Raw genomic sequence first — 57,671 nt, 5'->3', positions numbered from 1 at the left:
ATCCTGTAACTCTATTTGTTACTGTAAGTACTTTTTCTGCAATTTTTTGAAGCGTTTTTTCGAGGCATTTTTTTTCAGATAACTTAATTTAGTTTTTCAGAAATAAATATGTTGGGGAAAACATAATATATTAAAAAAGATGCTTACTTTTTATAGTAAGTGAACTATTTACTCAATTAAATTAATGAGAAATTATTTTCATTTTAAAAAACTTATCGCGCTTAAAGATGTGATTGTATGGAGAGTTTGTCTACCGGAGTAGAAGGGCTGGATTTGCTGATGGAGGGAGGGTATCCTGAAGGAAAGAGTATTCTGGTTACCGGGCCTCCTGGTTCGGGAAAAACCATCCTTGGGCTTCATTTTCTCCACAGGAGCTGCCAGGATGGGAAAAGATGCATACTTGTTCTTACCAGAGAACTTACCGAAGATATCCTCACCCAGGCTCGCAGCCTCAAGCTCAACCTGGATCCTTTCGTTGAGAACGGCCAGCTCAAAATCAGGAATATCTTTGAAGACAAGATGAACAAGATCAAAAGCGTATCAAAATTCGGAAAAGGGCTCTGCGCCGTGGATACGGATATAATTGAATATCTGAGTTCCATGTCATCGGAGGTTGACGTTGTTGTTCTTGACAATATAGGAGTAATGGCGATACATCACGATATAAGGGAGTTTGCCGACGAGTTCAGCTCGATAAGCATTATCCTCCTGAAAAACGGATGCACAAGTCTCTTCGTCATGGACGAGGACTCTTACAACCTGACTCACAGGCTTACAGGTTACATGGTTTTCGGGTTGATGAGGCTCACAACACAGGAAAATTACAGTTCGGGAAAAACGAAGCAATATCTCTACATTGAAAAAATGAGAAATACTCCGGTTCCGGTCAAGTATTCCCTCTTTGACATTACCCCTCAGGGAATCCGAGTCATCTCAGGTATGAAACCTTCCCTCAAATGATCCGGTAAACTCTTTGACGAACTCTTTATAACAGAAGAGGGAGCCATAAGGCAGCGGAAATAAGGATATATGAGGCAGGAGTTTCTTCCTTTTCTCTCCGTTTCTTAGAGTCTGAATTGATCCGTGCAATGTTTATAGTTAAAGAAAAATTAACAAGATATTTTGAAATTAATTTTCTCAGTAAATTTCAAACTGTCCTCTTAACTGTAATTTTATTAATTGAATGTTGATGGATATATCGGGTCAAAAATTGACTTTTTGACTTTAATAGGTCGAAATATAATAAATCGAAATATAAGGACGTTCTGGAAAAAGAAGTTTAAGACCTCTATAAAAATGGAATTCATGTATAAAAATGGAATTCATGTATAAAAATGGAATTCATGTATAAAAATGGAATTCATGTATAAAAATGGAATCGAGGATCTGAGTTCAGGTGGAAAGGAATTGAATGAGAATATTATGCTGCTTTTATGATAATTATGCTGCTTTTATGATAAATTCGCAGCAGTCATTCTTGTTTCCTATGGTTTTTAGAGCTTCGAGACTGTAGCCTGAATCTACTTTTAAGGTTATGTTTGAAAAAATCTTCCTGGTAAGTGTGCATAGGATGGGGTTTTTGCGGGCTTCTTCTCCTTTCCAGGGGCACTTTGTTCCTTTGACTATCCATCGCTTTTCATTTTCACCCATGGTCGCGGAAAAGGTCCCTCCCAGCTGGTTCATTATCTCGGCACAGACATTCCCTGCATAAGCAAGGTCCATTTCCTTATCGTTAAAGTTGTACATTTCAAGAAGTGTTTTTTCGACCATGCCTGTCATCTGATTTATTATGACCTTCTTTTCTTCATTGGAGACAAACTGGAGCAAAGTCGGAATTACGGCTGTAAGGATGCTCTGTACCCGGTTCTTTACTTCCAGGCTGTCGCGGTCGGCAACCAGTCTGTCGTGGAGGCATTTTACTCTGAGGAGGGATTTTACTCTGGTCTTGAGTTCGAGTCTATTAATGGGTTTTGTAAGAAAATCATCGGCTCCTACCTCAATCCCCCTTATCCTGTCTTCAAGTTCCGAAAGGGCTGTAAGCATCAGGATCGGAATGAACTGGGTTTCGGGATCTTCTTTGAGAATTTTGCAGACCTCGTAGCCGTTGATTTCGGGCATCATGATGTCCAGGAGGACAATATCCGGCTTTTCGTCCCTTACTTTCTGGAGTGCCTCTTTTCCGCCGTAGGCAGTGATAACATCATACGGTTCAACGGCAAGGTAGGCTTCCATGAGTTCTACATTTTCCTTCATGTCATCTACGATCAGGACTTTGGGTTTGTTTTTCTCATTCAATAAAGTTTCCTCCCTTTGGTTCATGAATCTTGATCCCTTCGGATGTTATCTCAAAGATTGACATGTCTGGCGAAATAGGAGTGCTGCGCATCTTGGGTATGCATAGATAACGCTCCATTTTTCCAAGGTATGCGTTCTCTTTTACCAGGAGGCGAATAGAACCGTAGACCGAGTACTCGGCAAGCTGGTGAGTCAGGTTATATGCTGACTCATCCATGATTAAGAGCGTAGTGCAGCCTTTCTTTCTCACGAGATAGGCTAGTCCGTCAAACTGGTCTCTTAACTTTTTTTTGGAAACTCTCAGGGCAAAGGTGCCCAGGTTATCTATTACAAGGCATTCTGTTCCTTCACGTATGAATTCCATAAGGTTAGGAAGTTCGATGTCAAGGCTTTCGGGCTTAAACCCGTACCTTGTCTGTCCTATGATTTCCGAACGGCTCTCGAATATGTTTTCTATGGTGAGCTGTCCGCTTTCATAGTACGGTTTAAGGTCATGTCCCAGTATTTGCGCCTGGTAGAGGATATCTTCAGGAGTTTCTTCGGTTGCGATCATCAGGCACTTCCTTCCCTCAACACAGCTCCTGTAAATGAAATGGATTCCAAAGATCGTTTTTCCACTCCCGGCTACCCCTGTTATCAGGGTTGCTTTGTTTACAGGATAACCCCCGATCAATTTCCTGTCAAGCTCTTCTATGCCTGTTGAAACCCTCTCCATTTTTGTAGACCCTCATTCTTCTATGTATTTTGCCCTGTTTCCTTCCCACGCTATCAGAAGGCATTGTATTGGTTGTACTATATGTTGTAATTTATAAAAAATCTTCAGATTATCTCAGCAGTTTCCTAACTTAACACGCATATTCGCTACTTGTTTATATCACGAAATAAAGTGAGTATCTATTCAATTTTATTGATTTAGATAACGGCATGTCCTGTTTTGGTGTTCCAGTACTGATAACAATATGATACTGAAAATCACTTTTACATATTAAAAGAACTTTTGTAATATAAAAGTTATGTATGCGGTGTATTTCTTTTTTTTCAGGAATATTTATATTAACTTTGGCTACTTTGAGCTCTGAATTTCCTATTTTTTTTATTGAATCTAATTCTTTTTATTTACTCGGTTTGACTTCGTAAATATTTTCTCCAGAGAGATACTTTTGAGCTTGCTGTCCTTTTCTGTCCTCTCTTCTTAATTCTGAGAGAAACCTTTAATATGGATAGTTACAATCAATACTGCGGCACCGCGGGCTCGTGGGGTAGCCAGGATATCCTAATGGGCTTCGAAGTAAGATTCTTACGAAGATACCCATTGACTCGTGTTCGAATCGCGGCGGGCCCGTTAATCTGTTTTTGATCCTGCCTACCTGTTGTAAAACCAGTTATCTTCCGTAGGGGGCTTTTCTTCAACCGTAGGTAAATTCAGAACAGGTATCTGAGGCGTATTTCAAGGTATGCATTTAAGGTGCTTATTGTAAGGTATGCATTTAAGGTGCTTATTGTAAGGTATGCATTTAAGGTGCTTATTGTAAGGTATGCATTTAAGGTGCTTATTGTAAGGTATGCATTTAAGGTGCTTATTGTAAGGCGTATATTGTCAGTTTATCCTGTCACTACATGCGAAAAAGTATTCATTTCCCGGATTTTTACTGAAAAAGATCGCAAGACTGCAAAAGAGGCTCCTGATGGAAAAGAAACCCGAACTTTCACTGAGGATAAAATGGATTGATGTGAAAAACCCTGAAGAACTGGAGGACGCCTTTTATGTCCGCAGGGAAGTTTTTATAAAAGAACAAAATGTCCCCGAAGCAGAGGAAATTGACGAAGCTGACCTTAGCTCCCATCATGTAGTTGTGTATGCAGCTGACCGGCCTGTTGCAACAGGCAGGCTTTTTAATAATGGAAAAACCTGTCTTATTGGAAGGATTTCCGTCCTGAAGGAATGCAGGGGAAAACAGATCGGAAAACTCATTGTGGAAAAGCTTCTGGAAAAAGCTGCCGAACTGGAGGCAGGAGATATCCATATTCACGCGCAAACACATGCAGTAAGCTTTTATGAAAAGTTTGGGTTTCTCGCCTATGGGGAACCTTTTCTTGAAGCCGATATAAAACACATTTCAATGGTAAAAAAGATCTGAGATATGGACTTTTTTATCTTACTGTTTTTACATTTTAAGAGCTTAGTAAAATTTTCATTATTTTTTTCACTTCTTATAATCATTTTTTCACTTCTTATAATCATTTTCTCACTTCTTATAAAGACAGAAATTATACTTTGCTGTAGCTGTAAAACGAAAAATATGGTAAAGTCAAATTAATATAATTTGATGATACATTTCTTTGTGGGGAAGAGAAAACGAAGCAATAAGCAATTCTTTAGAAAAATGATATTAGAAGGAAAGTAATGTTGCAGGGCAGTTAGAAGAAAAGTAGTGCTACAGGGCAGTATAGAAGTTCCTTTACCAGAAGTATTAATTAAAAAACAATTTCATTCTGTTTTCTCTCCAGCGTTTAGCGCTTATTGTAGTTTTTGTGGAACTGTAAATTGAATGTGAATTCTCACAATATACGTTTCAGGTTATACGTTCAGATTTCACGATGTACTTTCAGACTTCACGAGGAACACCCCATATAAAAAGAAGTGGACACTTCAGAAGTGAAAAGGTGCGATGCAACCATGAGAGGAGTTGTCAAGGGGCATATGGAAAATAATAATTCTTCGAACCTGGGCTCGGTTGTCTCGGTGCGTGGCAGTATCGTTGATATAAGGTTTGAGAAATATTTGCCTCCCATATATTCATTGCTACGCGCAGGAAAAGATGGAAGAATTGCCATTGAAGTCCTGACCCAGCTTGATTCGTATCGTGTCCGTGGGATTGCACTGACCCCTACCGAAGGGCTTTCCCGGGGCACGGTGGTGGAAGATACGGGTGGGCCGTTGAAGGCGCCCGTAGGCAGGGAAATTCTCTCACGAATGTTCGACGTTTTTGGTAATCCCATCGATCACAGGGCGCCGCCGTCAAATGTCCAGTGGCGCACAATCCACCAACCTCCCCCACCTCTGATACGGCGGTCTACCAGATCTGAAATCTTCGAGACCGGTATCAAAGCCATAGATGTGCTGGTGCCCCTTGAACGCGGAGGCAAAGCGGGCCTGTTCGGAGGGGCTGGTGTTGGTAAAACGGTGTTGTTAACCGAGATGATTCACAATGTGGTCAGGCAGCAAAGGGGAGTGAGCATATTTTGCGGAATAGGTGAGCGTTGCCGTGAAGGGGAAGAGCTTTACCGCGACATGAAAGAGGCAGGTGTGCTCCCGAATACGGTCATGGTTTTCGGCCAGATGAACGAACCTCCAGGCGCCCGTTTTCGAGTTGGGCATGTAGCGCTTACAATGGCGGAATATTTCCGGGACGATGAGCACCGCGACGTGCTGCTGCTTATCGACAATATTTTCCGGTTCATCCAGGCTGGCTCCGAAGTGTCCGGTATGATGGGGCAGATGCCCTCGCGCCTTGGCTATCAGCCGACAATGGGTACCGAGTTATCGGAACTGGAAGAGCGTATATCCAATACCGATGCCGGAGCCATCATGTCTATTCAGGCGGTATATGTACCGGCTGATGATTTCACGGACCCTGCAGCTGTGCATACGTTTTCGCACCTTTCGGCATCTATTGTTCTCTCGCGCAAAAGGGCAAGTGAGGGACTTTATCCGGCTATTGACCCCTTACAGTCAAATTCAAAAATGTCCACACCCGGCATCATTGGCGAAAGACATTATCGTCTGGCTCAGGAAATCCGGCAGACGCTCGCGCAATATGCAGAGCTCAAAGACATAATCTCTATGCTTGGTCTGGAACAGCTTTCGAAGGAAGACCGCAACGTGGTCGCCCGCGCTCGCCGCCTGGAGCGCTTTCTCACTCAGCCATTTTTCACTACCGAGCAGTTCACCGGTTTTAAAGGCAAATTCGTCTCTCTCTCGGATGCTCTTGACGGCTGTGAGCGTATTCTGCACGATGAATTCAAGGACTACCCGGAAAGTGATCTCTATATGATAGGGACAATTGACGAAGCAATAGCCAAAAAATCAAGCAGGGACCAAACATGAATTCACCACTCATGAATCTTAAGATTCTTCTACCGTTCCAGATCTTTGCCGAAAAGAAAGGCGTGTCACGCATAGTCGCAGAGACCCGCGAGGGTTCGTTTGGACTCCTGCCGCACCGGCTCGATTGTGTTGCAGCTCTGGAACCCGGAATTTTAATCTATGAAGCCGAAGCAGAAGGTGAGGTTTATGTGGCTGTCGATGAAGGGGTACTGGTCAAGGCCGGTAAGGACGTGCTGGTCTCAGTGCGCAGCGCCATTTCCGGGACCGACCTTGGTCAGTTACGGGAAGCGGTGGAAAGAGAGTTTTTAACTCTGGACGAGAGTGAGCAAAAAATACGTTCGGTGATGACAAAATTGGAAATCGGGCTTGTGCGCCGCCTGGCGGAGTTTCAGAATGAATGACAGATCTAAGGAAAAATCTTCGGAGGGCGAGCCGCCCCTGGCCCGTCAGGTCGGGTCAAAAGCTGAGCGCAAACTCAGAGCGCAACGTAATGAGAGCCGGACTGTCTGGCTTGGTTTAGGCATGATGGGGCTTATCGGCTGGTCAGTGGCAATTCCGACAGTGCTTGGTGCGGCCCTTGGGCTCTGGCTGGACAACCACTATCCGGTGAGCTTTTCCTGGACGCTTACAATGATGATTACCGGCCTCTTTATCGGCTGTTTGAACGCATGGCACTGGGTAGCCAGGGAACGTAAGGAAATGCAGGAGGAACAGGAGGACAACAATGAATGAAGTTTTGAATCTGATCTTGGCTATGTTAGCTGGCCTTTTTCTCGGGGCTTTTTTCTTCGGTGGCCTCTGGTGGACGGTTCAGAAGGGACTTTCATCCGGGCGACCTGCATTCTGGTTCTTCGGCAGCCTGCTGTTGAGGACTGGCATTGCAGTGTCCGGATTTTACTTCGCCTCGGGAGGCCATTGGGAGAGGCTGCTTGTATGCTTACTTGGATTTTTCATTATGCGTCGTATCGTTCTCAGACTAACCGGACTCTCGGAAGGAGACTCGAATCAATCGACAAAGGAGGCCGGTCATGCGACTTAGTCCTGATGAGCTGATTTTCTGGCAGTACGGTTTTATCAAACTCAACGCTACGATTGTGTACACGTGGGGGCTAATGCTGGTAATGGTAGTCGGCTCAAAAATCGTTACAAGCAAACTTTCCCCTGATCTGAAACGTTCCCGCTGGCAGAATATTCTGGAAATTATTGTCACGGGTATTTTAAAACAAATTGAAGATGTTGGGTTGGATCGGCCACAGAAGTACCTGGGTTTTCTAGGGACACTCTTTCTTTTCATTGCTGTAGCGAACCTGTGCATCATCATTCCGGGCTATGAACCCCCAACCGGCTCTCTCTCAACCACAGCTGCGCTCGCATTATGCGTATTTGTGGCCGTGCCAATTTTCGGCATAGAAGAGCAGGGACTTGGCAGCTATCTCAAGTCGTACACGGAGCCGACGATCCTCATGCTGCCGTTTAACATTATCAGCGAATTATCCCGTACGCTGGCTCTGGCAATCCGTCTGTTCGGCAATATTATGAGCGGTTCTATGATTATCGCCATACTGCTGACAATAGCTCCATTCATTTTTCCGCTAATTATGACTGCTCTCGGCCTGCTCATCGGCATGGTGCAGGCTTATATCTTCAGCGTCCTGGCTACGGTTTACATTACTGCTGCCACACGAACCAGCAGGTTAAGGCCCGAACAGGATGAAAAAAGTCTGAGCAGGAGTGAATAAAGAATTGAAACAACAACTCTGACAACAGAAGGAAACACTATGGATACTTATTCGACTACAATCGCTGTGGCATCAATTGTCACCTCTGGCATCACGATAGGCGTAGGGGTTCTCGGCCCTGCAATTGGGGAAGGAAGGGCTGTCGCGACGGCGCTGACCTCACTGGCACAGCAACCCGATGCTTCCTCGACCATTACCCGGACCCTTTTCGTGGGCCTGGCTATGATCGAGTCCCTGTCGATCTATTGCTTCGTGGTTTCAATGATTTTGATCTTCGCCAATCCGTTCTGGAACCAGGCAATTGTCTGAACTACAGAGGAAAATAGCCTATGCTTATCGATTGGTTCACTGTCATTGCACAGGTGCTCAACTTCCTTATACTGGTATGGCTGCTGAAGCACTTCCTTTACAAACCTATTCTCAACGCCATCGATGCACGTGAGAAAAAGGTCGAAGACGAACTTGCGGATGCCGATGCGAAAGAGGCGGAAGCGCAAAAAGAGAAAGAAGAGTTCAAACGTAAGAACGAAGAGTTCGACCGGCAACGTGCTGCGCTCCTGGGTAGGGCAAAGGATGAAGCAAAAGCTGAACGTCAGCGGCTTTTCGAAGAAGCCCGGAAGGAAGCCTCTGATTTGAAAGCAAAGCAACAGGAGGCATTAAGGAATGACAAACAGAATTTAAATCGGGCAATTAGCCGCCGGACTCAACAGGAAGTCTTTGAAATTGCACGGAAAGCGCTGCAGGACCTGGCTGGAACAAATCTGGAAGAGCGTATGGTTGATGCGTTTGCTCAAAGGCTGCGCAAACTGGAGGGCGAAGAGAAAGAGCAACTGGTCTCTGCACTTGGCACGCTTTCGGGCCCGGTGCTTGTTCGCACTGCATTCGATCTTCCGCAGGCGCAGCGTGACCTGGTCGAAAAGACGATTAAAGATACTCTTGGCATCGGGATTCAAACCAGGTTCGAGACCGTGCCGGACCTTATCAGTGGTATTGAGTTAACCGCAAACGGGCAAAAAGTGGCGTGGAGCATCGCAGATTATCTCTCATCGCTGGAAAAAAGCATCGATGAGCTCCTGAAAGAGCAGCCCAAAAGTGAAGCCCGAACTGAACCCGAGCTTAAACCTGAGTTGAAAACCGAACCTGAATCGAAAACCGACCCTGAAACCAGAGCCGGGCCTGAATCAACATCTGGTATATCCGAGACTGAACGGGAATCTGAGACTAAAATTGTCAATCCTGAACTGGAGCCCAAATAAAGAGTCGATGAACATGAAACCTGAAAGTTTAAAGGATGTTTTTGATAACGCTTTTAATGAAATAAGCCGGGTGCGTGAATCATCAACTCCGAAGCTCATTCCGCGGGAAGTGGGCACTATCCTGACAGTTTCCACGGACATCGTCAATGTCTCCGGGCTTCCCAGTGTGGGCTATGAAGAGCTGGTGAAGTTTCCCGGCGAGGTGTTTGGGATCGCGTTTAATGTAGATGAAAAAGAAATCGGCGTTGTTCTACTGGGCGAATATTCACATCTGCATGCGGGAGATGAAGTCGAACGCACCGGTCGGGTTATGGATGTGGCAGTAGGTGAAGGATTGATCGGCCGCGTTATCGACCCACTGGGTCGGCCACTTGATGGTAAAGGACTGGTAATCTCCAGCAAGCGCCTGCCTATCGAACGCCCGAGTGCACCAATCATGGATCGCGCTCCGGTCACGGTACCTCTCCAGACCGGCATCAAAGTTATCGATGCATTGATTCCGATCGGACGCGGTCAGCGAGAGTTGATTCTGGGCGACCGCCAGACCGGCAAGACTGCTATTGCGATTGATACCATCCTTAACCAGCGTGACTATAATGTCCTGTGCGTTTATTGTGCCATAGGTCAGCGCGCATCGGCAGTTGCCAGGGCAGTAGCAACCCTGCGCGAAAAGGGTGCAATGGATTATACCGTTGTCGTCGTGACCGAAGGTAACGATCCGTCCGGTCTGACCTATATCGCTCCTTACGCTGCAACCAGCATTGCGGAGTATTTTATGGAAGCAGGCCGGGACGTGCTGATCGTTTACGACGATTTAACCAATCACGCACGCGCCTATCGCGAACTCTCCCTCCTGCTTCGCCGTCCTCCGGGGCGCGAAGCATATCCCGGGGATATCTTTTATATCCACTCACGGTTACTGGAACGTGCAACCCACCTGCTCGACGAACTAGGAGGCGGTTCGCTTACTGCCCTTCCTATTATCGAAACCGAAGCCCAGAACATTTCCGCCTATATTCCAACTAACCTTATTTCTATCACTGACGGGCAGATCTATCTTTCACCCTCGCTTTTCGAGCTGGGGGTGCTGCCTGCAGTTGATGTCGGCAAATCCGTTTCTCGCGTAGGCGGCAAAGCACAACTTGCTGCTTACCGCGGGGTGGCCGGTAACCTGAAGCTCGCCTATTCACAGTTTGAAGAACTCGAAGCATTTACCCGGTTTGGTGCCAGGCTGGATGAGAACACTCGCAAGATTATCGAGCATGGGCGACGGATCCGCACCCTTCTCAAACAGCCGGAATTCTCTCCCGTATCCGTGCCTGAACAAATAGTCATCCTGTTTGCGCTGGACTCAAAACTCTTCGACAGTGTGCCGCTTGACCGGATAGTAGATGCTGAACATTACCTGCGTGAGGCAGTAGCGGATATCCCGGCGGAAATACGCGAACGGTTCAATGCCGATGAAGAATTGAGTGATGAGGACCGTGAAACAATTCTCGAAATCGCACGCAGAGCGCTGGAAAGCTTCCGGCTGGAGTCCGAAACCGAGGTCAAATCAAGGCAGGAAAATGAGGAGAAGTTATGAGCGAAACCACGGAAAGTCTGCGCAAAAAGATCGACAGAGCAAAAGATCTTCAATCCGTTGTCCGTACGATGAAAGCTCTGGCGGCTTCAAGCATAGGACAATATGAGAAATCGGTGAATTCGCTGTCTGATTACTACCGCACGGTGGAAATGGGATTGGAAGTATGCTTTCGGGAAATTGCACTCTCCGCACCCGCAGAGCGGATAGGGCAGAAGAGTGCCGGTCCTATCGGTGCGGTCGTGTTCGGTTCGGATCAGGGGCTTGTGGGTCAGTTCAATGATATTGTAGCCGAATACGCAGTCAAGAAACTGGCAGCTATGCCAGGCAAACCCATGGTCTGGGCTGTCGGTGAGCGTGTTTATTCGCGCCTGGAAGATGCGGATCTGCCGCTGATCGGACTCTTTACGGTGCCGAATTCCGTAAAGGCCATTACTCCGCTTATAGGGCAGATTCTTGTGGAAAGCGAAAAGCTCCGTAACCAGAATGAGGACGTTGAACTTTACCTATTTTACAACCGCCACAAGACCAGAGCCACCTATGAGCCCGTCAGCCAGCGACTGTTGCCACTGGACGAAACCTGGCAGCGTGACCTGGCAAAACGTCCCTGGCCAACCAGGAACCTGCCCGAGGTAATGGGCGATAGCACAGAGACATTGAGGGCACTCATCCGGGAATATCTTTTCGTTTCGCTTTTCAGGGCATGTGCCGAATCCCTTGCGAGTGAAAATGCAAGCCGTCTGGCAGCGATGCAGCGTGCTGACAAAAATATCGAGGGATTGCTGGAAGATTTCAGCGGGTCATTTTATCGCCTGCGCCAGAGCGGAATTGACGAAGAACTGTTTGAAGTCATCGCCGGTTTTGAGGCACTGTCCAGGCCTCACAGCCCTGGCTGAAGAGAAGATTTACAAGCATCATAATCTGATCCGTGCAGAAGGTGAGAAATAGCAATCCCTTCAGAGTTTGCCTGAAAATGTTATGTCCGTTTTCGAAAAGGAAAGTACCGGAAGAAATTTGCTGTAATTGTAATTGCTGCAAATCCTTCCACTCAGGGAGCTTGAAACCGATATTTTGATGCCTATCCGGGATTAATCTGAGATTTATGCATATTTTACTCTCCGGATAATTATTTATTTTCCGAAATAAACTCTATAGTATGAGTTGGTACGGAATAGATGCAGTGGATAGAGCTTTCTCAAGGACAAGAAAAGCTCTTTTCGAACCTTTTGATTTCTGGAAATGGGTAAAGCTTGCAATCATCATCTTTTTCGTTGGCGGGATCGGATATAATTACGAAGGCTCGGGCACCAACTATCGAACGGGATCCGAAGATCTCGGAAATAATTTCCCGAACATCGAACCGGGCAGGATCTCCGACCTTCCTTCCGGTACATCCGGCTTTGGTCTTAACTATGTCCAGTCCATATCCCCCCTGGCAATTATAGCTGCAGTAATAGTTTTCCTTCTTATTTTAGCTTTGATTTTCTCGTACATTTCCAGCGTCATGGAGTTTGTTTTTGTAGAGTCCCTGGTAAAAAATGAGGTATTTTTCTGGGCTTATTCAAAAAAATTCATGGGGAAAGGATTCAATCTTTTACTCGTACGTTTAGCCATTGCGCTTATTTTTCTCGTACTCTTTGCACTGGCTCTATTACCTTTTATCCCGATTATCCTCAAGGAGTCCTCCGACTTTTCTTTTCCTCTTTTGATAGGCGGATTATTCTGGTTTTTTGCTGCAGTCATTCTGCTTGCCCTGCTCGGGGCAGTCGTAAACTCTTTCCTGAGCCTTGCAATTCCCCTCGTCATTTACAGGGAAACCGGAATCCTTTCGGCTTTCCGGATGGTCTACGGGAATTTCAGAAAAAGCTGGCAACAGATCCTGGTCTACTGGTTTATCAGATTCCTTCTGGGAATCGGGGTAACCATCCTTGCGGTAGTCCTGTTCGGGTTGCTGGTTCTGGCGCTGATTATTGCTTTCCTTATTATTGACGGGATCGTTTACTTCCTTTTCTCGACTTTCATATCAGAGCCCCTGAACTGGATACTCCTTATCCCCTTTGTCATTGTAGAACTGCTGCTGATCTTCGCAACTCTGATGTTGCTGAGCGTACCGCTTGCAGTTTTCATGAAATATCATTTGCTGAGTTTCCTTGAAGCCTGGTTTGCCGACGCAAATATTCCCTTTTTCGATGAACTTCCAGGAGGGTCTGAAACAGGAATCGGGACAGAATTAAGCGAATCGATATCATCCGGGTCTGAACTCGTTGAATCGACGCCAGGAGGATCTGAGTCCGGTGGATTGGAGTCAGGGGAATCAAAATCCGGTGAACTGAAACCAGGCGAATCTGAAGCCGATGAATCGGCGCCCGTGGGATCGGAAAAGGCTGAAGGAGCAGAAATTTGAATCTATGGGAGCCTGAATGAGCTTTTAATATGTAGATTACTTTAATGTAGATTACTTTAATGTAGATTACTTTAATGTAGATTACTTTAATGTAGATTACTTTAATAAGGACGCCGGACGTATTCTGGCAATTCCTTTCCTTTTTCCTATTATCCTGATCTGTGTTCAGAATCCCTGTTTTTCAAGTAATAATATAGATTCCTGATTCTAACTATAATCTGGAAGGCACCAAACGGGTCTCTCTGTATCCGGAGGGGTAAAAACCTGGGAGTTGATAAGCATGAAACAGGAATTCATTGAAAAGTATTATCTGGGCAAAGAAGTAGAAATTGACATTGGGGGAAATACGACATACAGGGGAGTTGCTGCAGAATTTAATGACGGAGTCCTTAGCCTTAAGTGGACTATAAAAGAGGAAGGTTACACCCATATTGATATATCGAGAATTGCTGCAATGTGGAGAACCCTTAAATAAAAATTAGAAGATATTAATTAATTTCTACATTCCTCTGTCGTTTCGATTTTTTTCTTTCTTTTTTTCTTTCTTTTTTTCTTCTTTTTCTTTGGCATGAAAGTACCATGATTGAAAAAGTACTTTCATTTCTTTATGCCTCGTATTTGATGGGTTTCATGTTTGTTTTTTGTTAACTTATTTTTCTCTTCTTTTTTGCGTGAAAGACCGCTCTCCTGCGTCGAGCGGGATAAAAATGGCATGACACAGCGAATAACATTTTGTGAGGAAAAGAAAATCTTAATTTAGTCCGCTTGAGCGAAACTAACTATAAAAACCATCAAGTAGTCTGCTTGAGCAAAGCGAAACAGACTGCGTACTCCCGAGGCGCAATTCGGGCGAGGCGCAATTCGGGCGAGGCACAATTAGGGCGGTGCAACTCGGGCGGTGCAACTCGGGCGGTGCAACTCGGGAAGTGCAACCAGTGTGCCCAGGAGCGAACACCAGACCGGTTTTTCTGCTGTTACAATAAAGCTTAAATTAAGTACAGTAATACTGAATAAACTGATTGGCGTGCATTGGACCCCCTTTATCCTTCGGAAGGTGCAAAATCGCTTTTCCGGATAAGGTTATTTGTACGTCAGATATTTGTCTGAAGTGCAGTATATAAGCGGTCGGTAAAGGACATTAAAAAAACATTAAATATACTTTACTGCAGATTCGGTACTTACCTGTCAGAGGTATTTATAGTATGCTGACCAGTAATTTACCCTGAAATTTGCCCTGAAGTCAGAGCTTGCTGGTTAGAACTTACTGGTTTGAGTTTACAGGTTACCAGTTTCAGTAGCAGTTTGTAAATATTAAAATCAGTATTAGTGTTGTCACCAAGTATTGTCACCATTTACTGGTTATCAGTTTATCAAGAGTTGTCTGCCAGCCGCAGGATAAGCCCTGCAAAGGCGACGTTTATTTCAGTTTATCTTTCATCAGGGAGACCCCCATATGATAAAAGAAATCACTGCCAAATACGATGCAGAACAAATAGAAAAAAAAGTAACGCAGTTCTGGGAAGACAGCGATGCCTACCGGAAGACCCGGGAGAGACGCAAGACCGGAAAAAAACTTTTTTTTGTTGACGGCCCCCCGTACACTACAGGACACATCCATCTGGGGACTGCCTGGAATAAGATCATTAAAGATTCCATTCTCCGCTATTACTCCATGAACAACCGCCACATCCTTGAGCGCCCCGGCTGGGATATGCACGGGCTCCCTATTGAGGTAAGGGTCGAAGGTGTGCTTGGTTTTAAGTCCAAGAAGGATATCGAGAGCTTCGGAGTAGAGAATTTCATCGAGAAATGCAAGGAATTTGCAATCACACAGAAACAGGCAATGACTGAGCAGTTCCAGAGGCTTGGGGTCTGGATGCAGTGGCCGGAACCCTACATGACCTTAAAAGACGACTACATCGAGGCTGCCTGGTGGACTCTCAAGCAGGCCCATGAAAAAGACCTCCTTGATATGGGCAAGCGGTCGGTAAACTGGTGCCCGCGCTGTGAAACTGCAATTGCCGATTCCGAAGTCGAATATTCCGAGCGGACTGACCCTTCGATCTATGTTAAGTTCAAGGTCAAGGGCGAAGAAAACACTTTCATAGTTATCTGGACAACCACGCCCTGGACAATACCTGCAAACGTAGCCGTAGCCGTTCACCCGGCTTACGAATACTCAAAATTCAGGGCAATCCGGCAGGACGGCTCGGAAGAGATCCTGATCGCAGCCACGGAACTGATCAAAAATGTCCTCAAGCAGGGAAGGTATACGGACTTTGAAGTGCTTGAGACAATGCTCGGAGAAGAGCTCACAAAGCTCGAGTACGAAAGCCCCGTCGGAGACCTGGTACCCATCCAGAACGAGATAAAGCACGGGGTTTACCTTGCCGATTTCGTAACCGTGGAAAACACCGGCTGTGTACATATAGCTCCGGGGCACGGTATGGACGACTTTAACCTCGGGATTAAGCACAAGCTTCCGATCCTCTGTCCTGTGGGCTCAAACGGCTCCTATACCGAGGAGGCCGGGGAATACGCAGGCAAGAACGTCAGGGAAGCAAACCCCATTGTTATCGAAGACCTCAAAGCCCGCAACAGGCTCCTTGCCGAAGGGACGGTCACGCACAGGTACGGGCACTGCTGGCGCTGCAAGACTCCTATCATCTATCTTGCAACCGAACAGTGGTTCCTTAAGGTTACCGAGATCAAGGAAAAGATGCTCGAGGAAATCGATGCCGTTGACTGGTACCCTGACTGGGCGGGTTCAGCCCGTTTCAGGACCTGGGTCGAAGGGGCAAGAGACTGGTGTATCTCCAGGCAGCGCTACTGGGGAATTCCGATCCCTGTCTGGAAATGTAAGAAATGCGGAAAACTTGAGGTAATAGGGACAAAGGCCGAACTGCTCGAAAAGGCAGGGTTAAGCGGGGACATCGAACTGCACCGTCCCTATGTGGACAGGGTAACCGTTCCCTGTGAGTGCGGAGGAGAGAAAAAGCGAGTCGAAGACGTTTTCGATGTATGGTTTGACTCGGCTGTTGCTTCCTGGGCAACCCTGAAGTTCCCACAGACGCATGATCAGTTTGATGAGTGGTGGCCTGCTGATTTCGTAACCGAAGGACATGACCAGACTCGCGGCTGGTTCTACTCCCAGCTCGGGGCAAGTATGGTTGGCTTTGGTCGGGCACCTTATAAGAGTGTGCTCATGCACGGCTTTACCCTGGATGCAGGCGGAAAGAAGATGTCCAAAAGCCTTGGAAACGTGGTATCTCCCCTGGACATTATCGATAAGTTGGGGGCAGACACACTGCGTGCCTACGTACTTTCCTCAAGCGCGCCCTGGGAAGACCTGAAGTACAATTTGGAAGAGGTAGAAACCGTCCACCGTTCTATCAATATCCTCTGGAACGTTTTCAGGTTCCCCCTTCCGTATATGGCGCTTGACAACTTTGACCCGATGCAGGTCAGCCTGGATTCCGTAAAAGATGCCCTGCGGGAAGAAGACAGGTGGATTCTATCAAGGGCACAGTCTGTGATAAAAGCAGTAGACGAAGCCATGAGCGGGTACCTGCTGCATAAGGCTGTCCGCGAGATCCTGGAGTTTGCTCTGGAAGACCTCTCACGCTGGTATATCCAGCTTATCCGCCCGAGGACCTGGACCGAAGCTGATGACCCGGACAAGCTTGCAGCTTACTGTGTGCTGTACGAGGTCTATGTAACCATCACAAAACTGATCTCTCCTTTCATGCCTTACCTTGCTGAGGAGATGTACCAGAACCTGATCCGGAACGCGGACCCGAATGCCCCCGAATCCGTTCACATGTGCGATTGGCCTGAGGTCAACGATACCTATCTTGACCCCGAACTTGAAGCGGCCATGGACACTGCCCGCTCCATTGTGGAAGCCGCCTCAAACGCCCGACAGAAAGCCGGAAGAAAACTCAGGTGGCCCGTATCAAGGATTGTTGTCTCTCCTGAAAGCGAAGATGCAGCAAAAGCAGTTGAAAGGCTGCGTTCCGTACTTATGGACCAGACCAATTCCAAAGCCATCGTACTTACCGGGGTTGGCCAGAGCTGGGACGAACTCGGGCTTGAGGTTATCCCTGACCCGGGCAAGATCGGGCCTGTTTTCAAGAAGGATGCCGGCAAGGTTATCCCTGCCCTGCAGAAAGTCGATGGTTTTGCTTTGAACAAAGCATTTGCCGAAACCGGGGAATTCGAACTCACCCTGGCTGACGGGACCACTGTTACGGTCACCTCAGGCATGGCAAACTTCAAAGAAACCCTGCCCGAAGGCACAGCCAGTGCAGAGTCCGATGCGGGCCCTGTGTATGTGGATGCAAACCTTACCCCTGAACTCGAAGCTGAAGGATATGCAAGGGAAGTCATCCGCAGGTTGCAGGATATGCGGAAGGAACTCGACCTCGTTGTAGACGAAAATATCCGTGCCTCTGTCCGGATAGAGGACGAAAGGATCTTAACGCTCGTTGAAACCCTGAAAGACCTGATTGCCGAAGAGGTCAGAGCCGATGTCCTTGACCTCGGCAGCAGTACTGAGGTTTCCGGAGCCCTTGTGAAGGACTGGGACGTTGAAGGCATTGCCATGAAAATGGGAATTGCAAAGAAATAACTCTGTAATTAACTCTGTAATTAAGTTTAAAAACGAAACTCGATAATAAAATCTAAGTTCAGAAACGAAAAACAGGAAAGGAGTGATTTATACGGATTTTGCTGCCTGGGAACCTATCTACGAACGAATTCTTGAAGACTTCGGGTTCGATCGTAAAGGGGACGAAGAGGCAGCCCGATTCCTTTCTCTCATGCTGACCGGGAAAAACACTGCCAGTATCTCCGAACTCAGGGATAGGATCTCGGAAAAGCCTGTTCTGGTCTGCGGGAACGCTCCGGGACTTAAAAACGAGCTTTTAGAGATCGACCTCTCTGCTTTTGTAATAATTGCAGCCGACGGAGCCTCCGCTGTCCTTATGGATATCGGCCGCGTGCCTGAAGTTATCTGCACAGACCTTGATGGCGCTTCTGATGCTGATATTGAAAAAGAGATCCTTGCCTGCGAAAAGGGCTCAATGGTTCTTATTCATGCTCACGGGGATAATCAGGACAGGCTGGAAAAATACGTACCTCGATTCAAGCGCTTTATCGCAACTACCCAGTCAAAACCCTTCGATCGGGTATACAACTTTGGCGGGTTCAGTGATGGGGATCGCTGCGTTTTTGTAGCCCTTCATTTCGGAGCTAAAAGTGTCAAGCTGGCTGGATTTGATTTTGAAGACCCGGAAGTGAGTCCGATTAAGAAAAAGAAGCTGAATTGGGCAAAAGAATTAATCGGGATGGCAGGGATTTGAAGACTTAAAGGTCATATGGACAGCCGGGTTTCAGGGACCTACTGGTCCAAATCTTTTTCATTCGAGGTTGGCCGGTAATGTTTCTCCCTGGGAAGAAGACACTTTTAAGGAAAAATAAGCAATTTACATAGTTTATAAATAGAAAGGGTTATTCGCTTTTAGAGGTAAGTTCGAAGTCTCTAAGGCTTTAGATAAAATTTGATCACGCCTTTTACCCTTTATTTTTCCTGAACTGCTTTACTTTTCCCGGATTTAGGGAAAAGAGGGACAAAAGCTTTATTCTAGTATCTTACTAACAAATTTATGACATATTAATTTAATTTATAAGTCAATCCTTTTGTTTCCGTGGAATTTGTTCAGATTTTCAAGGACTATTTAATGGTAAGTAGAGTTTATTCTGCCGATTTTATATATGTTACGAATATATATTTATTTATACTCTCAGGCAATTAAAATTCGGTCTGTTCTCTCTTGAATGAAAAATTAGCGGCCAGACTAGTTTCTAAAAATAATTGCCATGAGTATTAATTGATGCTGGGGGGTTGATAGGGAGTTTGATTGCAGGAGTAATACGCTATTAGAAGGATACATACTTACATTCAAGAAAATTTTACTCATAAGTTTTCAGTTTGAAAGTACGTAATGCTTTCGGCTTAAAAGTGGTCTCTGTAGGATTTTACTAATAGGGGATGTATGGTTTCGACTACAGATGACTGAAGCATAACGAGAAGATGAACAAAGATAGATCATTAAGATGGAGGGAGCTATAATGTTTTGTTGTTGGTTCTTTTTCAGGTGCTGCTGCAGGTTCTTCCGCTGGGGATTCTGGTGGGGCTGCTAAATTCCGGGCCTACTTCTGATCTCAAATACAGATGACTGAAGTATAAAGAGAAGATGAACAAAGATAGATCATTAAGATGGAGGGAGCTATAATGTTTTGTTGTTGGTTCTTTTTCAGGTGTTGCTGCAGGTTCTTCCGCTGGGGATTCTGGTGGGGCTGCTAAATCTCGGGCCTACCTCTGATCTCAAATGAAGTGCATCTCTTTCGGAGATGGCCATTCCCATTTAAGGCCGTTATGACCATGTTTTGAAATGGTCATGATGGCTGCGTTTTAAACGATTATTGCAGGAATTTATTTTTATTCATCCATAAATGATTATTAATTGTCTTTTTTCACTATATCACAACAGACAGCTGTGAGCTTTTACACGGTCAACATTCCGAATGAAAATAGTAGTACACGACTCCGAATTCTGAACTCTGATCCCTCAGTATCTGACCAATCTTCTCACAACAGAATTAAACACTACCTGAGAAATACTCATTTTTGATCCAGAACAGGAAATATCCTTCCTCAATCTAATCATGTCAAGGAGAGAACACACCAGGAATAGGAGCCGAAGATGGCTCAGGCTCCATGAAACCTGCAAAAAAGTGGAAAGTAAAAAGTCTGACCGGACAAAGGATTTTAGCATAAACTGCCTAAAAAAACCGTTCTACGCAGAACAGGGGTTTCCGTTCCCACTTCATCGGATTTTTGATCTGCAAGACAGAACCTGGAGGTAAAGAGGTAACAAAAATTCGATGAAAACCCGAAGGAAGTCAGTTCCTCAAAAACATGATCCGGTAAGACGAAGAGTCTGGGAAGGGTGCAGTTCAGGCCGAAGTCGAGCTTGAATCTACCGGCTGCTCATTTGAAGCCTCTGTATTTTCGGTATGATTCCCTTCCTATCACTTCCCCTGAACTTTCATCTCAATTACCGCATTTCCTGCCCTGTAGAAAGTCGACAGTTTGCTTTCACGAGCCTGTTGAAACCCTGAAGGACCTGATTGCAGAAGATGCCAGAGACGTGTCTCTGACCCTGGCAGCAGTAATGAGGTTTTCCGGGGCTCCTGTGAAGGACCGGAATGTTAAAGGCACTGCCATGAAAACGGGAATTTAAAAGGAATAACTCTGTAATTAATCTTAAAAACGAAACTCGAGAATAAAATCTAAGTTCAGAAACGAAAAACAGAAAAGGAGTGATATACACGGATTTTGCTGCCTGGAAGTCTATCTCCGAACGAATTCTTGAAGACTTCGGGTTTGACCGGACTCAAAAAAGGGTCCTGGAAAAGCCTGTTCCAGTCAGCGAGAATGCTTCAGGACTCAGAAACGAGCTTTCGAAGCTCAATCTCTCTGCTTTTACGATAGTTGCAGCCGAAAGAGCCATTGAGCTGATTTGAAAGAGGGTTTTTATGTGCCTGCCTGAAGTTATCCGCAAGAATCTTGACGGTAATCCTGAAACTGAAATTGAAAAAGGGATCTTAGCCTGTTCCGGAGGCTTAATAATCCTTATCTGCGCCTATGGGGATAATAGGGAAAGATTGGAGAAATAAATACCCTGATTCAAGTGTTTTATAGAATTATTCGATCAAGGTCCTTTAATCGAGTAGAAAATTCTGATGGGTTCAGTTATGGGGATTGCTGAGTTTTCATAGCCCTGTATTTCGAAGTTAAAAGCATCAGGCTATCTGTATTTAATTTGAAGACCCCGAAGTAAATCCTATTGAGAAAAAAAGCTTAATTGGGCGAAAGAATTAATCGTGATTCTGGAGATTTGAAGAACCAAAGGTTCCGAGGATGGTTGGAGCCGGATGACTCACAAATTAAAATATTTATATTAATATAAATCTCAAAAATTTTTTTCCCCGGAATAAAGCATACTTCTAAAGAAAAAAAGCTAATTTATATAGTTTATAAATAGAAAAGGTTACTCGTTTTTTCAGTTAAATTTGCAGACCTTAAAGCTTTAGATCAAATTTAATTATGCTTTTTACCCTCCATTTTTTCCGAACTGTCTTACTTTGCCTTTATTTACAGAAAAGAAGGATAAAAGCTTTATTTGATCGATACACTCACAAATTTATAACATGTAATTTAAATTTATAAGTTGACTTCTTTATTCCCACGGTATTCTTCCAGTTTTTCAAGCACTATTTAATGGTAAGTATTGTTAATTCTGTTGATTTTATATATGTTACGTATATACTTTTATTTATACTCTGAAGCAATTAAAATTTAGTCGGTGAGCCTGCAAATAAAGATTAGCGGCCAGACTAATTTCTAAAAATAATTGCCATGAGTATAATCTTGGTGTTGGGGGGGTTGATGAAGAGTTTGATCTGGAAAATATATGCCATTGGGAGATTATTCTAATTTCACAGAACTCCATTCTTTTCAACTAATGTACAGGAATATACAAGGCAGAATATATAAAACAGAATATATAAAAAAGAATATACAAGACAGACAGGATATACAAGACAAGAAGAACACATTAAACAGGAAGAACATATTAAAATTTGGAGGGAAATACAATGGGATTCTTTACTTTAGAATACAGCAAAATCGTCCGCTATTATGAGTGCACCAAGCTCAACATTTACGCCTGGTGGTAATAACTGGCAATTGACGTAGATTAATTCAGCCACCCAAACTAGAAAAGTAATCGCTTCTTTGGCTATCTTTTCAGAAGAACACGTTAAACAGGAAGAACACATTAAAATTTGGAGGGAAATACAATGGGATTCTTTACTTTAGAATACAGCAAAATCGTCCGCTATTATGAGTGCACCAAGCTCAACATTTACGCCTGGTGGTAATAACTGGCAATTGACGTAGATTAATTCAGCCACCCAAACTGAAAAGTAATCGCTTCTTTGGCTATCTTTTCAGAAGAACACATTAAACAGGAAGAACACATTAAAATTTGGAGGGAAATACAATGGGATTCTTTATTTTAGAATACAGCAAAATCGTCCGCTATTATGAGTGCACCAAGCTCAACATTTACGCCTGGTTGTAATAACTGGCAATTGACGTAAATTAATTCAGCCACCCAAACTGAAAAGTAATCGCTTCTTTGGCTATCTTTTCAGAAGAACACATTAAACAGGAAGAACACATTAAAATTTGGAGGGAAATACGATGGGATTCTTTATTTTAGAGTACAGCAAAATCGTCCGCTATTATGAGTGCACCAAGCTCAACATTTACGCCTGGTTGTAATAACTGGCAATTGACGTAAATTAATTCAGCCACCCAAACTGAAAAGTAATCGCTTCCTTAGCCATCTTTTTAAGATATAATGACAAAATCATGGATTCGTTTTATCTTGAATTGATGGCTATTGTTTCTTACTTTTTTATAAGCTGTTCACTACACATTCTTCTGTCACGGTCAATAACTTTTTACCAGGGTAATTATTCCGGTTAAAATCGTATTTTTCACGTTCCTTTTTTTCTTTTTCTCCTGTCTTTTCTCTACTCTTTTGAGATTTATTATGAAATCATGATATTTAATTGTTATATTCCTCTCTTTTTTACATTTACTGGTCTTTATCTGGAATAGCCGGAATAAATCCAATCATAAACGAAAAACAGAGCCGGATAAAATGGAGCAGATAGCAAATTCGCCTTTCCCCTGATTCTCTTTTAAAAGGATTAATTCTCTGAAGAAAAATCTGGAATAACCGAAATAAATCCAATTATAGACGAAAAAACAGAGACGGAAACAAAATGGAACAAATAGCAAATTCGCCTTTCTCCTGATCCTCTTTTAAAAGGATTAATTCTCTGAAGAAAAATTCTGAAGTTTTTCTGTTTATTATTGGAAAATGTTACTATTATTTTTCCAGCAAAATCAGTCCCGTTAAGGGATTTTATATTAGTTTAATTCAAAAATGGAGCTTATTTATTAAGAAAAACTTTTTTCTCTTGGTTAAATAGTGAAATAAAGACTAAATCTCCGGTTTTATTGAGCGCTTTTAAGGATTATATTTTCTAAATTAAGAATAGAAGAGAACCTTCAAGCTCAGGCGGATGTTTGCCCGGATTTTCGAAGACTATTTAATGTTTAGAAAAATTTATTCCACTCTTTTTATATAATTTATTATTATTATATAGGTTTATACTCTCTGGCAATCAAAACCAAATCTGCTCCTCTCCAAACAAAAACCAGTACGAAGAATAGTTTCAAAAATTGCCGGAGTATAACACTTATGGGGGTTGATAAGGGTTCAACTGGGAAGGGACACACCATTAGAAGAATACGCACTTAATTTCAAAGAATTCATTTTTCAATGTGCAATAATGAGTGTGAAAAGAATAAGGTAAATAAACGGAGGTAAGTAATATGTTCGGATTTGGATTTAACAGATGGGGCTGGGGCTTCAGACATCGCTTCTGGGGTCGTGGCTGTGGCTGCGGCGGCTGGGGCGGCTGTGGCGGCTGGGGCGGCGGCTGGTGTTAATTAACACTACTGAGTCGTTACCGAGCCCGAAACAAACTACTTAACAAATAGAATCGTAGCCATCTCCAGGTACAGGAGACGATTTCCAGGAAATCTTTTTCTGGATTGATGGCTATGCATATCTATTCGTCTAAATTTGGTAGTTGTATATTTCGTTTTCAGAAATATAAGACAAGAAATGTAAGACAAATATACTTGGAGGCAAGTAATATGTTCGGATTTGGATTTAACAGATGGGGCTGGGGCTTCAGACATCGCTTCTGGGGTCGTGGCTGTGGCTGCGGCGGCTGGGGCGGCTGTGGCGGCTGGGGCGGCGGCTGGTGTTAATTAACACTACTGAGTCGTTACCGAGCCCGAAACAAACTACTTAACAAATAGAATCATAGCCATCTCCAGGTACAGGAGACGATTTCCAGGAAATCGTTTTTTGGATTGATGGCTATGTATATTTATTCATCTAAATTTGGCAGTTGTACATCTCATTTTCAGGAATTCCAGATAAGATGGCTTACTCCATTTTGAGCTTCGTAACTACTTTCTGTCCTTGTTTAATTCTGAAGTGTTCTATGCTTTCAGCTTTAATGTAGTCTCTGTAAGGCTTTTGCTTATATTTGAATAATGATCGGCCGGATGTGTTTTGAAACGGTCGTAATAGCTACGTTTTTTAACGATCACCGTAGATTTTCCTAGGATATTCTTTTTCTCTTGATTTACGTATGACCGGGCTTTCTCCGGATCATCTGAGCGAAGTAGATAATTTTACTTTCTCTTACACTGCTTTTTCTTCTTCGTATATTCAAATGCCCCTATCAATACTGCAGCTGTCCATAGGATGCCTGCGAAAGGAATGCTTTTCGTATCCGGGGGGGCATCTGGATCCGCTGGCTGTTCATCTGCTGTTCCCGCAGTTCCGGTCTGATTTTCTGCCTGCCATTTTCCCTGAGCCTTCAGCTCCTCAATTACTGCATCCCTGTCTGATACAGGGTGTTTTCCGGGAAAGCCCACAGAGATGCTGAAAAGCTGTTTCTCAGGGGCTTCGTCCCTCAGCATGAGGAGCACTGATTCGTTCAGGGTAAACTCTGCCTGGTCTTCAGTCCGGAGATACTTGCCAGTTTCGGTCCTCACGTCTATGGTTCTGGCAGGCAGAGGGTTATAGAGCCATTCTTCAACCGTAATCGAAAAGATTGTATGGTCATAGTGTTCCTGGATATCACTTACCGTACCGATCGCTATTCTGTCTGAGGCATTAATCTGGTAGGGGATTTCGGCAGTTCTGGGACCAGCAGGGCTGCAGCCGGGCATGTGGCATAAAGCAGCAGGATCATTGCAAGCGGTATCTGAGACGAATTCATCAGTTTCATTGAATTCTCCTATTTTAAATTCCGGATTTATTTCTCCTGTTTTTGGTTCAACTTCGTTTTTAGTTTCTCCTGTTTTCGGTTCAACTTCGTTTTTAATTTCTCCTGTTTTTGGTTCAACTTCATTTTTAATTTCCCATGTTTTTTCTTCATTAGTCCTTTTATTCCAAATTATATCTTATTTATGCTTTTTTTAATCTGCAGATTTATTTGAACCGTTTATTGTTCTGGCCGAACCATTGGAGGAAAAAACAGCTCTTCAAGGGTCGAGAAGATGACTTGAGAAATGAACTATGGCAAAAAAGGTTGAGAAAAGCCATTTTAGCTCCCAAACTCGCATGGGAATGCTAAAAGAATGGGACCTCAACAAATTTAATATATTTAATTGAAGACAAATCTAATTATTAGATGACAACTATAATTACTCGCTGACAAATATAATTATTCGATGCGAATATGAAATGCTCATTCTTTTTTGTGGGGGCAAAAAAAGAGAGGTAATTTTACAATCAGATTTACTATTTTTTCGTAAGAAAATACTTTTGAGGATTTCTACAGAACCAAATTTCATTGATGACGTGGGGTGTTGCAGAATGAAGAAGGGCAAATGTCCAAAATGCGGGAGCGAAAATCTTGATATAGGCCATATAATCGGAGAACGTATAGGTTATGAGTCTGATAGCGAATGCTATTTTACCGGGCCCATGCGCGAATTTAAAGTGCATGTTTGTTTAGATTGCGGATATGCTGAATTTTATGTGGATGTAGTAAATCGAAAAAAAGTTGAAAGTTGAATCTAAAGTGTAAATAGATGTTGTGGGTCCGCATAAGTGACAGATATAGTGAAGTATTAAATTTTATGAGAAAGTATTGAAAATTGATCCATACGGTGCTTATTCATGGAATAAAAAAGGTGATATCCTCTTTTGTTAAGCTGGAAAACAGTTCAGGATTCGGCAGAAATGGTGGAAAGGCTAAAAACAGTTATCAGGCAGATGTATGTATCCCTGTATCGTATAAGGGTTGAGGCGTTTCATACGATACATGATGAGGCATCAGTCTGGATGGATACGACTTCATCAAACCTGCCTTGCCCTTCCACCGCATCTAATATAAGGCTTTTTAGCCTTACTCTACCACTTTCTTATCATCTATTGCCCAATTTTCTTCCAGTCCTTCGCCCATCTATGAAACGACCCACTCATTTAACGCCAGGGTGGAGTGATGATCGTAATGGTAGCGAAGAACTTCTTCATGTATTTCTGCACCACAGAAATACAAAGTATGATTGGCTTTTATTGTTATATATAATTTTCCGGACAACTTTTATGGAAACTCAACTATTCTTAATCTGGAAAATGAAGTAAAGCAAAAACGAAGAATCATTATGTAAAATTTTCTTGTTTTGACAGGGTAGCCCGGACTACTTATGCAACAGAAATCAAAAACTTTTCAAGCCCTAAAATTCTTGTCGGCTTGAAAAATGGAAAGAAAAGAGGAAAGGCTGAAGTATGGATTTCAGGAGAGGCGGGCAGCAGTTTTTAAGGTGCCGTACATAACTGAGGCCTGGTATGTACAGCTTTGAGGCGTGTAAAAAACGTTTCTGCTTTCTTCATCCTTTTTGCCTTTCCGCCGGAAGGAACAGGCTCGCAGACCCTTGAGGCATTTCCGATTGTCTGCCGCACACTTTTTCTACCGCTATTTATCTACCACATCTATTCTGCCTGAAATCCGGGGTTTCGATTCTTTCCGTCGCCCGTCACCTTAACGACTTCCCGATAACCAGGGGTGGATAAGGATTGTAACACTGAGGTGAAGAGCATCTCATCATATCCCTTTATATGTAGGGATACTACCGTACCATTCCTACTTATCGTATATATTAGTTTACAGAACAAACAAATTTAAACAAAATTTTCCCGTGATAATTACTCTTAAATTTCCGATCAGGGAAAGAAAATCGGATAACGGAAGATAAAAGTTCTTAAAAATTGACTAATTAGCAAATGCAGGTTAAATAAAGTTCGGAATCTTTTCAGAGAATTCCCTACTTCAATACTCTTTAGAGCAGTCGGATGGTCGATTATCCAGGTATATTGTCTGCCGGGCCTGCTTTACTATATTTGTTTTATCAAGCTTACTCTGCCCGTCCTGAGAGAAATGGCTCTTGACTTCAACCTGAAGCAGAGGCTTGTGAGTGTGTATGCTCTCGAGAAACTCCAAACTACACGGATTAGAATAACAGCTAAATAATATTATTGATAATACAATAATTCCAGTACACCAGCTTGAAACTTCAGGTTACAAGAATTCATTGATACGAGGGTGATTACCTGGCTTACAGGGCTCCATCCAAAGTTTCCGGAAAACCTCCAAGGAGAAACATTTTGTGCCTCATAGGGCTCCATAAGTGGAAAAGAAGCGGAGGTTTGAACATCTACGCTTCAAATGTGAGGGAAAAGTATTTTGTGTGTGCGAGATGTGGGAAGCAGAAAACGATATATGAACCTAAAAAGGATTGAAAGTTCGGGAAAGGTTTCTGAAAATTAATGAAACTATATATTTTTTCCGTGGCAACATATCGCAGATTTTCTCCAAGTAAAATCACTTTCAATCGACCCTGTACTTCTTTTCGGTCTATTCAAAAAATTTATTTTTGTTCGATATTTCTACATTGTTTCTACACTGTTTCTACATTGTTATTTTTACGATAGCAGTTCTTTTCTCTGGATTTAAAGCCTGAGATTAAGAGTTATTTTCCAGTAGGACATTTATATTACTGAAAATTCTAAAATAAACTCTAATCTAAAATAATATTGTATTATATGGCGAAATTTAAGCTTATTTGCATCCAAAAGCGTATTTTTTCGGTTCAGGCACAGTGAAGTTACAGGACTGTGTCCTTTCAAGTTACAGGACTGTGTCCTTTCTATTCGAAATTCAACTGCATGTTCTCCTTTTTAATCATCCGAAGTGTTAAACTTTTTTCACTGTATAAGTGCTGTGCCAGAATAACTATATAGTTTTATCTCCAAAATTATTCTGATCATATGCAAAGACTTAAACTCCTTCCACTGGTTCTTGACCACCAAACCTTTTTCCAAAGCCCCTCTACTCTAATCCCGCGCAACATTCCGGTTTCTCCCTGCCTGGATGGGCGTGAGATCAATTTGATCTATGGTCCGCTCCATGCAGGCAAGACGTCCTTCTTAAAGTATGTCGCAGGTCTTGTGCAGGGTGTGAAGATTTATATTAATTTTGAAGATAGCAGATTTAAAGAATTGGAACCTGAATGTTTTCAGAAAATTGAGGAAATTGTGGCTGAAGTTTACTTAAAAGGAAATGAAAATGAAGCCGGACATGTCTACTATTTCCTTGATGAGATTCATAATGTCCCTGGGTGGGATATCTGGGTTGACAGGCTTAACAGGGAAGGAGCAGGAGTTTTTGTAACCTCTTCTTCTGCAAGTTGCCTGAGCCAGGAGGTTTCCTCGCTTTTTGCAGATAGGGCAAGGATCCTCAAACTTTTGCCTTTTTCCTTTAAAGAATACCTTACTCTGAAAGGGCTAAGGGTCCCAAGGCCTAATTTTCTCACCCCTTCCCGATGCGATGAGATGCTTTGCCTGTTCCTGAAATATTTTGAAAACGGAGGCTTTCCCGGCGTAATTAAAGACGGAAATTCCATGCTTTCCCGGGCGTATTTCGAAGAAATTTTGCATAAAGAGGTTATTTCAAAACACAATATTCAGGACGCAGAAGGGCTGAAAAAACTTGCTGTTTTCCTGATTTCTAATATGGCATCGGAGTACTCCCTCGATACCTTGAAGCGAGCAAGTGGGATAGAGAACGAGGATACAGTCCGCACCGCCCTTGACTATCTGGAAGACGCATTTTTGCTATACCGGGTTCCTCTCTTTAACCACTTATCTGAAAACGAAAACAAACAAGAAAGAAAAGTCCCATGTAAAGTTTACGCCGGAGATACGGGTTTCTTCAAGACAGTATACCCCAATTATCCTGACAGCCTGGGATTGCGGTTTGAAAACCTTGTATTTCTCGAACTGCTCAGGCAGGGCAAGCAGGTGTCATACTTCCGGGACAGTCGAGAATGTGATTTCCTTATTACCGAAAAAGACAGCACGGCTGTTAAGGCTGCGGTTCAGGTCTCGGTCTACTTCGGAAACCCGGCAGTAAGAGAACGGGAGGTTCTCGGGCTTCTGGCAGCTATGGAAGAATACGGGCTTAATGAGGGACTCATCCTTACCATGGATGATGAAGGAGTCATGGAGGTCCCGGGCGGAGACGGGGAAAAGAAAAGAATAATTGTTAACTCCGTATGGAAATGGATGCTGGAATAATCCTTCTATCTCCTTCCATCCTTCTATCTATCTCTTTCTATCCTGGCTTTTCCGCTTCCAGCTTATTCGTTATCTCAAACTGATTTGCAGATTATTTTTCTCCCTTACAGGCCGGTCCGAGCCCTATGCAGCGCAGGAAGAGAAAAGTTTACCTCCCGGGTTCCGGAACAGATCAACCCGTTAATCAGGGACCATACGGAGAGGAGAGAACCCAGAATAAAAGCAGGAACTGAAAAAAAGATCCCGGAACAGAAATGTTCCGGCTTAATTTGCATTTCGAAACTGCTCCAGTCACCTTCCTCATGCTCGGGAAAACTCCTGAGGACGGGAGGGTATCTTTTTCAGAAGCTTCGGTTTTTAGTTAAAGCAAGTTTTCATGCCGAAATTCAGGCTAAAACCGCTTCTTTTTCTGCAGCTATTTTTTCTTCGGTCTTTTTTGTCTCTCTCTGAGAGTAGAACCAGAGCGGGACATAGAGACAGAGTACGAAGAAGCCAACTCCCGTGGTAGCCCAGCCGAGTTCGAGACTGTTAAGGTATATGATTCCCACAAGGAAGAAGGGGATGTTTAAGATGGCAGTTACCATTGCCACGGTCTTCCAGCCGTTGGGGGCTTTAAAGGGCCTGTCCAGTTTTGAGAGTTTGGGGTCGTTTCTAACCTTAACATAGGTATAGAGGCTGATCCCGTTTGCAAAGATATATCCGATAGCAGAAGCCGCAAGGATTGCGGTCGGGGTTCCGAGCAGGATAAGGCCCATGTTGAACAGGGCATCGGCAATCATTGCGTTCATCGGGTGCCCGTGAGAGTTTAATTTGCTCAGGAAAGCCGGCAGGTTGCCTTCGACTGACATCGAGTAGATCGACCTTGCCGAAGAGAGGAAGGCAGTCTGGATGATAAGGAGCATTGCCCCTACAAGCATGACAATTGCAACTGAAGCTCCAAGCGTACCCAGGGTAAGGTTGGCTATGGGGAGCATAGGAGATATGGGTTCGGAAAGTACGCCTTCAACTCCCAAGGTGCCTATAACCGAGGTCTGGACCAGCACGTAAAGCACAAGGCAGATTCCTCCGCAGACCAGCAGGGCTTTTGGGGTGTCAGTATTCGGGTTCTTATATTCGGGCCCGTAAATTGCTGCAGTTTCCCAGGCACAGGCGCTCCATTCAGCCATTGCAAAGATCCCGAAGAGGATAAGGATGTGTTTCATGTCCCAGGTCCAGTCCGTTGGGAACCAGGAGCCTGTGATGTTGGTAAGATGGAAGTCTCCCGTCAGGAACGGGGCAACGGTAATAACAATGAGGGGAATCAGGGAAACAACAGCCAGGATGTATCCTGCCATCGCTCCGTTCCTGAGCCCCTTTGAATTTATGATTGCAAGGGACCCGAAAATCAGGGCTCCGACCATCAGAGAGAGCAGGGTATCGGGAATTCCTGAAAAGGCGGGCACAAGCCCTTTGAGGTAGCTTCCGATGAGGATCGCATAGATTGCAAGTACCGGGCTCCAGCCGAACCAGTAACTCCAGGCACTGAATCCGCCTATGAATTTTCCAAACTTGAATTTGCCCTTATTGTTTTTGTTCGAACTCGAGCCAAAAACGGTCTGGGTGTATCCCGGCAGGCCTGAGGCTTTCGGGAAGACGGTTGCAAGTTCTCCGAAGGCAAGGTTCTGGAAGAAGCCCAGGAAAATGGTCAGGCCCCAGATAATTATTGAAAAAGCCCAGACGTAACCTGTAAAGTAACCGATAGAGGGGAGGATCAGTAAGGGTACTCCGAGAGCAATTGCAAGACCCTGTTTCCAGTCAATGGATCTTTCGAGTTCTTTTAAGTCACAGCTTGCTCTGCTGCATTCCTCGGCATACTGCCAGTCGATTTGAGAAGAATGGGTGTTGTCGTCCATGAATATCACCATTTTTTAAAAGGTTAGTTTAAGCCCCTGATTCAGGCAAGCTGTGCCCTGAACGTTTCACAGGAATTGATCTTGATCCCGAGCAGTTTCTCGATATTCATCTTCGCAGCAATGCCCTTTGCAGCTCCGGGCACTGAGGTGATGACTCCAATATCAAGCTCTTCGCGCAGTTCTCGCATGACATGTTCGTCCGAGAGGTCCATGGGGTCGACATTAAGCTTCTTTGCCACGTACTCTTTTGCCTCTCCGATACGCATGTTCTTTGAAAACTCCATCCTTGCGACGAGGTCGCCTGCAGCTCTGATCCCGGTCATTCCGGAAGCCATAATGTGGGAAATCGGCATACCCATCGGGTCGCCGACCCCGATCTATATGCCGTCGACGCCGGCAATCTCAACCATTGCCTTACTTGCCCGCGTAACTGCATCCACGGGTGGGGTTTCAAGCATGGGGATTCCCCCTACCCCCATGCCCATGTTCACATGACAGGGGATTGAGGAAGCTTCCACTGCCGCCTTTATGAAGGTGACAGCCCTTGCCAGGTTCCAGGCTGAGGTCTTGCTGGTGTTGGTGTTGACCACGGGGCCAAAGACATTTGCTCCGGCTTTTGCAACCAGGGGAGCCTGTTCATGCGGCCAGAGCCCGGCAAGCCGGACTTCATCGTACTCCAGTTCCCCGTGCATCCCGAGCACCATCTCGCCTGCCATGCCCACCTCAATGTACATCTCCGGAAACTGAGCCCTGAGGATTTCGACAGCCCGGAGGGTACCGTACATATCCGCATCTCCGGCTGCAGCGGTTGTATCAAAGTTAACCCCGTCAGCTCCTGAGGCAAAGAGTTTCTGCATAACCCAGACCGTATCCCTTGTCAGGTGGTCTGCGGCATGTTCCATGGATTCTCTTGCCTTATCGATCTTGAACATCTTCATGAGGTCGCCAGGGTTCTCGAAAGGTCCGTCGGGGGTGTAGTAAAGCCCCATGTTGGGCATTGCACCGTAAAAGAGGGGAATGATCATGTTCTGCTGGCAGACTTCCATCGCCTGGCACTCGTTTGAGACCACGGGTTTTACCGGCTTGAAACTGTAGTCGATGTGTCCGAGCTCCATAGTGTCGGCGCCAAAAGCTCGCTCATGCGTCATGCAGCCGACAAGCCGGCTGGAAGGAATTCCAACGCCGCTGTTCCCCTGGTCCCCGTCAAGCCGGATTGTACCAATATCATGAGTAACCGGGACTTCCATACCCTGTTCGACGCTCACGGCTTTCCCTGGCATCATAAGGATTTCAGCAAGCTTTTCCATTTCATCTGCACTGAGATCAGGGATTTCTCCAAGGTCGGCGGCATTTGCAGAGCCTGCTTCTATCTCACTGAGGATTTTTTCTTTTGTGAGGTAGATCCTTTTACCGTCGCCCATCCTCAAAGCATATTCAGTTGCCATTTTTTATCCTCCATTGCTCAAATTAAACTGATTAAAATCGGATTGGTCAAACCCGGAATGGTTAAGTTGAATTAACCAGACCCGGAACGACTAATTTTGATTGACCAAACCTGGAACGATTAACTTCAGAATTACCAAGTTTAGACTGGAATCGGGGTTCAGAGCAGCAGTTCTTTTGCCTTTGCCACTGCTTCGCTTGCATTTTCGGCATAGCAGTCCGCACCTATTTTGTCTGCCCAGGCCTGGGTTGCAGGAGCCCCTCCGACCATGACCTTAACCCGGCTGCGCAGCCCTTCTTCTTTCAGGAGCTCGATAACGTCCCTCTGCCCCTGAAGGGTTGTGGTCATAAGGGCGGAGATCCCTATCATATCGGCATCGGTTTCCTTTGCCTTTTCAATAAAATTCCTGATAGGAACGTCCCTGCCTATATCGTGAACTTCAAAACCAGAGGACTGAAGCATGGTTGAGACGATCGACTTGCCAATGTCGTGGACGTCGCCTTCCACAGTCCCGTTAACGATGACTCCGAGCTTCTTTTCCTGAGCCCCTGCCGGGAGGTCAGCTTCAAGGAGCTTGACGCCTGCTGTCATTGCATCTGCTGCCATCATCACGTGGGGCAGGAAGAGTTTTCCTCTCTCAAAGAGAACCCCCACCTGGTTCATGCCAGCAGAAAGCCCTTTTTCAATAATCTCTTCAGGCGGGATCTCAGCCCTGGCTTTTAGAACCGCCTCGAGTACCTTTTCCTTTTTACAGGAGATTACCGCATCGGCAACCTCGTGGAGTAATCCTTCAATATCTGCCATTTTTTTCGTCCTTTTTTTCATCTCAAAATAGCTGTGAATGGGATTCCATAATCGGAAACCGGTAAGTTTTTTCCTACTCTTAATAGATATACTTTTCTCAATATGAAATAAAAATATTATGATGTAGTCAGTGTTCAAAAAAAAAAAGGCAGTGTTTCTTTCTCCCAAAAAAAAAGAAATTCAACTTAAAAAGTGAAATACGGTAAAGATTTCTCTCTGTTCAGATACCGGGATATGCCGTCTTTGACTGCCGGTATACCAGGTCCATGGTTAGGCGTGCAATCATAAATTTCCTTAAAAAAGTTCCGGATTTACCTTGTTATTTTTCATTCTTCCTTCTGATTTCTGTAGAAGATATTCCATCGTCTTCGTATTCGTCCATCGGGACAATCTCGCAAAACTCAAGGACTTCAGGGTTCAGGCAAAGTTTAACGGATTTCCTCTGAAACACCATGAAGCGTATGTTCTTTTCCTTAAAATGTTTTAAAATGGCAGGCGTATCTGTTGTAGCATTATAATATTTTGCGTCAAAAATCCTGTTGATTGTATCGGCACCAACGATAAAGGTGCTGTCAGGGAAAAGCGCAGCTTTTTGCAGGAAAAGAGGAGCATTGGTCAGGCAAACCCCACCCATGAAGCTTTCGTCTTTGTATTCCCTTAACGAGTCAAGCCTCTGATTCAGCGAGATAAAATCTATAGGCGGCTTGTCGACATTAGTCAAGGATATTTCAAAGTGAACGGGCTCACCAAGTTTCTCCGAAGCCAGTTTTGCCATAAAAACATGATTCCTGTGGCAGGGGTCAAAAGAACCGGGAAACACAAGCCTGATCTTACCAGATTCTTCGTTTTCTCCGTTTTCTCCGTGAGTTCTTGCTTCTTTTGTTTTTGCCTCATTTAAATCGATTCTTGCGATACCCGGGGTTTCATGAGGACCCTCTTGGCTGCATATTTTCGGTTTCAGGAGATCCCCTACAGGTCCGGAAACGGACTCATATTCTTCAATAACTTCCTCTCCTCTCCCTTTTCCGGGCTCAACCCTATCCAGTAAATCGATTTCAGGAACACCGCAGTAGCGGGCAAGTACATTGAAGATCAGGAGCGAGGCAATCTTTTCTTCCTCTTCCCTTGTCCTGTCCGCTGTCAGTTCAAGTGTATTCACTCCGGTTTCACAGGCTGACTGTATGGCAACGTGGACCTCGTGTTTTCTCCCTTCCCTCTCGTTTGCTGCCCTGAGCTTGCAGGTCGCTCCTATTCCTATCACTTCCCGGTCTGCAGCCCTGTCTTTTGACAGGTCCAGAGCTCGCTGGTAGGCGACCATCGCCATCAATCTCGCAGTTTTTTCCGAGCAGTACTTCTCCGTTTTTCTTCCGAGGAACCTATCCATTGCATCCGTGCCGTACGGAACAACCGCCTCGAGTACTGTTGCAGAGCCGCTGCCGTGGCGGAGCAGTTCCCCAATAATTTCTGCCCCGCCCCCGGTTATTACAAGAACGGCTTTGCAGGGAGATTCATGAATCCGGAAAATAAGTTCAACAGGCACGTTGTTTCTATCTGCAGCCAGTTTGTCTACCATCAATTCTGTGGATACACTTAATGATGTTATAAATATTATTATTCACGCCAGTTTGTGCTTGAAAAATAATTAGAAGTAAATCTATCTACTCTTATCAGGAAGACAAATTATTATCAGGGAAAAAGGTTTGCCTGTATATTGGACATTTTCACGGCGCCCAATGAAACGCCGCTAATTATGTCCCGAAAACTTAGAACTAAACTCACTCCCGTCTGAACAGAAGTGTTAAAATTAAAAGAGCTGCAATAGGTCCTGTAATTTCAAATCCGGGCAAAGCTGTCAAAGTATTATTCTCAGAAGTTTCATTCTCAGAAGTTTCATTCTCAGAAGTTACTCTGTCGTTCATTGATTCCCATGCCCAATCGAGATCTTCCTGAACCCATGAGTCTGTCTGACCAGCGATATTTAACACTCTGTAGTTATCATCTAATTTACCCAGTTCGTTCAAATCAGTATTTTCATAACTCTCCCATTCTGATTTTTTCAAATCATAGGCATAATTGCTGTCTGTAAATTCATCATAAATTCCGGGGAGATTCTCTCGGGCTTCGACTACGGTTTTTTGACTTTCTTCATACTTACTATTTAACTGGTTTTTTAAATCTATGTAATTATTTACCTCCACATCACTGGGGCTGCCATCAAGAATCTCAGCAATAGCAGCGGTCAGATTTTGAGAAACCTCCAATTCATCTTCAAATTTTACTATCAATTCTCCGCAAATGGAGGCTGCCTTCTTTGCCGCATTTTTTTCAGCAGTTGTTGTGGCAATGTCTGCAGTTTCATTCCAAAACACTTCAGAATCATCCCAATAACCAATATCTTTGCGTATTACAATCATGTTATCTCTGTACATTGTCAGGTGGTCATTTGCAACAATTTTGTTAACGTACAGGTCAATTTTTGATACACCGTAAAAGATATCCTCATCCTGAACGATCTCTCCTTTCTCTCTATCTACCACGAATTGAGCTTTGACCAGATCTATTTGAGCTAGAGGTATTACTTTAACTACAAAATATTCGTTCCCTTCATATTCATAAGGTCCAGAAGTGGTAGATATTTCGTTTTCGAGCAGATATTCTTCAACAAGCTTCCCCGCCTGATACTTGCTTGTTTCTGCCTGAGCATTTATAGAAAAAAGAATTATTATAATCGCCATGATGAATAATTTTAAGCTTAATTTCACATATATACCTCATTAATTATTTACTTATGAAAAAGAGTAATTTCTATAAAAAGTTGCCTATTTTGTGATAGCCTGGTTTTCTTACTTAGTTCTAAAGTCTGTTTTTAGAACAGGATTCTCTTCAAGCAGATAAGATCTCATCAGCAAAGTATATGGTAAAGCAGGCTTCTTTTCCTGAGTGTTAGCAGGATCACTGATTTTAATTATGACATATGGTATTAATATTGGTAAGCTTGGAAATTGCCGGCAGACTTCCAGTATTTTAATCTAAAGAAATAGGGTAAACACTTTAATGAAATCTATAGATTAATGGGCTTGTTGAAGGAGATCCCCACAGCGCTTGTAGACTCGTTTGGCAGCCTGTTCGCTCACGACAAATGATCCTGTCACTTCATGAAGCCGAACAGCATGGAGTTAATGGTCCGGTGCGTAGTTTTTTCTCTATTGCTTCTCTGCTGCTGGCAAGGTCAATACTCAGGTCAGCATTCTAACGAAGCTTAAAAAATATAAGGAATTAAGAAAAAATTATCTTTTCTCGATGGCCCCGCAGGCAATCCGCGCACCACTGTTGCCGGAAGGATCGGTTAGCTGGTCGTCAGGGTCGGCATGGATGACCAGTGAAGTGCCGTTGGCTGGAAATAGCGTGGTCGACCCGGGTGACAGCGTCACAAGGTTAGTGGTGACATCCATATACCCCGTACCGTCCTGTCCCACTACGAGATTGGGCAGATCTCCGGCATGGGGACCTTTCAGGTTGTCGAACCCATGTTCTTTGCCCAGAGGGTTATAGTGTCCTCCTGCAGAAGTGAAAGACGGCCCGGTGCAGTTCACTTTCTCGTGGATGTGGATGCCGTGCAGGCCAGGCGTCAGGTTGCTAGCAAAGACCTGAATCCGAACCATGCCAAAGTCGTCCTTGGTAAAGGTAGCAAACCCCACAGTACTGTTATTTGCGTCCTTAATGACAGCTGCAGCACTGTCTGTGGAGTTATCCTGGGCAGAGCCCACGGCTGCAAACATCAGTACTGTTGAGATTATCATCAATAATATCAGTCCAGTTTTCGTCAGCTTATTCCCCCTTTAAAGTGACAATTTTTATGTAAAAGAAGTCTGCCTGTTAAATCGCGGATGAGATGAATAACGATCTCCCATCCTCTAACTGGTGTAGAATGTTCCGTCTCCCCATTCCAGACATACTCCCGGACAAATAAACGGGCAGATAATATAAAAGTGTTATTATATAACTTCCTTTATGCTCCAGGACCTCAAATTAGCCCTTAAAATCTCTGATATAGGGTAAACTCACTACTATTTTCTTTGTCGCAGGTTTAAGACCCTGTTCCGGAAGTACGGTCCCGCCGATAATAAAAATTTCAAGTTTTTCAGTCTCAGGAGTTTTGGGCAGGAAGTCATCAATTTCATTAAAAATGTATTGTAATATTACTTCCTTTCCTTTATCTCAATCCAATACAGGTCCACCTTCTCCTTTATTTCTTCAAAAGAAGGATACCCTCTGATCCTCCCCCCTGCAGGACAAGCTTCAGTTTTTCAACTATATCGTGTTTCACTTCCTTTAATTCTTCTTCAAATTTGCAGTAGAACAGTGCAAGAAATATGAAATACCTGACCGAAGGCTCTTTTTCTGCAACATAAAGCGCATGCCGGAAGATATCTTCTCTTGTGAGCTCCTTTTCCGGCTCTCTCTCCGAATAATAGTAATAGGTAGTCGGCAAAAGGAGCTTGATCCCCTCCTTTTCGAAAACAGAGAACTCTGTCTTTTCCCCGGAATCCCCGCCGTATTTATTGGAGTGGATGACCTCATCCCTGTCCTCTCCTCATAAATGGGCAAACTATAGTCACCATTTTAAATAATGCGACATTTTGTGTGTAAATTTGTGTTTCTCCCAAAATTCATCCAGTTCTTTTCTTAATACGTTAATATTTTTGAATGATTTTATTGACGTTAACTCTTCTCTTGTCGTTTTCCAACAATATTCTGTTGGATTCCTATCTGGAGTAGCTGGAGGAAAAAACAGAATTTGCAGCCACTGTTTATTATTTTGATAAAATTCCTTTGCCTTTGCTGATCTATGCCATGTAGCTTTGTCTAGTATGAGAAATATCTTTACCCCTATCTCTCTCTTAAAATCGATTAATGACTTTAAGTAAGAGTCTGTATTCTGTGTAACTCCTAAATCATACCCATAAAACTCTTCGTTTTCAGTGTAGAACCCTCCAATATTGACTTTGGCTTTTGAACCACTTGTAAACTTAATAGGCTTCGAACCTTTGATAGCCCAACATTTTGATCTGTTTGAATCCACACAAAAACTGCTCTCATCTTGAGTTACGAATAAGTGGTTAGGATTTAGGAATCTTTTTTTGAACTTCGGCTAGAAATTCGTTTGTGAGAGTCTCATTTCGCCTTTTTGATTGAGGTCGACATGTTATTTTGCTAAACCCTAAATTTTTAATGATTTGTCTCATTCTTGATTTTGAATAAGATATGTTGAATTTCTCTCTGACAAATTGAACTGCATCCTTTGTTTGCCAACCACGATAATAACCGTCATCTGTTGGTATTGGCTCGGATAATGCTTTTTTTAGCTCAGATACTTGTTCTGCCGTTAAAAAAGACTTTACTCCTCGACCGGGTTTACATTTAAGGCTAGACAAACCTTCTTTTTCAGCTCTCTTTATCCAACGATGTACTGTTGAACGATGGACTGAAAACTCTTCGGCAATTTTAGCGGGACTTAAACCATTTTTAACCAATAATAACGCTTGAAGTCTAATCTGCTCAGTTTTATTGCAGGAGCGATATATAGCAGTAGAAATATCAGAAGTGGTAAACATCTCCAAGCTCATAGGTAACTAATATATTGATATTAGTATAATAATATTGCATTAAATGTAGAGGTAACTATAAGTGTATCAGTCTTAATCGTATACACATTGCGAAGATAATTTGCTCATTGAATTGTCGTATCAGTGACACGACAATTTTCCTCCTATCGGATCAATAAGGCTTCCTCGCAGCCTCTCATACGTCTCCGAAGCAAGCCGGGAGGTTACAATCCTTTGGAACGGAATATCATTCATGAAACGCACAAAGATATCTTCGTTCTGATCCATATATTCTATAAATAGGTCTCAAGGAGGCCTTTGAACTATTCCTTTTCTTTCAGTTTCTTCATCCGCAGCAGGTCAAGTAAGCTAGAAAAAACAGGGTTTTCGCTTTTTAGTCTACTTCTTTTTCATTTTCATCTTGGAAAGGTCAGTCATCTCCGCCAACCGGTGAGAGCCCGGTGTTCAGAATAATGGATGACCTTTACCTGCATAGACTCCGGGAAGCTGAGATTTTTATCAGGTCAGAAAAGAATGTACACTTCTACATCCCAGTTCAGAACGTGAAAGGACTGCAGAATTCTGACGAAACAGATTAATCGAAAAGCCCTCAGGGCTTTTCTCTATTACTCGTAAGCTTCCAACCTTGCTTTTGCAGTCTTAACAGCACGCTGCAGCCTTTCAGCCAGCAGTTCACGGGGCGGCAGTTCGGTCAGGTATTCAGCCACGTGGATTCCGGAACGGTTTAGCTCCAGTAGTTCGATTTGCTCCTCTTTCTTTCCGGCGCAGAGGATGATCCCAAGTGGGGACTCTTCTCCTGGTTGCTTTTCATATTTATCCAGCCAGCGGAGGTAGAGTTCCATCTGGCCTTTGTATTCGGCTTTGAAATTTCCGAGCTTCAGGTCAATAACAATAAGCCTGTGTAGGGGGCGGTGGTAGAAAAGGGGGTCGATGTAAAAATCGTCATCGTCAATTTGAATTCGCCGCTGTCTGGCTACAAAGGCGAATCCGACACCGAGTTCCAGTAAAAAAGCTTCAAGTTCACGCAGGATGGCATCCTCCAGGTCCTTTTCCAGATAACGGTCTTTCAGGCCGAGGAAATCGAGAACATAGGAGTCTCGGAAAACAAGTTCAGGAGTCAATTGATCCTGATCTCTCAGGTTAGCAAGTTCGTGACGAATCACTTCTTCAGGCTTGCGAGAAATGGCTGTGCGTTCATACAGCATGGAATCGATCTGCTTTCGCAGAGTGCGCACACTCCAGCGCTCCATACGGCACATCTCAGCATAGAATTCGCGTTGAAGCGGATCTTTTAACGGAACTAAAGCCAGGAAATGTGACCAGCTCAATTGTCGTAACAGTGTCACGACAATTTTTTCTTCCGGAAATACCTCAGCAAACTGGATCATCCGGCGCAGGTTTTTTTCAGAGAATCCGTTACCATACTCAGCTACTAATTCTCGCCCCAGTGAGGCGACAATTTCCTGCCCGTATTCTGCCCGCTCACCTTTGAGGATCTCCTCATGGATACGTTTGCCGATATTCCAGTAGAGCATCGTCAGACCGGCGTTAACGGCAGTAGCCACCGCCGAGCGGGTCGATTCGATTATATGGCGAATATCTTCCAGCAGCATAGGATTATTTGAAGCCGGTCCAGGTTCCCGTTTGTCCTTACGGCTCATTATCCATTTCTCCATACAGTTTTCCCGGCAACTTACTATCTTTTTTCCCCTATTCATAATTTCCTTCTTCAGCAAACTGAAACATGGTTGGTTTTATAATGAGGGTTTAGGTAAGCTTCGAATTTGTCAAAACCTAAAGCCAGAAGGTGCAGGTCATTAATGCTTCTGCTTATGCATTTTTACGTAAAGGCCGGACGTTTTGCGCCCGGTGAGAGCTGAGTGTCTTATGAAGCAAAAAAGTAAAATCGGACGCTGAAATAAGAAATTGGATAGTAAAAACGGATCTGGGATGATTAGACTAAGAATAAGGACCTTATCAATCTCATGTCCAGACTTGGGGCAATAAGTGTTATTTGTCTTCCTCAGGATCTTCGTTTTCTTAATCTGCGTGATTCACTACTACGTTTCTTGATTCTGTGTTACTCTCTGCCGTATTTGCTAATTCCGGGTGACTAACCGCATTATTTTTTTGATTTGATTCTTCCTTTTCTAATTCTTCCTTCGCTTTTTCTTTTAACCTTCTGATCTTTTCTTCAGGACACGTACACACTATTTCACGAGCTTTTTCAATATCAATTCCCTCATGTTTCGCAAATTCTTCTGCTTCTTTTTCGCAGTCATATAATTTGTCATAAATCTCATGTGGGTCGCAGTTTTTCAGATCTTCAAGCTTCTTTATATTGGCGAAGTAGTAAAGCATGAATGCCAGGTCTCTGTCCATTTTGAGTTTTGTGACAAAGTCCGATTTGTCAATATTCATGTAGGTTTGTGCCCTATCTATGTACATTTTAACCTGTCGTTCCGAATAGCTGCCAAATCTTTCTTTACGCTCTTTGAGTATGAATGCTGCCTCCTCCCCCAGGTTTCGGGAATCAAAGTTCAATTTCTTGAGTAGTTCCCTAACATCACAGGTTGCAAGTTCTTCAATTGTCCTGATTTTTGTACTGTATAGGGCATATGCCAGATCTTCGTCAAACCTCATTTTCTTGACAAAGTCCGACTCTTTGACCTCGTATTCGACTCTGGCGCTTAACTCGTTCTTTTTATGTCCGGGGAGAAGTTTTTGAACCCACGTATAAATCCATTCTTCTATCGTTTTGGTGAATACTCCAGCAAAAAAAGAAAATATGAATACAAAATAATCATTTATTTCGCTGGACTCGTCTCTGATTTGGAGATCACTTAGCAGATAAAAGCCTATTAACGCTATGAAAGGTGCGATAGTGATTCTTCTGAGGAATGACCAGGCAATGCTCATTTTTTTGTATTCCGGGATGAGCTGGGAAAAGGTGTCCTCAACACTTAAAAAAAGGTATGAGAGAACACCAATAGATGATGCAGCTATTATATAGATAGGGAACTCTAACTTCTCTATTCCAAAAAATGTAAAATTACTCTGACCATTCGTGTAATAATAAAATAGTATCATAGGCCACATGAGACCTGTAAATATTATAAGAAAATTTCTTACTATGTCATGAAGGCTTACTATGACACAAGCTCCGTCTTCTATACTGATTTCTTCTCCATTTCTTCGTTGCGAGTAAGTCTCATATAAAACGGCAACCAATACCAAAAGAATTATAATTATGACTAGTGGAAGAACGAAATAGGAAATAATTTGTTCCAAGCTGAAATGGAATGATAAAAGCCATATTAATAGTGCTGAAAGGATAAAAACAACAAAGCAAAAGTCCATCTTGTCGAAAAATCTGCTTACCCAACTTAGAAAAAGAAGATTTCCATAAAAAATTGGTAATAGAAGTATTAACTGAAATATCGTTAGCCCATTTGTTGGACTATTTGTTGGACTATTTGTTGGACTATTTGTTGGGCTATTTGTTAAGCCATTTGTTACGCCATTTGTTACGCCATTTGTTACGCCATTTGTTACGCCATTTGTTACGCCATTTGTTACGCCATTTGTTACGCCATTTATTGCTCCATTTAAACCCATATTTGTTTCATTGTTTACTTCTGCTATACAACTCCCCTGAAACAGCAGACTAAAAATGAAGACTACTCCTAAAAACTTACAGGCTCCGCCTCCCCTTCCCATAGACAGTTATTTGCATATCCACTTATATATACTTAATTTTATATAATGTAGTAAGAAAATATATCGTATCAGATTCAAGGAGTAATTCAACCTACTTCATTTAGCACTCAGATCAGCAAATCCTCAATCCCTGCCCCTCTCACGATATCAATCGCATCCGTCTGTTCTTCCAGGGTCAGGTGCCTTCCGAGGTCCGGATATTCCATCGCCCGGTAGCAGGGCCTGTACTGGAACATCAGGTTGAACCTGATCTGCGGGGTGTGTTCTGCGACCCATTCGGCAATCGGCCTTGTGCAGCACTCGAGGTGGCCGGGGAGGACGAGGTGGCGGAGGAGGATTTCGGCTGTTTCGTAGGCGAACTCGAAGTTGGGCTGAACGACTTCCAGATAGTTTTTCACCTTTGAAAATTTCAGGGCACAGGCGTTGTTGCCGTATTTGAAGTCCCCGAGGTAGACATCGACCACCCCTTCAAGGATTTCGGCGATTTCTTTTGAGTGGTACATATTCGAGTTCCAGATAACCGGGGTGTTTGAAGACATTTCCCGCACGATTCTCAGGACGGTATGCGGGTGCGGGGCCGGGGTTACGAAGTTTACGTTCTTTGCCCCGTGCAGCCTCCTTATGTCAACAAGCTTTGCGAGTTTTCGGGGATCGACTTCTGTCCCGCATTCCGGGCAGGCGGAGATGTCCCAGTTCTGGCAGTAGATGCAGGCAAAGACGCAGCCGGTAAAAAAGATCGTGTGGGAGGGAACAAGTTCGGGCTCTTCTCCCATGTGCAGGAACTCCGAGGCATAACGGGAAACATCAGTCAGCCGGCAGAAGCCTTTCTCGCCCTTTTTCCTGTTTATCTCGCAGCGGCGTTCGCAGCAGGTGCAGTTTTCAAGCATACGGTCCACGATTGCAACCTTAAGGTCGAGAAGGGATGGGCTGGCTTTCGGGATCTCAAGGAAGCTTTCGGTATACAGCTTCAACCTGTCCGAAACATCCGGATAGGCAAGGGCTTCCACACCTTCAAGATCAAGACCTGCCCGCAATTTCCTGTATTCTTCGATGCCTGCCTTATGGATATTCAGGAGTTCTTCAAGTTTCGTCTGCGGGTCGAATTCTACTCCAATCCTCTCTGTAATCCTTGAGAGGGCAGGCATTTCATTTCCCTGCACCATAAGATAGCGTTTCAGGTACTTCGGGGCTGCCATATGGAAATATTCGTCTGCATTGGTTATAGGTTTATGGTAACTGTTCCGGTTTTTACTTCTAACTTTTACTTCTAATCTTTACTTCTAACTTTTACTTCTAACTTTCAAATGGGCTAATAATTAATAGATTGTAGGACAATGTTAATAATTAAGCTCGTGGGGTTAAATCGCATATTCTGATTAGCTTTAGCGGTGCCCGCGGAAGGTTTAAGGGGGAGTTTTTCTGGTTGCCGTTGATGTTTCAACAATCAGTTTCTGGGATTTAATGTCTCTTTTTTTCATACTTTTCTTCCTGTACGTTGTAGTCTACCCGCAGTCGCAACTCAAAAGAATTCGGATGCAGCGTCTGGCAAAAATAAAAGCTATGGAAAAAAACCACGCCTATAAAGTGCTCACGATGATTCACAGGCGAGAAGCGATCTCTCTTTTCGGAATGCCTGTTTACCAGTATATAGACGAAGAGGATGCCGAGCAGATTTTGCGCTGGATAAGGCGGTACGAAGACTACCCTCTTGAACTCATTCTGCACACCCCCGGAGGCCAGCTCCATGCCAGCATTCAGATTGCCCGCGCTCTCAGGAAGCACCCCAAAAAGACAAGGGTTATCATTCCTCACTACTCGATGTCAGGCGGCACAATAATTGCTCTTGCAGCCGACGAAATCGTGATGGATAAGGATGCGATTATTGGGCCCATCGAGCCGCAAATAGGAGATTTCCTTCGCGGTATTTACCCCGCTCCTTCCTGGATCTATGCCGCGGAAATGAAAAAAGAGAATGCGGATGATACCACTCTTGTTATGAGTGACATCTCAAGAAAAGCCCTTAAGCTTATCAGACACATTGCAGAGGAGCTCCTGGAAGGCAAAATCGTACCTGGTCCAGGCGGGGAAAGCAGGCTCGATGATGTTGTTGAAAAGCTGGTCAGTGGAGAAATGATCCATAGTACCCCCCTCTCAGCCGGAGAAGCTAAAGAACTTGGACTTTCCGTAAACACGGATTTTCCCGCAGATGTGCACGAGTTCATGAAACTCTTCCGGCCTGTGAAAAGGAACGTGGAATACGTGGAATAAAATCCCCTCCCGTGGAATAAACTTTTATCCAAGGCAAGTAAGGGAAGGAACTGTAAGAAAGACAGAAACTGTAAGAAAGACAGAAACTGTAAGAGGACAGGGACTGTAAAAAGGACAGGGACTGGAAGGTCTTCTTAAATGGATGTAAGCAGAGTTACCCGCTCAAAGAAGGTGGCTAAAAGCAGTTATGACCGGTTGAGCAAATGGTATGATTTGTTTGCCAGCCCTTTTGAGGGAAAGTTCATAGATTCCGGACTGCAGAAGCTGCAGGCTGCCCCCGGAGAAATAATACTTGAGATCGGATTCGGGACAGGTCAGGCTATCCTCGAACTCGCCCATGCGGTTGGAAATTCCGGAAGAGTCTACGGAATTGACCTCTCTGAAAAAATGTGTGAAATCACCCGAGCGAAAGTAGAAAAAGCGGGATTTTCAAAAAGTGTGCAGCTGGTAAATGGAGACGCTCTTAATCTCCCTTTTCAAGGTTCTTCCTTTAACGCGATTTTTATGAGTTTCACACTTGAGCTTTTTGATACTCCCGAAGTATCTATGGTTTTGAAGGAATGTCAGCGGGTGCTTAAAAAAACGGCCGGCTCTGTGTTGTAGCCATGAAACAGAAACATGACCCCATTCCAGTGCTGAAACTCTACGAATGGGCTTACAGAAAATTTCCGAACTATGTTGACTGCAGGCCCATTTTTGTCAGGGAAATGCTGGGAGAAGCCGGTTTTCGTATCCTGGATGCAGCCGAGATTAGCAGCTGGGGGCTGCCAGTCGAAATTGTTGTATGCGGAAACATGAAAAACTGACCTGTTTAAATAGCTGGGCGGAGAGAGTATCTGGAAATATTGACCTGAAAACTCACCGAGCAATATTCTGAAATTCGGATATTTATTTCTTAAATTTATATCTTTTTTAAATTTACATCTGTAGTCTTTTCATTGTAAACTTTTTTGCTTTAAATGTGAAAATTTGTTAAGTTTTCTCGCAACTTTTTTCCACTTTTTATTAACATTTTTTTAAAATAGTAAAACTGTCTACTAACTCATATTTTTTACTAGAATTTAAATTTCAGAAAATTAATTGTATTTAACTATTTTGCTCATTTTATCTTAAATTAAGTCTTTTGATCTCTTTTTTATACAGAATAAGTATTTATACAATTATAACGATTATACTATTGGTAAAACATAATACCATTGGATAGCAGCAAACCCGCGGTTGCTGGGGGCAATGTCATTTTAATTAGAAAGAAAATTTCAATTGATAATGCAGTTTTCACGGCAAGCACTGGATAATGTGGGAAGGGTAAGAGGATACAGGTCACTTAATCCCTGTTTCTTCGTGAATTGAAGAAATCTTTGCATTTCCGAGCGAATCCACGAAGAAACAGGGTTTGAATTAAGACCTGAGTAATTAAAAAACAGTGTTAAAATTGAAAAACAGTGTTAAGATTAAAGAAAAAGTGTCGGGATTACAAAATTGTAGTGGGATTAAGAAAAATGCGGGATTAAGAAAAAGTTGAAATCAATACAAAAATAAATTTTAGGGAGTGGTGTTTGATGGCTCTTTCGAACCTGACTGAAGCTGAAAAAACAATCTTGATGGATGAAACCGTCACCGATTTAAAACATTCTTTGGAAACTGTCATTAAGAGCTTACTTGCCGAATACGAGGCGGACCTTGAATCCAACCTTAACGTTTCCAAAGTTGAGGTAAACTTCATCGTAAAAATGGACGGAATTGAGGTCTGAAGCTTATTTAGTCTGAAGCTTATTTAATTACAGTAGACAAATGAGTAGAGTTTTCATGAAGAGAGTCGGAATACTTTCAAATAATTTTAGTTATCTCGATGTCCGGGGTCAAAAATGCCTTTATCTTAAGGGCATGAACGGCATAATGAATTAAGTGGATCCAAGCCGGCTTTTCTTCCTGTTCCTTTAATCTGCGAAAGAATTGCTTTTTTCTAACTGTTGATCGTTTTTATCACCATCACTACGGTTGATGCCTTTCACCTGCAGTCTGGATATGGTAAAAGCTGGAATTAGAGCTGGAATTGCATGGTCTTAACCACAGAGATTGCATGGTCTTAACCATGAAGATGGCCGGATTATTTTTCACTTTCTCGTATCATGTCGATGTTTTGTACACGAATCAGTTTATCTTTTTGTGTTGTTCCCGATGCTTCTGAGGTTTCCATAGTATCCAGTCAATATTATATAAGAATGGAAATGATATACATGGTGGGGAAAAATGTCAGGTACCTGGAGATGGCATCCGGGAGATCTGATAGAATTGTAAATCTGACAGGATTGCAGGGTCGAATAACTCAAATCAGTTCGATCAACAGCAGTTTTCCTGATGATCGATTAATTGATTGATGCTGGCGACCACTTTATTGACCGCTTTATTGACCGTTTTGTTGACCGTTTTATAGACCATTGAATGGTTGCTGAGAAAACAGGTTGAATGGCTAATAGGAAACAAGAAAGCTGCAGCGTCCTGAATCATGGTTAACAGCTACCTGGATTTAGAGGAGGAATTGCTATGAGTAAAACCGCACCGAAAACCTATATTACATCCGGGCACAGTGCCTGCCCGGGTTGCTGTGATATTTTTGCCGCAAAATTTGCACTTATGGGAGCGGGTCCTAACTGTATTATCGTTAACCCGACCGGTTGTCTGGAAGTCACGTCCACGCCTTACCCGAAATCTGCCTGGCAGGTCCCCTGGATCCATTCCCTTTTTGAAAACGGAGGTGCAGTGGCTTCAGGGGTTGAAGCCGGTTTAAAAGCCCTTGGCAAAAAGAATGATATCAAGGTCATAGCTATCGCAGGCGATGGCGCTACAATGGATATAGGGATTCGGTCTATCTCGGGTGCTTTTGAACGGGGTCATGACTTTACTTATATTTGTATGGACAACGAAGCCTACATGAACACCGGAGTCCAGCGCAGTAGCGGAACTCCTTTTGATGCTTCTACCACAACAAGCCCTCCCGGAAAATTCTCCTTCGGGAACCCGCTTCCAAAAAAGAACATGCCTGCCATCATGGTAGCTCACGGTTCTCCTTACGTAGCTACGACCACAATCGGCTACCCGAGAGATATGATACGTAAAGTCAAAAAAGCCACCGAAATCGTGGGCCCTACTTACGTCCATGCCCATGCCCCCTGTACTACAGGCTGGGGTTTTGATACCTCCAAAACTCTGGAAGTTGCCAGGCTTGCCGTCGAAACCTGCCTCTGGCCTTTGTATGAGATAGAAAACGGGCAAATAACGCAGGTCAGAAAGATCAAAAATCCAAGACCTGTTGAAGAGTACCTGAGAGCTCAAAAAAGATTCAGACACCTTTTTACCATGGAAGGCGGCGAAGAAGAAATTAAGAAGATCCAGGCCATGGCGGACTGGAATATAGAATACTACGGACTTCAGTAAAACTCAGGGCTTGAATTTTAATTTTAATTTTATTTTATCTAAATTTTATTTTATCTAAATTTTATTTTATCTAAATTTTATTTTAGGTGGTCTTTGATTAACTGTCTGCTCTATTCCGGAATCGGGAAGGAATCTTCGTTTCATCTCTCCCTGCGCCGGAATAAGGCTGGGTCAGCCATTAGCCAGATAAAAAGTGATCCAAAAGCCGGATAGCAATTAAAAGAACAACAGATTGAAGAAAATGTTCCCGGGGCCGAGAGAATACTTTCATTTACTCCGAAAATACTTTTCAATTCACAGGGAAATACTAGAGCCTTCGCCGGCTTGTCTGGCAGCCCTCCACAAAAGAAAAAGCAGAAGAAATGAAAGAGAAATAAGACCGGAATTTCTACCGGTTTAATCTTCTTGATTCTCGTTCTTACCCGCAAGCATCCTCACAAGCTTTTATTTTTTGGCTTTTACACTTTTTCTTCTCTTTTTCTCTTTCTTTTTCTCTCGTTTCTCCTTCTTTCCCGTCTTTTTGGTAAAGACTGCTCTCCTGCATTGAGCGGGAAAACGACGCGATAAAGAGAGTAAGGTTGTACGATCCAGCGATATCTGTGATTTAGAGTCCAGTCATTGCTTAACTTTCTTGACTTTAGCGTCCTCTTCACTCAACCCTGCCCAGCTAACCCTATACCCGAGTTCTTCCAGCACGGGATAATAGAGGCTGCTGTCAAGCCCGAAGCCTTCAAAGACTTTTACCGCATCCGCATATGTCTCCACAACCCCGGGTTTTTCAAGCTCCTTATCTATTTTCTCAAGCAGTTGTTTGAGGATTACAAAGTTTTCGAGGAGTACATAATCCCTGTACTTGTCCAGTTCTCCGACTTCCTCGAATATTCCGGTTCCTTCCACTTCTCCAGGCATTTTAAGCCTGGCCGCAATCACTTCTTTTAAAGCATCGAGCAGGACTCCTTTTTCAGATGCGATTTCATCGAGGCTTATCAGTTCCCCGGAAAGCGGAATTTCCATCTCCTGCAGTACTGATTTCTCTTCACGAAGTTTCTTTTCCTCGTATTTTCGAAGTACTTTCATGACTTCGTTTGCCGGGATTTTTTTGTCAAAAAAAATTACTTCCTGGGCGGGGAAATCTTTTTCGGAACATTTCAGTTTTCTGTCAATCAGGAGAATAAGGGGTTCCTTCACTTCTTTGAGTTTCTCAACTTTCTTTTCAAGGTATTCCGGAGTCCAGAAGCCTACAATTTCCAGATATACCTTCAAACTATTCCTTTGCAGAGAGAAGTCCGGGACAAAAGCATGTTTTCCGGCTTTGAGAATTGTGGGTTCCCTTTTTGCCTTCCAGTTTCCTAAACTGAGGCCACCGAATACCCGTTCAAGTGTGCTGTCATAGGTTGCTTCTTCGGCGGCTATTTCCTGAATCTCGGCTTCCTCTTCCGCAAATCCGATTTCACCTTCTTCTCCGATTCCACCTTCTCCTCCGATTCCGCCTTTTTCCCCTGCTTTATATCTTTCCCGTGCTTCCTCAAGTTGGAGTCCCGAATAAAGGGCTTCCGAATATCGGCTTGCTTCGGATGAAGGTTTAAAAGCTTCTTCCGAGCTGTCAAGGGTAAACTCAAGGATTCGCTTCCCCTGGTAACCTTTGTGGAGAATGCCTGCTTTCAGGCTCCAGCCTTTTGTTCGCAGGAGAGTTGGAAAAAGTTTTGCAAAGGAATTCCCGTACCTTTCCGACATCCGGAAAAGGGAAGCTGGCCCTTCGAGCCGGAGGTGGACAGCCTTTAGCTCCTCAGTTTCTTCTTTTTTGCCTGTTTCCTCTTCAGCGTCTTCCAGGGAATACATAAGCCCTGACCTGAGGATCTTCCAGAGAACTTTCTGGAAATCTCCCGTTATCCAGATATCCAGGTCAACAGCGCGGAAAAGGAGGGTCTGGGTCAGGGAAATGTTATACTGCCTGATGAGTTCTGCAGGGGAAAGGGGGTTGAACTCTTTAAGGACCTGGTTTTCTTCAAGGTCAGCCCAGAGAGATTTTTCCAGTTCAGGGACTGAAATCAAGAGATTTTTCGCGGCTTTTTGAAGCGCCTCTTTTCTCTCGGCAGGAGAAAGCGCCATCCCGCCGCAGGCTTCATAAACTGCTTCCCTGGCTACTGAAGGATCAACAGCCGAAGAGGTCTCGATCACAGCCCGTCTGCCGAGGAGCTGGGAAAGCCCCCGTATAAAGCGGTAATTCATCTCTTCATACCCTTCAAGTTCGGCCAGCAGGTCTCCGTATGTTTTTCCCACATGCTGCTCGAAAGTCTCTATAAGGAGCTCTGCAAATTCCAGGTTTTCGGAATCAAAGGCTGCATATTCCGGCTTTATTTTTCCCCTTGAAATGCGGGTTACAAGCAGGTCAGAGGTGAGCAGAATAATCACTTCCCGGGCTTTTCTTTCTCGAAATTTCGGTCTTTTCTTTACCTTCCGGATTTCTTTTTTCGATCCCCTGCTTTTCCTTTTCTATCTTTTTTCCAGGGCTTTTTCCGGAGGAGAGAGCTTCTTTTCTCCTTCTTGCAGTTCCGGTTTCGGTCGTTTCCTCAGCTATGATCTCGTAGAGCACGGCTTCTTTTCCTTCTTTTTTCCTCAGGATCCTGCCTAGGCGCTGGACGTAAGCCCTTTTGCTTCCGGTTCCGCTTACGATGATTCCAACGTTTGCTTCAGGGACGTCAATTCCCTCGTCAAGCACTTTTGAGGTGACTACAGCCCTGTAGCTGCCTGTCCTGAACTTCTCAAGAACGGAGTTCCTTTCTTTTGCCGGGGTTCTGTAGGTGATAGCAGGAATGAGGAATGTATGAGAAATCCGGTGCACAAGCCGGTTGTGTTCCGTAAATATAAACACTCTGTCTTCTCTGTGCTGTTTCAGGATCTCCCTCAGTTTCTCTATTTTTGAATCGCTGTTGAAGGCAAGGTCTCTTGCTGCGTTTCTTGCAAGGAGGGCTTTTCTGGCTTCAGGGTCTCTTCCGCTTTTCATAACCAGTTTCCGGAAGTCCTGCGAACCTCTCATCACCATCCCGGTTTTTCGGAGATAATCGAGGAACATGGAATAGTGCCTGTCGTATTCTTTTTGTTCTTCGGCCGTGAGCGCCACAGTAATCCGTTTTATCGTATAAGGGGCAAGGTGCCTGCCTGCAAGTTCCGAGACCTTTTTCTCGTAGACCTTTCCCCCCAGGAGCCGGTTCAGTTCCGTATGCAGCCCGTCTTCCCTTTCATATGTGGCTGTAAGCCCTAGCCTGCAGGGAGCTGCGGAGAACTCGGCAATGCTCCTGTACCCGGCTGCAGGCAGGTGATGTACTTCGTCAAAAATAAGGAGGCCGAACCTGTTTCCCAGGGTTTCGGCGTGGATATAGGCAGAGTCATATGTGGAAACGGTTATGGGAAGAATTTTCTTCTCACCTCCCCCAAGTTTTCCTATTTCCATGGTAAAGGCTTCTTCAAGCTGTTTTTTCCATTGTTCAAGCAGGTCAAGGGTCGGAACAACCACAAGGGCAGGGGTATTGCACCCGGCAATTGCCCTGATTCCAACAAGGGTTTTTCCGCTGCCTGTCGGCAGGACAAGGACTCCCCATTTCTCATTTTCTCCCCATGAGATAAGAGCTTCTGCCTGATAATCCCGCAATTTCAATTTCTTTCCCGAAGCCTCATAAGCTGCTGCAAGGTCCGGACAGGGAAGCAGGTCAAGTACAGCATCTTCAAAATCGACCCCGGACTTTTTCAGATAGTTGACAGTATCCCTGTAATACAATGCAGGAGCCCTGAAAATTCCGCTCCTTTCATCCCATACGGAGTTCGGGACCCTTACATTGCCCTCTATGAGAATAGTTCCCTGCTTGAAGCTGATTTTGATCATTGTTTACTAAGAGCCCGGACATGATATATAACAATTCAGTTATCAGCAGGCTCAGGCTGGAGTTTGTTACCTGTGTAATTTTTTATTGTCTCCAATAGAGGTGAAAATTTTTCGGTATTCACTCTCTGCGCCGCGCTGGACCGGTCCTTCAGGTAAGAATAAATAATCTGCAAACCAGTGTCACAATTGTCGTTTCTCTTTTTTCTTCTTCTATTTTCGGGACAGACCGTTCACCTGCGTTGAGCGTGGTAAAAACGACACAGTATAGTGAATATGGTTGTATGGTGAATATGGTTGTATGGGGCAGAGAGATCTATGAATTAATTCTCTTGAGCGAAGCCCCTTATTCTAATACATAAAATAGTCTGCTCGAACGAAACCAATTATAAAATCCATCAAGTAGTCCTCTTGAGCGAGCGAAGCGAGTGAAAAGGACAGCGTACTGTTGCGATTACATCGCAACTACAAGAAAAATCATAGATTTTTCTGTCCCGAGGCGCAATTCGGGAAACTGAGAAATAAGTTCAGGTCGATTTTCAATAGTAGGAAAGAAATAATAAGAAGGGAATTTTTGGATGAGCTCTAATATCAGACCTGTGAGGAATAGCGGTTCCGGGGATGATTCCCTGCCCGAACCCATGCCACTTGAAGACCTTTTCCATAAATACGGAATTGAACGCAGCCATGCCGATAACGTAGCCCGGAACGCACTCGAACTTTTTGAAACCCTCGCTCCTGTCCACGGGCTGGGCCCCGAGTTCCGGACACTTGTGGAAACGGCTGCCCTTGTGCATGATACCGGGGTGGTTACTGACTTTGAGAACCATCACAGGGCAGGAAGGGATATCCTGCTTCGGCACCCTCCTGCCGAATTGCCTGAAAGGCTGTGGCCGGTTGTTGCCTGGACGGCTTTCCTGCATAAAAAGAGAGCTGGAAAAGAGAAGGTTGAGAAACTTAAGGGAAAAGCTTTCGGGAAAATGCCTGAAGATCTTCAGGATCTCACCCTGAAAGTAACTGCCCTTATCCGGCTTGCCGATGCCCTTGACTACAGCCGGATGGAAAGCAGGATAGGGAAAGCTACATTTAAAGGTCGTAAGGTCAGGTTCGAAATAATAGGGCAGGGGGCCGAAATAGATGCGGAAAGGATGTACAAAAAGGGGGACCTCTGGTCTCTGCTCTATGATACGGAACTTGAGTTCAAGCCGCGATCGAAAAAATCATGAAGGTTTAAATCACGAAGATTTAAATCAGAAAAACTTTATTTTTAAGTCCTGCTTTAAAGCAATACCTTAAGGTTTCTACTTTAAACTATACTTTATAATCCATACCTTGAAGCTATACTTTAAATCCTCACTGAAAAACCTGTTCAAAACATACTTTACTCACCGAATCATGTTTACTCACCGAATAGACCATATTCAAAACGTACTTTAAAGCCACCTTTTAAAAAACAAGCATTAAGTCTTGGAATCGGAAGATCTGAATGAGTTACCTGATACTTGTACGACACGGGGAATCCGGCTGGAACGTTGACGGCAGGTTCGGAGGCTGGGTGGATGTCCCGCTGACCGGAAAAGGGATAGGAGAAGCCCTGCTCTGTGCTGCCGAACTTGAGGAAATTAATCTGGACCTTGCTTTCACTTCAAAACTGATTCGGGCACAGGAAACTCTCTTTCTTATCCTTTCGAAACAGAAGAAGATAGGGGTCTTTGTCCATGAAGAAGCCGGTACAGGAGAGGACAGGACCGAAAGCGGAGATGAAGCCGGATCGGATAAAAAAGAAAATCGGTATTCATATCCCACCAAAACCGAAAAGAACCTGATCCCTATCTATTCCAGCGACGCCTTAAATGAACGCTATTACGGGATACTGCAGGGCAAGAAAAAGGACAGAATGAAAGAGAAATACGGGGAAGAACAGATCCTTCACTGGTGCCGGAGCTATGACGAAGGGCCTCCCGGAGGGGAAAGCCTCAAGGACATCTACGGACGTGCGGTCCCCTATTTTGAAAAGGAGATCCTTCCTGTCATTCAGGCCGGAAAAAATGTAATTGTCTGCGCTCACCAGAATAGTTTGCGGGCGCTGATAAAACATATTGAAGGGATTTCCAATGAAGGCATCCGCAAAATCAGGCTGGCCAATGCAAGGCCCGTGATCTACACGTTTTCCAGGGGCATGCTGGTCCGGGAAAATGCGGAAATGGACCTGTCAGTGAAAAGGAATCTCTGAGTTCTTTTCTCGGGCCCGTCCGGATTTGCCTCTAATCAGTTTACCTCTGCTCGTTCACTTTTGCTGATTTGCCTTTGCTGATTGTCTTTGCTAATTTGCTGCTATCTGGTTTACTGTTGCTGTTGCCTCCGGCCAAAAAAGCATGGAGGACGGGTTAGATGTAGCCCATGGGCATGATATAAAGAGGGTCTTCATTTGCGGGCATTTTGAGGACTTTTTTTACCTCCTCATCTTCAAAAGCCCCCACTGTACAGGTCCCTATTCCCAGTTCGACCCCGAGCAGATACACGTTCTGGGCTGCATGCCCGGCTTCCATATGTGCGTATCTTAGGCCCCTTTTTCCGTATTTGCTTGTTATGCGCGGGTAGATTACAGAGATAACAAGCGAAACAGGGGCGTTTATGATCATGCTCTGAGAAAGAGCGGCTTCCGAGAGCTTTTTCCTCATATCGCCAGGGATTTCCTGGATAAGGGAATGTTCTTCCGTAACGTATCTGTAGATACCGGGTTCAAGCCCGCTACCCTCTCCGATTACGATATGAACCTCAAGCGGGTAAAGTGCGCCTGCTGAAGGTGCCGTTCTTAACCCTTCTTTTGAACTGGTCCCCTGGGTTGCCCAGAGGAAACGAGAAATGAGTGATTCGGAAAGTTCTCTGTCAGCGTATTCCCGTACGGATCTCCGTTTTGCAATAAGTTCCTCTATGTGGCTTCTACTTCCGGCATCCGGCTCGGGCAGTTTTACCTTCATTGGCAGGTCACTAAGATTCTGATTTCCCATATTTGTCCCCCCAAATTTTGATGCAAAATTTTTATTTCTTATAGCTTTTGTTTCTGGTGCTTCGGTTCTTATTATTTTTGTTCCTGGCATTTCAGGTTCTTATTACTTTGTTCCTAATTTTTTATTTTGTGAAGTTTCAGTTTTTAATATTTTACTTCGCCATGTTTCAGTTCCTGACATTTTATTTTGTTATCTTCTTCATTATATCTTCCGAAATTCTGTCCGGGGTCCAGGGAGGGTCCCAGACAAGCTCTACTTCGGCTTCTTTTACCCCTTTGATCGCTTCGACCTTTCGCTTTACGTTTTCAGCAATAAGCTCTCCCATGGGACAGCCACGTGAGGTCAGTGTCATTTTTATGTGTACCCGATCTTCTTTTATCTCTATACCGTAAACAAGTCCGAGATCAATAATATTGATCGGAATTTCGGGGTCGTAGCAGCTCTTCAGAACCTCAATAACTTCTTCTTTAGTAACGATAGTACCATCCCCCTCAAAGCGTAGATCTGCAGCAATTTTATGTTCCTTACTAAATAAAATGGTGGACAAAATTAAATATATTTCCCGAAAACTTCTGAATGGGTTATTTTCCGGTTTCAACGTATACTTCCAGCAATGAAATTGTTCAAAAGAGGACTTCCCGATGAAGGGTTCATTGAAAAGCAGGCTTTCTCGGAAACCGGGATGTTAAAAAAGGAGTTTTCGAATTATCTCAGCTGCACACCAGGGCCGGATTTGGTGTGGTAGATATGGTAGATATTGTAGATATTGTAGATGTGGTAGATATGGTGGTAGATAGTATTTTTGGGCTTTTATCCCGGCCCTGTCATGTGCAGTTTCTGGTTCCAGACGTTGCGGTACTTTTTTTCGGTCTGTTTGGGTCTATTCGCGTGAGTGCTGATATGTGCCCTATCAGGGTTCACATTGTTGGAACCAAAGTACTGGTGTGAGCTGTCTTTTGATCTGTAGCTCACCAGCTTATAATATATTTCTCGTGGTTTTAACCCTCTCCGAACAGAATAATTTCGGCAGACTTATATATCAGGAAAATAAGGAAGCTCCAAATCCTCTCAGCCGAACTACTTATTAACTTAAATCTTTTTTTGAGTTTATCCAAATTTTCGTAATCTTCTGGCTGTATCCCCAGAATGTGGTCTGATTGTTGCAGGGGATAAACCTATATATTAGTTTTTTTAAATTGAAATTACTTCTATCTGTTGACATCTGCTTGAAAAAGGATTTGGCGGATTTTTCTCTCTTTTGTGATCTGATCGGAAAAGAAGATTCAAAATTGCTGTCTATTCTTATCGAATAATTTCTTTAGTTTCTTTAGTTTCTTTTCGTCCCTTCTTATTCCTCAAGCCTGGGCCGTGAGAGCGCGATCAGGATTTCCTGTCCTCTCCACGAACCTTTGCTGAATCTGGTTTCAGCAAAAATCTCGGTTCCTTTCCTGGTAACAAAGGGCACGCTGTACAGGGATGTTTTTCCGTCAAGAATTTCAGAAAAGTTTTTTGCGGCTTCAAGGACCCGGTTCTGGGGATGGAAGGAAAGGATATTCTTTCCCATGAGTTCCTTTTCGGTATAAGAGAGGCATTTGCGGAAGGCAGGATTGGAGTGGACGATGCAGCCTTCCTGATCCACTATGAAAAGGAAGTCCTTTATGCTTTTAAATAGCCCCTGAAAATCACTGCTGATCTGCTGGAGTTCTGCTTTTTCTCTTATTCTGGATATCTCGTTTCCGAGTTCAAGGGCAATGGTTTCAAGCTGTTTTCTGGAGCTTTCGGAAATCTCATCCGCTTTGTGGGAACTGAGCTGCATGACTGCCACTAAACTTCCCC

At 43.9% G+C, this 57,671-nt stretch carries 47 protein-coding genes, 1 tRNA gene and 1 pseudogene (1 of these 49 only partly in view); 29 read left to right on the top strand and 20 right to left on the bottom strand.

Going from position 1 to position 57,671, the window contains the following annotated elements; genetic code table 11:
- The first annotated feature begins 237 nt into the window (after positions 1 to 237).
- Positions 238 to 960 (top strand): RAD55 family ATPase, encoded by a 723-nt coding sequence (locus ACSAZL_RS10130; RefSeq protein WP_440948548.1) that lies wholly within the window; start codon positions 238 to 240, stop codon positions 958 to 960.
- A 480-nt stretch (positions 961 to 1,440) separates the two neighbouring features.
- Here the strand turns inward: ACSAZL_RS10130 and ACSAZL_RS10125 are convergent, their stop codons facing one another.
- Positions 1,441 to 2,319 (bottom strand): response regulator, encoded by an 879-nt coding sequence (locus ACSAZL_RS10125; RefSeq protein WP_440948547.1) that lies wholly within the window; start codon positions 2,317 to 2,319, stop codon positions 1,441 to 1,443.
- Positions 2,288 to 3,010: an ATPase domain-containing protein gene (locus tag ACSAZL_RS10120; RefSeq protein WP_440948546.1), complete on the bottom strand. Its 723-nt coding sequence runs from the start codon at positions 3,008 to 3,010 to the stop codon at positions 2,288 to 2,290. Before ACSAZL_RS10120 ends, ACSAZL_RS10125 begins: the two co-directional genes overlap by 32 nt.
- A 533-nt stretch (positions 3,011 to 3,543) precedes the next feature.
- Here ACSAZL_RS10120 and ACSAZL_RS10115 point away from each other — a divergent pair.
- From ACSAZL_RS10115 to ACSAZL_RS10025, 19 genes are all read left to right on the top strand, one after another.
- Positions 3,544 to 3,637 (top strand) — tRNA-Arg (locus ACSAZL_RS10115).
- Positions 3,638 to 3,760: 123 nt separating this feature from the next.
- Positions 3,761 to 4,024, top strand: coding sequence for a hypothetical protein (locus ACSAZL_RS10110; RefSeq protein WP_440948545.1), 264 nt, complete (start codon positions 3,761 to 3,763; stop codon positions 4,022 to 4,024).
- Positions 3,981 to 4,433 (top strand): GNAT family N-acetyltransferase, encoded by a 453-nt coding sequence (locus ACSAZL_RS10105; RefSeq protein ID WP_440948544.1) that lies wholly within the window; start codon positions 3,981 to 3,983, stop codon positions 4,431 to 4,433. Before ACSAZL_RS10110 ends, ACSAZL_RS10105 begins: the two co-directional genes overlap by 44 nt.
- Positions 4,434 to 4,936: 503 nt before the next feature.
- Positions 4,937 to 6,403, top strand: a complete 1,467-nt coding sequence (gene atpD, locus ACSAZL_RS10100) for a F0F1 ATP synthase subunit beta (RefSeq protein ID WP_440948543.1) — start codon at positions 4,937 to 4,939, stop codon at positions 6,401 to 6,403.
- 11 nt (positions 6,404 to 6,414) lie between these two features.
- Complete coding sequence (locus ACSAZL_RS10095; protein ID WP_440948542.1) at positions 6,415 to 6,804, top strand: F0F1 ATP synthase subunit epsilon; 390 nt, start codon at positions 6,415 to 6,417, stop codon at positions 6,802 to 6,804.
- Entirely contained in the window at positions 6,797 to 7,135 is a 339-nt protein-coding gene (locus ACSAZL_RS10090) for an AtpZ/AtpI family protein (protein WP_440948541.1), read from the top strand. Before ACSAZL_RS10095 ends, ACSAZL_RS10090 begins: the two co-directional genes overlap by 8 nt.
- Positions 7,128 to 7,442: an N-ATPase subunit AtpR gene (locus tag ACSAZL_RS10085; RefSeq protein ID WP_440948540.1), complete on the top strand. Its 315-nt coding sequence runs from the start codon at positions 7,128 to 7,130 to the stop codon at positions 7,440 to 7,442. Before ACSAZL_RS10090 ends, ACSAZL_RS10085 begins: the two co-directional genes overlap by 8 nt.
- Positions 7,432 to 8,142, top strand: a complete 711-nt coding sequence (locus tag ACSAZL_RS10080; protein WP_440948539.1) for a F0F1 ATP synthase subunit A — start codon at positions 7,432 to 7,434, stop codon at positions 8,140 to 8,142. The genes ACSAZL_RS10085 and ACSAZL_RS10080 overlap by 11 nt, the downstream gene beginning before the upstream one ends.
- A 39-nt stretch (positions 8,143 to 8,181) precedes the next feature.
- The gene (locus ACSAZL_RS10075) at positions 8,182 to 8,451 is read left to right on the top strand and encodes a F0F1 ATP synthase subunit C (RefSeq protein ID WP_440948538.1); all 270 of its coding nucleotides are present in this window, start codon (positions 8,182 to 8,184) and stop codon (positions 8,449 to 8,451) included.
- 20 nt (positions 8,452 to 8,471) lie between these two features.
- Complete coding sequence (locus tag ACSAZL_RS10070; RefSeq protein WP_440948537.1) at positions 8,472 to 9,398, top strand: F0F1 ATP synthase subunit B family protein; 927 nt, start codon at positions 8,472 to 8,474, stop codon at positions 9,396 to 9,398.
- Positions 9,370 to 10,983 carry an alternate F1F0 ATPase, F1 subunit alpha gene (locus ACSAZL_RS10065; RefSeq protein WP_440948536.1) on the top strand — a complete coding sequence of 538 codons (1,614 nt, stop codon included), beginning with the start codon at positions 9,370 to 9,372 and terminating at the stop codon, positions 10,981 to 10,983. Before ACSAZL_RS10070 ends, ACSAZL_RS10065 begins: the two co-directional genes overlap by 29 nt.
- Positions 10,980 to 11,876 carry a F0F1 ATP synthase subunit gamma gene (locus ACSAZL_RS10060; RefSeq protein ID WP_440948535.1) on the top strand — a complete coding sequence of 299 codons (897 nt, stop codon included), beginning with the start codon at positions 10,980 to 10,982 and terminating at the stop codon, positions 11,874 to 11,876. Before ACSAZL_RS10065 ends, ACSAZL_RS10060 begins: the two co-directional genes overlap by 4 nt.
- Positions 11,877 to 12,136: 260 nt before the next feature.
- On the top strand, positions 12,137 to 13,384 hold the full coding sequence (locus ACSAZL_RS10055) for a DUF7544 domain-containing protein (protein WP_440948534.1): 1,248 nt from the start codon (positions 12,137 to 12,139) through the stop codon (positions 13,382 to 13,384).
- Positions 13,385 to 13,664: 280 nt separating this feature from the next.
- The gene (locus ACSAZL_RS10050; RefSeq protein WP_440948533.1) at positions 13,665 to 13,859 is read left to right on the top strand and encodes an MM0924 family protein; all 195 of its coding nucleotides are present in this window, start codon (positions 13,665 to 13,667) and stop codon (positions 13,857 to 13,859) included.
- Between the two features lie 978 nt (positions 13,860 to 14,837).
- A complete protein-coding gene (ileS, locus tag ACSAZL_RS10045; RefSeq protein ID WP_440948532.1) occupies positions 14,838 to 18,014 on the top strand; it encodes an isoleucine--tRNA ligase in 3,177 nt (1,058 codons plus the stop codon).
- 82 nt (positions 18,015 to 18,096) lie between these two features.
- Positions 18,097 to 18,747: a 6-hydroxymethylpterin diphosphokinase MptE-like protein gene (locus tag ACSAZL_RS10040; protein WP_440948531.1), complete on the top strand. Its 651-nt coding sequence runs from the start codon at positions 18,097 to 18,099 to the stop codon at positions 18,745 to 18,747.
- Between the two features lie 1,695 nt (positions 18,748 to 20,442).
- Positions 20,443 to 20,691, top strand: a complete 249-nt coding sequence (locus ACSAZL_RS10035) for a hypothetical protein (protein ID WP_440948530.1) — start codon at positions 20,443 to 20,445, stop codon at positions 20,689 to 20,691.
- Between the two features lie 79 nt (positions 20,692 to 20,770).
- A complete protein-coding gene (locus ACSAZL_RS10030) occupies positions 20,771 to 20,974 on the top strand; it encodes a hypothetical protein (RefSeq protein ID WP_440948529.1) in 204 nt (67 codons plus the stop codon).
- A 12-nt stretch (positions 20,975 to 20,986) separates the two neighbouring features.
- Entirely contained in the window at positions 20,987 to 21,127 is a 141-nt protein-coding gene (locus ACSAZL_RS10025) for a hypothetical protein (RefSeq protein WP_440948528.1), read from the top strand.
- A 3,673-nt stretch (positions 21,128 to 24,800) separates the two neighbouring features.
- Here the strand turns inward: ACSAZL_RS10025 and ACSAZL_RS10020 are convergent.
- A complete protein-coding gene (locus ACSAZL_RS10020) occupies positions 24,801 to 25,343 on the bottom strand; it encodes a hypothetical protein (RefSeq protein WP_440948527.1) in 543 nt (180 codons plus the stop codon).
- 649 nt (positions 25,344 to 25,992) lie between these two features.
- Here ACSAZL_RS10020 and ACSAZL_RS10015 point away from each other — a divergent pair.
- Together ACSAZL_RS10015 and ACSAZL_RS10010 are read left to right on the top strand one after the other, a co-directional pair.
- A complete protein-coding gene (locus tag ACSAZL_RS10015) occupies positions 25,993 to 26,193 on the top strand; it encodes a hypothetical protein (protein ID WP_440948526.1) in 201 nt (66 codons plus the stop codon).
- 2,256 nt (positions 26,194 to 28,449) lie between these two features.
- Positions 28,450 to 29,757 carry an ATP-binding protein gene (locus tag ACSAZL_RS10010; RefSeq protein ID WP_440948525.1) on the top strand — a complete coding sequence of 436 codons (1,308 nt, stop codon included), beginning with the start codon at positions 28,450 to 28,452 and terminating at the stop codon, positions 29,755 to 29,757.
- Between the two features lie 386 nt (positions 29,758 to 30,143).
- On the opposite strand, the gene ACSAZL_RS10005 is transcribed toward ACSAZL_RS10010, so the two are convergent.
- The 11 genes and pseudogenes from ACSAZL_RS10005 to ACSAZL_RS09955 all read right to left on the bottom strand — a co-directional run bounded on the left by ACSAZL_RS10005 (position 30,144) and on the right by ACSAZL_RS09955 (position 44,440).
- Entirely contained in the window at positions 30,144 to 31,649 is a 1,506-nt protein-coding gene (locus ACSAZL_RS10005; RefSeq protein ID WP_440948524.1) for an APC family permease, read from the bottom strand.
- 41 nt (positions 31,650 to 31,690) lie between these two features.
- Positions 31,691 to 33,094: pseudogene (gene mtbB / locus ACSAZL_RS10000) on the bottom strand ([dimethylamine--corrinoid protein] Co-methyltransferase).
- A gap of 158 nt (positions 33,095 to 33,252) precedes the next feature.
- Positions 33,253 to 33,897, bottom strand: coding sequence for a dimethylamine corrinoid protein MtbC (gene mtbC / locus ACSAZL_RS09995; RefSeq protein WP_440948523.1), 645 nt, complete (start codon positions 33,895 to 33,897; stop codon positions 33,253 to 33,255).
- A gap of 319 nt (positions 33,898 to 34,216) precedes the next feature.
- The gene (locus ACSAZL_RS09990; RefSeq protein ID WP_440948522.1) at positions 34,217 to 35,470 is read right to left on the bottom strand and encodes a hypothetical protein; all 1,254 of its coding nucleotides are present in this window, start codon (positions 35,468 to 35,470) and stop codon (positions 34,217 to 34,219) included.
- 202 nt (positions 35,471 to 35,672) lie between these two features.
- Positions 35,673 to 36,659, bottom strand: a complete 987-nt coding sequence (locus ACSAZL_RS09985) for a hypothetical protein (protein WP_440948521.1) — start codon at positions 36,657 to 36,659, stop codon at positions 35,673 to 35,675.
- A gap of 525 nt (positions 36,660 to 37,184) precedes the next feature.
- Complete coding sequence (locus ACSAZL_RS09980; RefSeq protein ID WP_440948520.1) at positions 37,185 to 37,697, bottom strand: superoxide dismutase family protein; 513 nt, start codon at positions 37,695 to 37,697, stop codon at positions 37,185 to 37,187.
- Between the two features lie 446 nt (positions 37,698 to 38,143).
- Positions 38,144 to 38,389, bottom strand: coding sequence for a hypothetical protein (locus ACSAZL_RS09975; protein WP_440948519.1), 246 nt, complete (start codon positions 38,387 to 38,389; stop codon positions 38,144 to 38,146).
- 123 nt (positions 38,390 to 38,512) lie between these two features.
- A protein-coding gene (locus ACSAZL_RS09970; protein ID WP_440945076.1) for an IS630 family transposase occupies positions 38,513 to 39,524 on the bottom strand; the annotation gives its coding sequence in 2 pieces (ribosomal slippage) (positions 38,513 to 39,041 and positions 39,040 to 39,524; 1,014 coding nt in all).
- 605 nt (positions 39,525 to 40,129) lie between these two features.
- Positions 40,130 to 41,242, bottom strand: a complete 1,113-nt coding sequence (locus ACSAZL_RS09965; RefSeq protein WP_440948518.1) for a PDDEXK nuclease domain-containing protein — start codon at positions 41,240 to 41,242, stop codon at positions 40,130 to 40,132.
- Between the two features lie 322 nt (positions 41,243 to 41,564).
- Positions 41,565 to 43,244 carry a PT domain-containing protein gene (locus ACSAZL_RS09960; protein WP_440948517.1) on the bottom strand — a complete coding sequence of 560 codons (1,680 nt, stop codon included), beginning with the start codon at positions 43,242 to 43,244 and terminating at the stop codon, positions 41,565 to 41,567.
- 107 nt (positions 43,245 to 43,351) lie between these two features.
- Entirely contained in the window at positions 43,352 to 44,440 is a 1,089-nt protein-coding gene (locus tag ACSAZL_RS09955) for a radical SAM protein (RefSeq protein WP_440948516.1), read from the bottom strand.
- A gap of 265 nt (positions 44,441 to 44,705) precedes the next feature.
- Here ACSAZL_RS09955 and ACSAZL_RS09950 point away from each other — a divergent pair, with 265 nt between their 5' ends.
- The 5 genes from ACSAZL_RS09950 (at position 44,706) to ACSAZL_RS09930 (ending at position 48,947) form a co-directional block, all read left to right on the top strand.
- Positions 44,706 to 45,512: an SDH family Clp fold serine proteinase gene (locus tag ACSAZL_RS09950; RefSeq protein WP_440948515.1), complete on the top strand. Its 807-nt coding sequence runs from the start codon at positions 44,706 to 44,708 to the stop codon at positions 45,510 to 45,512.
- Positions 45,513 to 45,650: 138 nt separating this feature from the next.
- Positions 45,651 to 46,115 (top strand): class I SAM-dependent methyltransferase, encoded by a 465-nt coding sequence (locus ACSAZL_RS09945; RefSeq protein WP_440948514.1) that lies wholly within the window; start codon positions 45,651 to 45,653, stop codon positions 46,113 to 46,115.
- Between the two features lie 2 nt (positions 46,116 to 46,117).
- The gene (locus ACSAZL_RS09940) at positions 46,118 to 46,318 is read left to right on the top strand and encodes a hypothetical protein (protein ID WP_440948513.1); all 201 of its coding nucleotides are present in this window, start codon (positions 46,118 to 46,120) and stop codon (positions 46,316 to 46,318) included.
- 753 nt (positions 46,319 to 47,071) lie between these two features.
- Complete coding sequence (locus ACSAZL_RS09935; protein WP_440948512.1) at positions 47,072 to 47,263, top strand: hypothetical protein; 192 nt, start codon at positions 47,072 to 47,074, stop codon at positions 47,261 to 47,263.
- 793 nt (positions 47,264 to 48,056) lie between these two features.
- Positions 48,057 to 48,947 (top strand): thiamine pyrophosphate-dependent enzyme, encoded by an 891-nt coding sequence (locus tag ACSAZL_RS09930; RefSeq protein ID WP_440948511.1) that lies wholly within the window; start codon positions 48,057 to 48,059, stop codon positions 48,945 to 48,947.
- A 615-nt stretch (positions 48,948 to 49,562) separates the two neighbouring features.
- Here the strand turns inward: ACSAZL_RS09930 and ACSAZL_RS09925 are convergent.
- Together ACSAZL_RS09925 and ACSAZL_RS09920 are read right to left on the bottom strand one after the other, a co-directional pair.
- Complete coding sequence (locus tag ACSAZL_RS09925) at positions 49,563 to 51,359, bottom strand: DUF790 family protein (RefSeq protein WP_440948510.1); 1,797 nt, start codon at positions 51,357 to 51,359, stop codon at positions 49,563 to 49,565.
- Complete coding sequence (locus ACSAZL_RS09920; protein WP_440948509.1) at positions 51,337 to 52,827, bottom strand: DEAD/DEAH box helicase family protein; 1,491 nt, start codon at positions 52,825 to 52,827, stop codon at positions 51,337 to 51,339. The genes ACSAZL_RS09925 and ACSAZL_RS09920 overlap by 23 nt, the downstream gene beginning before the upstream one ends.
- A 575-nt stretch (positions 52,828 to 53,402) precedes the next feature.
- Here ACSAZL_RS09920 and ACSAZL_RS09915 point away from each other — a divergent pair.
- Both ACSAZL_RS09915 and ACSAZL_RS09910 read left to right on the top strand, forming a co-directional pair.
- Positions 53,403 to 54,050: an HD domain-containing protein gene (locus ACSAZL_RS09915; RefSeq protein WP_440948508.1), complete on the top strand. Its 648-nt coding sequence runs from the start codon at positions 53,403 to 53,405 to the stop codon at positions 54,048 to 54,050.
- Positions 54,051 to 54,310: 260 nt separating this feature from the next.
- A complete protein-coding gene (locus tag ACSAZL_RS09910) occupies positions 54,311 to 55,057 on the top strand; it encodes a histidine phosphatase family protein (protein WP_440948507.1) in 747 nt (248 codons plus the stop codon).
- A gap of 154 nt (positions 55,058 to 55,211) precedes the next feature.
- Here the strand turns inward: ACSAZL_RS09910 and ACSAZL_RS09905 are convergent, their stop codons facing one another.
- The 4 genes from ACSAZL_RS09905 to ACSAZL_RS09890 all read right to left on the bottom strand — a co-directional run.
- On the bottom strand, positions 55,212 to 55,835 hold the full coding sequence (locus tag ACSAZL_RS09905) for a SagB/ThcOx family dehydrogenase (RefSeq protein ID WP_440948506.1): 624 nt from the start codon (positions 55,833 to 55,835) through the stop codon (positions 55,212 to 55,214).
- A 181-nt stretch (positions 55,836 to 56,016) separates the two neighbouring features.
- Positions 56,017 to 56,382 carry a metal-sulfur cluster assembly factor gene (locus ACSAZL_RS09900; protein WP_440948505.1) on the bottom strand — a complete coding sequence of 122 codons (366 nt, stop codon included), beginning with the start codon at positions 56,380 to 56,382 and terminating at the stop codon, positions 56,017 to 56,019.
- A gap of 263 nt (positions 56,383 to 56,645) precedes the next feature.
- On the bottom strand, positions 56,646 to 56,807 hold the full coding sequence (locus ACSAZL_RS09895) for a hypothetical protein (protein WP_440948504.1): 162 nt from the start codon (positions 56,805 to 56,807) through the stop codon (positions 56,646 to 56,648).
- A gap of 376 nt (positions 56,808 to 57,183) precedes the next feature.
- On the bottom strand, positions 57,184 to 57,671 hold the end of the coding sequence (locus tag ACSAZL_RS09890) for a PAS domain S-box protein (RefSeq protein WP_440948503.1). The gene runs 1,474 nt beyond the window's last position; the window shows 488 of its 1,962 coding nt (coding positions 1,475-1,962); its start codon lies off the right edge, out of view — the gene reads right to left on this strand; it ends in the stop codon at positions 57,184 to 57,186.

It is taken from the genome of Methanosarcina mangrovi (assembly GCF_052057765.1).
Lineage (GTDB): Archaea > Halobacteriota > Methanosarcinia > Methanosarcinales > Methanosarcinaceae > Methanosarcina.
This window is presented reverse-complemented; position numbering and strand designations above follow the sequence as displayed.

Bases quoted from the DNA above. Each gene is read 5' to 3' on its own strand.
- ACSAZL_RS10130 (WP_440948548.1), top strand. From the start codon at position 238: ATGGAGAGTTTGTCTACCGGAGTAGAAGGGCTGGATTTGCTGATGGAG.
- ACSAZL_RS10125 (WP_440948547.1), bottom strand. From the start codon at position 2,319: ATGAACCAAAGGGAGGAAACTTTATTGAATGAGAAAAACAAACCCAAA.
- ACSAZL_RS10120 (WP_440948546.1), bottom strand. From the start codon at position 3,010: ATGGAGAGGGTTTCAACAGGCATAGAAGAGCTTGACAGGAAATTGATC.
- ACSAZL_RS10105 (WP_440948544.1), top strand. From the start codon at position 3,981: ATGGAAAAGAAACCCGAACTTTCACTGAGGATAAAATGGATTGATGTG.
- ACSAZL_RS10095 (WP_440948542.1), top strand. From the start codon at position 6,415: ATGAATCTTAAGATTCTTCTACCGTTCCAGATCTTTGCCGAAAAGAAA.
- ACSAZL_RS10090 (WP_440948541.1), top strand. From the start codon at position 6,797: ATGAATGACAGATCTAAGGAAAAATCTTCGGAGGGCGAGCCGCCCCTG.
- ACSAZL_RS10085 (WP_440948540.1), top strand. From the start codon at position 7,128: ATGAATGAAGTTTTGAATCTGATCTTGGCTATGTTAGCTGGCCTTTTT.
- ACSAZL_RS10080 (WP_440948539.1), top strand. From the start codon at position 7,432: ATGCGACTTAGTCCTGATGAGCTGATTTTCTGGCAGTACGGTTTTATC.
- ACSAZL_RS10075 (WP_440948538.1), top strand. From the start codon at position 8,182: ATGGATACTTATTCGACTACAATCGCTGTGGCATCAATTGTCACCTCT.
- ACSAZL_RS10070 (WP_440948537.1), top strand. From the start codon at position 8,472: ATGCTTATCGATTGGTTCACTGTCATTGCACAGGTGCTCAACTTCCTT.
- ACSAZL_RS10060 (WP_440948535.1), top strand. From the start codon at position 10,980: ATGAGCGAAACCACGGAAAGTCTGCGCAAAAAGATCGACAGAGCAAAA.
- ACSAZL_RS10055 (WP_440948534.1), top strand. From the start codon at position 12,137: ATGAGTTGGTACGGAATAGATGCAGTGGATAGAGCTTTCTCAAGGACA.
- ACSAZL_RS10050 (WP_440948533.1), top strand. From the start codon at position 13,665: ATGAAACAGGAATTCATTGAAAAGTATTATCTGGGCAAAGAAGTAGAA.
- ileS (WP_440948532.1), top strand. From the start codon at position 14,838: ATGATAAAAGAAATCACTGCCAAATACGATGCAGAACAAATAGAAAAA.
- ACSAZL_RS10025 (WP_440948528.1), top strand. From the start codon at position 20,987: ATGTGCCTGCCTGAAGTTATCCGCAAGAATCTTGACGGTAATCCTGAA.
- ACSAZL_RS10020 (WP_440948527.1), bottom strand. From the start codon at position 25,343: ATGCCCGGCTGCAGCCCTGCTGGTCCCAGAACTGCCGAAATCCCCTAC.
- ACSAZL_RS10015 (WP_440948526.1), top strand. From the start codon at position 25,993: ATGAAGAAGGGCAAATGTCCAAAATGCGGGAGCGAAAATCTTGATATA.
- ACSAZL_RS10010 (WP_440948525.1), top strand. From the start codon at position 28,450: ATGCAAAGACTTAAACTCCTTCCACTGGTTCTTGACCACCAAACCTTT.
- ACSAZL_RS10005 (WP_440948524.1), bottom strand. From the start codon at position 31,649: ATGGACGACAACACCCATTCTTCTCAAATCGACTGGCAGTATGCCGAG.
- mtbC (WP_440948523.1), bottom strand. From the start codon at position 33,897: ATGGCAGATATTGAAGGATTACTCCACGAGGTTGCCGATGCGGTAATC.
- ACSAZL_RS09990 (WP_440948522.1), bottom strand. From the start codon at position 35,470: ATGGTAGACAAACTGGCTGCAGATAGAAACAACGTGCCTGTTGAACTT.
- ACSAZL_RS09980 (WP_440948520.1), bottom strand. From the start codon at position 37,697: ATGATAATCTCAACAGTACTGATGTTTGCAGCCGTGGGCTCTGCCCAG.
- ACSAZL_RS09965 (WP_440948518.1), bottom strand. From the start codon at position 41,242: ATGAATAGGGGAAAAAAGATAGTAAGTTGCCGGGAAAACTGTATGGAG.
- ACSAZL_RS09960 (WP_440948517.1), bottom strand. From the start codon at position 43,244: ATGGGAAGGGGAGGCGGAGCCTGTAAGTTTTTAGGAGTAGTCTTCATT.
- ACSAZL_RS09955 (WP_440948516.1), bottom strand. From the start codon at position 44,440: ATGGCAGCCCCGAAGTACCTGAAACGCTATCTTATGGTGCAGGGAAAT.
- ACSAZL_RS09950 (WP_440948515.1), top strand. From the start codon at position 44,706: ATGTCTCTTTTTTTCATACTTTTCTTCCTGTACGTTGTAGTCTACCCG.
- ACSAZL_RS09945 (WP_440948514.1), top strand. From the start codon at position 45,651: ATGGATGTAAGCAGAGTTACCCGCTCAAAGAAGGTGGCTAAAAGCAGT.
- ACSAZL_RS09940 (WP_440948513.1), top strand. From the start codon at position 46,118: ATGAAACAGAAACATGACCCCATTCCAGTGCTGAAACTCTACGAATGG.
- ACSAZL_RS09935 (WP_440948512.1), top strand. From the start codon at position 47,072: ATGGCTCTTTCGAACCTGACTGAAGCTGAAAAAACAATCTTGATGGAT.
- ACSAZL_RS09930 (WP_440948511.1), top strand. From the start codon at position 48,057: ATGAGTAAAACCGCACCGAAAACCTATATTACATCCGGGCACAGTGCC.
- ACSAZL_RS09920 (WP_440948509.1), bottom strand. From the start codon at position 52,827: ATGATCAAAATCAGCTTCAAGCAGGGAACTATTCTCATAGAGGGCAAT.
- ACSAZL_RS09915 (WP_440948508.1), top strand. From the start codon at position 53,403: ATGAGCTCTAATATCAGACCTGTGAGGAATAGCGGTTCCGGGGATGAT.
- ACSAZL_RS09910 (WP_440948507.1), top strand. From the start codon at position 54,311: ATGAGTTACCTGATACTTGTACGACACGGGGAATCCGGCTGGAACGTT.
- ACSAZL_RS09905 (WP_440948506.1), bottom strand. From the start codon at position 55,835: ATGGGAAATCAGAATCTTAGTGACCTGCCAATGAAGGTAAAACTGCCC.